The 57,671-nt window shown below is 65.6% G+C and carries 43 protein-coding genes, 3 tRNA genes and 1 pseudogene (1 of these 47 only partly in view); 31 read left to right on the forward strand and 16 right to left on the reverse strand.

The features are described from left to right. Nucleotides 1-3: 3 nt before the first annotated feature. From dnaK to BLIN9172_RS07600, 13 genes and pseudogenes are all read left to right on the forward strand, one after another. Nucleotides 4-1,866: a molecular chaperone DnaK gene (gene dnaK, locus BLIN9172_RS07540; RefSeq protein WP_101554503.1), complete on the forward strand. Its 1,863-nt coding sequence runs from the start codon at nucleotides 4-6 to the stop codon at nucleotides 1,864-1,866. After that, entirely contained in the window at nucleotides 1,866-2,534 is a 669-nt protein-coding gene (locus BLIN9172_RS07545) for a nucleotide exchange factor GrpE (protein WP_101554504.1), read from the forward strand. Before dnaK ends, BLIN9172_RS07545 begins: the two co-directional genes overlap by 1 nt. Before the next feature lie 178 nt (nucleotides 2,535-2,712). Further along, nucleotides 2,713-3,726 (forward strand): DnaJ C-terminal domain-containing protein, encoded by a 1,014-nt coding sequence (locus tag BLIN9172_RS07550; RefSeq protein WP_101554505.1) that lies wholly within the window; start codon nucleotides 2,713-2,715, stop codon nucleotides 3,724-3,726. A gap of 20 nt (nucleotides 3,727-3,746) precedes the next feature. After that, nucleotides 3,747-4,187 (forward strand): heat shock protein transcriptional repressor HspR, encoded by a 441-nt coding sequence (locus BLIN9172_RS07555; RefSeq protein ID WP_170286915.1) that lies wholly within the window; start codon nucleotides 3,747-3,749, stop codon nucleotides 4,185-4,187. A 149-nt stretch (nucleotides 4,188-4,336) separates the two neighbouring features. Continuing rightward, nucleotides 4,337-5,212: a DUF1206 domain-containing protein gene (locus tag BLIN9172_RS07560; RefSeq protein WP_101554578.1), complete on the forward strand. Its 876-nt coding sequence runs from the start codon at nucleotides 4,337-4,339 to the stop codon at nucleotides 5,210-5,212. Nucleotides 5,213-5,357: 145 nt separating this feature from the next. Continuing rightward, nucleotides 5,358-5,540 (forward strand): annotated as a pseudogene (locus BLIN9172_RS07565) (hypothetical protein); the annotation flags it as partial. A 113-nt stretch (nucleotides 5,541-5,653) separates the two neighbouring features. Further along, a complete protein-coding gene (locus BLIN9172_RS07570; RefSeq protein WP_101554507.1) occupies nucleotides 5,654-5,956 on the forward strand; it encodes an urease subunit gamma in 303 nt (100 codons plus the stop codon). 11 nt (nucleotides 5,957-5,967) lie between these two features. Then, a complete protein-coding gene (gene ureB, locus BLIN9172_RS07575) occupies nucleotides 5,968-6,306 on the forward strand; it encodes an urease subunit beta (RefSeq protein ID WP_101554508.1) in 339 nt (112 codons plus the stop codon). Next, nucleotides 6,306-8,009, forward strand: a complete 1,704-nt coding sequence (locus tag BLIN9172_RS07580; RefSeq protein ID WP_101554509.1) for an urease subunit alpha — start codon at nucleotides 6,306-6,308, stop codon at nucleotides 8,007-8,009. The genes ureB and BLIN9172_RS07580 overlap by 1 nt, the downstream gene beginning before the upstream one ends. Continuing rightward, complete coding sequence (locus BLIN9172_RS07585; RefSeq protein ID WP_101554510.1) at nucleotides 8,009-8,725, forward strand: urease accessory protein UreF; 717 nt, start codon at nucleotides 8,009-8,011, stop codon at nucleotides 8,723-8,725. Before BLIN9172_RS07580 ends, BLIN9172_RS07585 begins: the two co-directional genes overlap by 1 nt. After that, complete coding sequence (ureG, locus tag BLIN9172_RS07590; RefSeq protein WP_101554511.1) at nucleotides 8,718-9,470, forward strand: urease accessory protein UreG; 753 nt, start codon at nucleotides 8,718-8,720, stop codon at nucleotides 9,468-9,470. The genes BLIN9172_RS07585 and ureG overlap by 8 nt, the downstream gene beginning before the upstream one ends. After that, nucleotides 9,467-10,198: an urease accessory protein UreD gene (locus BLIN9172_RS07595; RefSeq protein WP_101554512.1), complete on the forward strand. Its 732-nt coding sequence runs from the start codon at nucleotides 9,467-9,469 to the stop codon at nucleotides 10,196-10,198. Before ureG ends, BLIN9172_RS07595 begins: the two co-directional genes overlap by 4 nt. An 8-nt stretch (nucleotides 10,199-10,206) precedes the next feature. Then, nucleotides 10,207-11,253: a HoxN/HupN/NixA family nickel/cobalt transporter gene (locus BLIN9172_RS07600; RefSeq protein ID WP_101554513.1), complete on the forward strand. Its 1,047-nt coding sequence runs from the start codon at nucleotides 10,207-10,209 to the stop codon at nucleotides 11,251-11,253. Between the two features lie 160 nt (nucleotides 11,254-11,413). Here the strand turns inward: BLIN9172_RS07600 and BLIN9172_RS18075 are convergent, their stop codons facing one another. From BLIN9172_RS18075 to BLIN9172_RS07615, 3 genes are all read right to left on the reverse strand, one after another. Continuing rightward, the gene (locus BLIN9172_RS18075; RefSeq protein WP_101554514.1) at nucleotides 11,414-12,763 is read right to left on the reverse strand and encodes an LPXTG cell wall anchor domain-containing protein; all 1,350 of its coding nucleotides are present in this window, start codon (nucleotides 12,761-12,763) and stop codon (nucleotides 11,414-11,416) included. 243 nt (nucleotides 12,764-13,006) lie between these two features. After that, nucleotides 13,007-14,920 carry a hypothetical protein gene (locus BLIN9172_RS07610; protein WP_101554515.1) on the reverse strand — a complete coding sequence of 638 codons (1,914 nt, stop codon included), beginning with the start codon at nucleotides 14,918-14,920 and terminating at the stop codon, nucleotides 13,007-13,009. 222 nt (nucleotides 14,921-15,142) lie between these two features. Next, nucleotides 15,143-16,255, reverse strand: a complete 1,113-nt coding sequence (locus tag BLIN9172_RS07615; RefSeq protein ID WP_240812130.1) for a diacylglycerol/lipid kinase family protein — start codon at nucleotides 16,253-16,255, stop codon at nucleotides 15,143-15,145. Nucleotides 16,256-16,336: 81 nt separating this feature from the next. Between BLIN9172_RS07615 and serS the strand changes: the two genes are divergently transcribed. Beyond that, nucleotides 16,337-17,617 (forward strand): serine--tRNA ligase, encoded by a 1,281-nt coding sequence (gene serS, locus BLIN9172_RS07620; protein WP_101554516.1) that lies wholly within the window; start codon nucleotides 16,337-16,339, stop codon nucleotides 17,615-17,617. Between the two features lie 109 nt (nucleotides 17,618-17,726). Then, nucleotides 17,727-18,599 (forward strand): HAD family hydrolase, encoded by an 873-nt coding sequence (locus BLIN9172_RS07625; protein ID WP_240812129.1) that lies wholly within the window; start codon nucleotides 17,727-17,729, stop codon nucleotides 18,597-18,599. Nucleotides 18,600-18,667: 68 nt separating this feature from the next. Here the strand turns inward: BLIN9172_RS07625 and BLIN9172_RS07630 are convergent, their stop codons facing one another. The 6 genes from BLIN9172_RS07630 to ilvA all read right to left on the reverse strand — a co-directional run bounded on the left by BLIN9172_RS07630 (nucleotide 18,668) and on the right by ilvA (nucleotide 24,892). After that, nucleotides 18,668-19,510 (reverse strand): HAD family hydrolase, encoded by an 843-nt coding sequence (locus BLIN9172_RS07630; RefSeq protein ID WP_240812128.1) that lies wholly within the window; start codon nucleotides 19,508-19,510, stop codon nucleotides 18,668-18,670. Further along, nucleotides 19,507-20,076, reverse strand: coding sequence for a hypothetical protein (locus BLIN9172_RS07635; protein WP_101554517.1), 570 nt, complete (start codon nucleotides 20,074-20,076; stop codon nucleotides 19,507-19,509). Before BLIN9172_RS07635 ends, BLIN9172_RS07630 begins: the two co-directional genes overlap by 4 nt. After that, nucleotides 20,073-20,660, reverse strand: a complete 588-nt coding sequence (locus BLIN9172_RS07640; RefSeq protein ID WP_276608162.1) for a proteasome activator — start codon at nucleotides 20,658-20,660, stop codon at nucleotides 20,073-20,075. Before BLIN9172_RS07640 ends, BLIN9172_RS07635 begins: the two co-directional genes overlap by 4 nt. Nucleotides 20,661-20,663: 3 nt before the next feature. Beyond that, nucleotides 20,664-21,668 (reverse strand): NAD(P)H-quinone oxidoreductase, encoded by a 1,005-nt coding sequence (locus BLIN9172_RS07645; protein WP_101554518.1) that lies wholly within the window; start codon nucleotides 21,666-21,668, stop codon nucleotides 20,664-20,666. Between the two features lie 65 nt (nucleotides 21,669-21,733). Then, a complete protein-coding gene (locus tag BLIN9172_RS07650; protein ID WP_101554519.1) occupies nucleotides 21,734-23,452 on the reverse strand; it encodes a carbon starvation CstA family protein in 1,719 nt (572 codons plus the stop codon). Between the two features lie 168 nt (nucleotides 23,453-23,620). Further along, nucleotides 23,621-24,892 (reverse strand): threonine ammonia-lyase IlvA, encoded by a 1,272-nt coding sequence (ilvA, locus tag BLIN9172_RS07655; protein WP_170286914.1) that lies wholly within the window; start codon nucleotides 24,890-24,892, stop codon nucleotides 23,621-23,623. 230 nt (nucleotides 24,893-25,122) lie between these two features. On the opposite strand from ilvA, the gene BLIN9172_RS07660 reads away from it, so the two are divergent. Together BLIN9172_RS07660 and BLIN9172_RS07665 are read left to right on the forward strand one after the other, a co-directional pair. Beyond that, the gene (locus BLIN9172_RS07660) at nucleotides 25,123-27,738 is read left to right on the forward strand and encodes a maltokinase N-terminal cap-like domain-containing protein (protein ID WP_101554521.1); all 2,616 of its coding nucleotides are present in this window, start codon (nucleotides 25,123-25,125) and stop codon (nucleotides 27,736-27,738) included. Between the two features lie 200 nt (nucleotides 27,739-27,938). Next, nucleotides 27,939-28,026 (forward strand) — tRNA-Ser (locus tag BLIN9172_RS07665). A gap of 187 nt (nucleotides 28,027-28,213) precedes the next feature. Here the strand turns inward: BLIN9172_RS07665 and BLIN9172_RS07670 are convergent. Then, complete coding sequence (locus BLIN9172_RS07670; RefSeq protein ID WP_101554522.1) at nucleotides 28,214-29,650, reverse strand: APC family permease; 1,437 nt, start codon at nucleotides 29,648-29,650, stop codon at nucleotides 28,214-28,216. A 311-nt stretch (nucleotides 29,651-29,961) separates the two neighbouring features. Here BLIN9172_RS07670 and BLIN9172_RS07675 point away from each other — a divergent pair, with 311 nt between their 5' ends. Together BLIN9172_RS07675 and BLIN9172_RS07680 are read left to right on the forward strand one after the other, a co-directional pair. Beyond that, nucleotides 29,962-31,059, forward strand: coding sequence for an MBL fold metallo-hydrolase (locus BLIN9172_RS07675; protein WP_101554523.1), 1,098 nt, complete (start codon nucleotides 29,962-29,964; stop codon nucleotides 31,057-31,059). 94 nt (nucleotides 31,060-31,153) lie between these two features. Continuing rightward, on the forward strand, nucleotides 31,154-32,365 hold the full coding sequence (locus BLIN9172_RS07680) for a C45 family autoproteolytic acyltransferase/hydrolase (RefSeq protein WP_101554524.1): 1,212 nt from the start codon (nucleotides 31,154-31,156) through the stop codon (nucleotides 32,363-32,365). Between the two features lie 54 nt (nucleotides 32,366-32,419). Here BLIN9172_RS07680 and BLIN9172_RS07685 read toward each other — a convergent pair whose 3' ends face one another. After that, a complete protein-coding gene (locus BLIN9172_RS07685) occupies nucleotides 32,420-33,394 on the reverse strand; it encodes a hypothetical protein (protein ID WP_101554583.1) in 975 nt (324 codons plus the stop codon). Between the two features lie 69 nt (nucleotides 33,395-33,463). After that, a complete protein-coding gene (locus BLIN9172_RS07690) occupies nucleotides 33,464-34,225 on the reverse strand; it encodes a TetR/AcrR family transcriptional regulator (protein ID WP_240812127.1) in 762 nt (253 codons plus the stop codon). 102 nt (nucleotides 34,226-34,327) lie between these two features. Between BLIN9172_RS07690 and BLIN9172_RS07695 the strand changes: the two genes are divergently transcribed. Next, nucleotides 34,328-37,288: an MMPL family transporter gene (locus BLIN9172_RS07695; protein WP_101554525.1), complete on the forward strand. Its 2,961-nt coding sequence runs from the start codon at nucleotides 34,328-34,330 to the stop codon at nucleotides 37,286-37,288. Further along, complete coding sequence (locus BLIN9172_RS07700) at nucleotides 37,285-39,675, forward strand: YhgE/Pip family protein (protein WP_101554526.1); 2,391 nt, start codon at nucleotides 37,285-37,287, stop codon at nucleotides 39,673-39,675. The genes BLIN9172_RS07695 and BLIN9172_RS07700 overlap by 4 nt, the downstream gene beginning before the upstream one ends. A gap of 176 nt (nucleotides 39,676-39,851) precedes the next feature. On the opposite strand, the gene BLIN9172_RS07705 is transcribed toward BLIN9172_RS07700, so the two are convergent. Beyond that, nucleotides 39,852-42,062 (reverse strand): FAD/NAD(P)-binding protein, encoded by a 2,211-nt coding sequence (locus tag BLIN9172_RS07705; protein ID WP_101554527.1) that lies wholly within the window; start codon nucleotides 42,060-42,062, stop codon nucleotides 39,852-39,854. Beyond that, entirely contained in the window at nucleotides 42,059-44,323 is a 2,265-nt protein-coding gene (locus tag BLIN9172_RS07710) for an LCP family protein (RefSeq protein WP_240812126.1), read from the reverse strand. The genes BLIN9172_RS07705 and BLIN9172_RS07710 overlap by 4 nt, the downstream gene beginning before the upstream one ends. Nucleotides 44,324-44,698: 375 nt before the next feature. On the opposite strand from BLIN9172_RS07710, the gene BLIN9172_RS07715 reads away from it, so the two are divergent. The 4 genes from BLIN9172_RS07715 to BLIN9172_RS07730 all read left to right on the forward strand — a co-directional run bounded on the left by BLIN9172_RS07715 (nucleotide 44,699) and on the right by BLIN9172_RS07730 (nucleotide 47,523). Then, nucleotides 44,699-44,787, forward strand: a tRNA-Ser gene (locus BLIN9172_RS07715). Between the two features lie 285 nt (nucleotides 44,788-45,072). Then, nucleotides 45,073-45,693 carry a hypothetical protein gene (locus BLIN9172_RS07720; RefSeq protein ID WP_101554528.1) on the forward strand — a complete coding sequence of 207 codons (621 nt, stop codon included), beginning with the start codon at nucleotides 45,073-45,075 and terminating at the stop codon, nucleotides 45,691-45,693. Further along, the gene (locus tag BLIN9172_RS07725) at nucleotides 45,690-46,292 is read left to right on the forward strand and encodes an OmpA family protein (RefSeq protein ID WP_101554529.1); all 603 of its coding nucleotides are present in this window, start codon (nucleotides 45,690-45,692) and stop codon (nucleotides 46,290-46,292) included. Before BLIN9172_RS07720 ends, BLIN9172_RS07725 begins: the two co-directional genes overlap by 4 nt. 226 nt (nucleotides 46,293-46,518) lie before the next feature. Further along, nucleotides 46,519-47,523, forward strand: a complete 1,005-nt coding sequence (locus BLIN9172_RS07730) for an Ldh family oxidoreductase (protein WP_101554530.1) — start codon at nucleotides 46,519-46,521, stop codon at nucleotides 47,521-47,523. A gap of 81 nt (nucleotides 47,524-47,604) precedes the next feature. On the opposite strand, the gene BLIN9172_RS07735 is transcribed toward BLIN9172_RS07730, so the two are convergent. Next, entirely contained in the window at nucleotides 47,605-49,380 is a 1,776-nt protein-coding gene (locus tag BLIN9172_RS07735; RefSeq protein WP_101554531.1) for a PucR family transcriptional regulator, read from the reverse strand. Nucleotides 49,381-49,493: 113 nt separating this feature from the next. Here BLIN9172_RS07735 and BLIN9172_RS07740 point away from each other — a divergent pair, with 113 nt between their 5' ends. From BLIN9172_RS07740 to BLIN9172_RS07755, 4 genes are all read left to right on the forward strand, one after another. Continuing rightward, nucleotides 49,494-50,978 (forward strand): CoA-acylating methylmalonate-semialdehyde dehydrogenase, encoded by a 1,485-nt coding sequence (locus tag BLIN9172_RS07740; protein WP_101554532.1) that lies wholly within the window; start codon nucleotides 49,494-49,496, stop codon nucleotides 50,976-50,978. A 79-nt stretch (nucleotides 50,979-51,057) separates the two neighbouring features. Continuing rightward, on the forward strand, nucleotides 51,058-52,488 hold the full coding sequence (locus tag BLIN9172_RS07745; RefSeq protein WP_101554533.1) for an aspartate aminotransferase family protein: 1,431 nt from the start codon (nucleotides 51,058-51,060) through the stop codon (nucleotides 52,486-52,488). 354 nt (nucleotides 52,489-52,842) lie between these two features. Then, nucleotides 52,843-54,258, forward strand: a complete 1,416-nt coding sequence (locus BLIN9172_RS07750; RefSeq protein ID WP_101554534.1) for an inorganic phosphate transporter — start codon at nucleotides 52,843-52,845, stop codon at nucleotides 54,256-54,258. Next, a complete protein-coding gene (locus BLIN9172_RS07755; RefSeq protein ID WP_101554535.1) occupies nucleotides 54,255-54,488 on the forward strand; it encodes a hypothetical protein in 234 nt (77 codons plus the stop codon). Before BLIN9172_RS07750 ends, BLIN9172_RS07755 begins: the two co-directional genes overlap by 4 nt. Nucleotides 54,489-54,975: 487 nt before the next feature. Here the strand turns inward: BLIN9172_RS07755 and BLIN9172_RS07760 are convergent, their stop codons facing one another. Next, nucleotides 54,976-56,808 (reverse strand): phosphoenolpyruvate carboxykinase (GTP), encoded by a 1,833-nt coding sequence (locus tag BLIN9172_RS07760; RefSeq protein WP_101554536.1) that lies wholly within the window; start codon nucleotides 56,806-56,808, stop codon nucleotides 54,976-54,978. A gap of 374 nt (nucleotides 56,809-57,182) precedes the next feature. Between BLIN9172_RS07760 and BLIN9172_RS07765 the strand changes: the two genes are divergently transcribed. Both BLIN9172_RS07765 and BLIN9172_RS07770 read left to right on the forward strand, forming a co-directional pair. Continuing rightward, a tRNA-Arg gene (locus tag BLIN9172_RS07765) sits at nucleotides 57,183-57,255 on the forward strand. Between the two features lie 190 nt (nucleotides 57,256-57,445). After that, nucleotides 57,446-57,671 carry the start of a hypothetical protein gene (locus BLIN9172_RS07770; protein ID WP_101554537.1) on the forward strand. Its footprint extends 488 nt past the window's final position, so 226 of the gene's 714 nt are visible here — the first part of the coding sequence; its start codon is at nucleotides 57,446-57,448; its stop codon lies beyond the right edge, outside the window.

The following is a 57,671-nucleotide window of genomic DNA, read 5'->3' on the forward strand; positions in this document are numbered from 1 at the left end:
ACTATGGCACGTGCAGTCGGAATCGACCTCGGAACCACGAACTCCGTCGTTGCCGTCCTCGAGGGCGGCGAGCCGAAGGTCATCGCAAACGCCGAGGGCGGTCGCACGACCCCGTCCGTCGTCGCGGTCAACAAGAACGGCGACTCCCTCGTCGGTGAGATCGCCAAGCGCCAGGCCGTCACGAACATCAAGAACACCGTCGCATCGGTCAAGCGCCACATGGGCACCGATTGGTCCACCGAGATCGGCGGCAAGAAGATGACGGCTCCCGAAGTCTCGGCCCGCATCCTCCAGAAGCTCAAGCACGACGCCGAGGAGTACCTGCAGGAGAAGGTCACCGACGCGGTGATCACCGTTCCCGCATACTTCAACGATGCTGAGCGCCAGGCTACCAAGGACGCCGGTGAGATCGCCGGCCTCAACGTTTCGCGCATTATCAACGAGCCCACCGCTGCCGCTCTGGCCTACGGCCTCGAGCGCGGCAAGGAAGACGAACTCATCCTCGTCTTCGACCTCGGTGGCGGAACGTTCGACGTCTCGCTGCTCGAAGTCGGCAAGGACGAAGACGACTTCTCCACCATTCAGGTCCGTGCGACCTCGGGTGACAACCGCCTCGGCGGTGACGACTGGGATCAGCGGATCGTCGACTGGCTGGTCGAGCAGGTCAAGAACAACTACGGCGTGGACCTGACCAAGGATGCCACCGCTCTGCAGCGCCTCAAGGAAGCCGCTGAGCAGGCCAAGAAGGAACTGTCCTCGGCTACCAGCACGAACATCTCGCTGCAGTACCTGTCGATGAGTGAGAACGGACCCATCCACCTGGATGAGACCCTCACCCGGGCGAAGTTCGAGGATCTGACCAAGGACCTCCTCGAGCGCACCAAGGCTCCGTTCCACGCTGTGATGAAGGATGCCGGCGTGTCCGTTAAGGACATCGACCACGTCGTCCTCGTCGGCGGATCGACCCGCATGCCCAGCGTGACCCAGGTCGTCACCGAACTCACCGGAGGCAAGGAGCCCAACAAGGGCGTCAACCCCGATGAGGTCGTCGCAATCGGCGCCGCCGTGCAGGCAGGTGTCCTCGTGGGTGAGCGCAAGGACGTTCTGCTCATCGACGTCACCCCGCTCTCGCTCGGACTCGAGACCAAGGGCGGCGTGATGACGAAGCTCATCGAGCGCAACACTCCGATCCCGACCAAGCGTTCGGAGACCTTCACCACCGCAGAGGACAACCAGCCCTCCGTGTCGATCCAGGTCTTCCAGGGTGAGCGGGAGTTCACTCGCGACAACAAGAACCTCGGCACTTTCGAGTTGACCGGTATCGCTCCGGCTCCGCGCGGTGTGCCGCAGATCGAGGTCGCCTTCGACATCGACGCCAACGGCATCGTCCACGTGTCTGCCACCGACAAGGGCACCGGCACCGAGCAGTCGATGACGATCACCGGCGGTTCCGCGCTGCCGAAGGAAGACATCGACCGCATGGTCCGTGAGGCCGAGGAGCACGCAGAAGAGGACAAGAAGCGCCGTGAGGCTGCCGACGTCCGCAACAATGCGGAAAACCTCGCCTACCAGACCGAGAAGCTGCTGACCGACAATGCCGACAAGCTGCCGGAAGAGCTCAAGACCGAGATGCAGGGCGATGTCGACGCCGTCAAGGAAGCCCTCAAAGGTGAAGACGACGACGCCGTGAAGAGCGCCTACGACAAGCTCGTGGAGAACCAGCAGAAGATCGGCGAAGCCATCTACAGCCAGCAGGGCGGTGCCGAAGGCGCCGAAGCTGCCGGTGAAGGTACCGCCGATGCAAGCGCAGACGACGATGTCGTCGACGCCGAAGTCGTCGACGATGAGGATGAGGAGAAGAAGTAATGACTGCCGAGGGCAACGACAAGTCGTCCGAGGAGCCAGGCTTCACCTTCAGCGACAAGCGCCGGGTCGATCCGAACACCGGTGAGGTCCGTCCCGAGGCCGACGCCCAGTCGGCCTCGGCCGGGGCCGACTCAGCGTCGACCGCGGATCCGAACGCCGAACAGGCAGCCGATGCCAGCGACCTCGGTGTGGACATCCCCGCCGATGCTTCGGGGCTTGAGGACGTCGAACCGGAGGCCGAGCCCGAACCGGGTTCGGACGCGGCGGGCTACCTGGCCGACCTCAAGCGCATCAACGCCGAGTATGCGGCCTACCGGATGCGCGCCGACCGCGAACGAGAGCGTGCGGCCCTCGGCGGCACGATCAAGGCCGTCGAGGCCCTGATTCCCGTGCTCGACGAGGTCAAGCTCGCTCGCGAGAACGGCGATGTCAGCGGGCCTTTCGAGACCCACGTGAACAAGCTGGTCGAATCGCTGAACAAGATCGGCGTCGAACAGTACGGCGAGGTCGGCGACGAGTTCGACCCGAACATCCACGAAGCGCTCATGCAGCAGCCGTCGGATGAGGTCGAGAATCCGACGCTCTTCCTGGTCATGCAGCCGGGCTACCGAATCGGGGAGCGCATCATCCGCGCCGCCCGCGTCGGTGTCCAGCAGCCGGAGGACTGAACGACAACGATCGCCGAGGCGGCCGTCCGCCCCGTACGCCGGTTCACCGACGTACGGGGGCGGGCAACCGCCTCGGCGGCGGTCCGGATCTTCGGGGCAGTGCCCCGGGGCTGCGGATTGTGAGAGGACAAGTGAATACCGTGATGACAGGATTGATTGGAAGGAAAGGAGGTGCCAGGTGAATACCGGACCTCAGAATGATTGGTTCGACAAGGACTTCTACAAAACCCTCGGCGTCTCCAAGGACGCTTCCGATGCCGAGATCAAGAAGGCCTACCGCAAACTCGCGCGCAAGTACCACCCGGACGCCAACCCCGGGGATGAGAACGCCGAGGAGAAGTTCAAGGAGATCGGCCAGGCCCACCAGGTGCTCTCCGACAAGGAGTCCCGGGCTCAGTACGATCAGGTCCGTGCCATGGGCGGCGGTGCCCGGTTCAGCGCCGGTTCCGGTGGACCCGGCGGGGCTGCCGGCGGCGGATTCGACGATGTGTTCTCCGACCTCTTCGGAGGCGGCGGACGCACCAGGACCCGCACGACCTACACCGGTGGGGGAGACGTTCCCCCGGACCTGGCGGATCTGCTCGGCGGATTCGGCGGAGGTTTCGGCGGTGGCGGTTACGGCGGCTACCAGCCTCCGGTCAAGGGCGGCGACATCAAGTCGAGTACGACGCTGTCGTTCACCGAAGCGATCAACGGTGCCTCGGTGAAGCTGAACATGCCGGGTGGGAAGCCGCTGACCGTGCGGACACCGATCGGGGTCAAGGACGGGCAGAAGATCCGCCTGGCCGGCAAGGGCAAGACCAGCCCCAACGGCGGCGAGCCCGGTGACGTCATCCTCACCGTGCACGTACGCCCGCACCCGGTCTTCACCCGCGATGGTGACAACCTGAGGGTTGAGCTGCCGATCAGCTTCGACGAGGCGGCTCTCGGCGCCGAGGTCAAGGTGCCGACCCTGGGCGGAACGCCCGTCAAGGTCAAGGTCGCACCGGGGACACCCTCGGGACGGACCCTGCGCGTGCGGGGCAAAGGTGTGAAGACGAAGAAGGGCACCGGCGATCTGCTGGCGACAGTTCAGATCGTGGTGCCGAAGAATCTGTCCAAGGAGGCCAAGGCTGCGGTCGAGTCGTTCAGGACTGCGACCGAGGGTGAAGACCCCCGCGCCGGCCTCCTGGACAAGGCCAAAGCCAGTTGAGGTGATGAAACACAATGCACATGCACATTTCGTCGAGTGCTGCGGTGTATGTCATCTCGGTGGCGGCGGATCTGGCGGGTATTCACCCGCAGACCTTGCGGCAGTATGACCGACTGGGTCTCGTCTCTCCGGAACGCACTGCGGGCCGGGGCCGGCGTTATTCCGGGAAGGACATCGCCAAGCTGCGACTGATCCAGCAGCTGTCGCAGGACGAGGGAGTCAACCTCGTCGGGATCAAGAAGATCATCGACCTGCAGAATCAGGTCGATGCACTCAGGAGCCGCAATGAAGAACTCGAGGACGAAGTTCGGGCACGCAGGTCGGCACAGGAACGCGATGCGCGCGTCTTCGCGGCCGGCACCGTGGGCGGAGACGTCGTCTCGATCTCGCGGGGACGTCGCCCGCAGGGCCGTCCGGAACCAGGAGCCCTGGTGCTGTACAACCGGTACCGGCGCGGCTGATCCTGACGGGGAATGGCTGGGACGCTGAGAACAGCGCCGAGGCGGAGTGCGAACCGAACTTTCGGTTCGCACTCCGCCTTTTCGCGTTACTCGACGAATCCTGTTCATTGCGGCGTGTAAAAGTACAGATGCTGTGCGACACTGACTCTGTGAACGAGAAAGAGAAGGTTCAACAGGTCGCCGACAGGGCCGATTCGGCGGCCCAGGAAGCCGCGGACAGCCGCTGGTTCGAGCGTGTGGCCCGCGCGGGATTCATCGCCAATGGATTGGTCCACGCGATCCTCGGTGCGACGGCAGTGACGATCGGCCTGGGGCAGGGCGGCGGCGAAGCCGACCAGGCCGGAGCGGTCGGACAGATCGCTTCGCAGCCCTTCGGCATGGTGCTGATCGTCATCTGCTTCCTCGGCTGTGCGCTGATGGCGTTGTGGTGCTTGGTCAACGCGTTCTTCGGTGCGTCGTCGCTGCGCGGTGCCGGAACTCGCGACCCGCAGGAGAAGCAGGGGAGGAAGCAGTGGATCGACTTCTTCTCGACGGTCGGTTCTGCCATTGCCTATGTGGTGGTTGCCGCGACCTTCTCCCAGTTCGTCTTCGGCGGAGGATCCGACTCTGGCAAGGCGAGTTCACAGGCCTCGGCGACCGTGGCGAAGGCTCCGGGCGGACTGTATATCCTCATGGCTGCCGGCGCCGTGATTGCGATCATCGGCATCGTGTTCTGTATCAATGGTCTGCGCCGGAAGTGGAAGGATGAGCTTCGTCGGCCGCGCAGCGCGTTCACCCGCTTCCTCGTCGGTTTCACCGGTGTTGTCGGGTATCTGGGCAAAGGTGCGACTTTGCTGTCGGTGGGCACCCTCATCGTGGTGTCGGCAGCGACCGGCGACCCGGAGGAATTCACGGGAATCGACGGAGCGCTCAAGGGCATGCGCGACCAGCCGTTCGGGCCGTATCTGCTGTTGGCAGTGGGCCTTGGCTTGGTTCTCTACGGCGTATTCCTCGCGCTGCGCTCGAGGTACGACCGCATGGATTGAGCAGTCTTCTGTTGCGCGGCAACTGGCGCAGCGCCCGCAATGTCCCCTGCCGACATCTGCTCGAAACAGAAACTGACACGTGCGGAAACAATCGACTGCGAACATGATTCCTGATCGCACTCGCCGCACGAGTCAGGAAACCACGATGACGCTGTCCGCAAGCAGGACCACACCGCCTCCCGCGACCCGGAACGAAGCGAAGCTCGCCGCCTCGGAGAGCCTCGAGGACTACACCCTGCGCTTTGCCCCCAGGTCCTACTGGAAATGGGCCCCGGGAGTCGTAGCGACGAGCGCATTGGGCGGCATCGCCTACCTCGCCGACTTCTCGACCGACCGTCTCGGCGAACACGTACTGCCCGCGGACGCTCCACGCAGTCGTGGGGACGCCCCATGCGATGGTGCGGGGGCCTCGCGCGTTCCCACGAAAGGCTGAGGGAGCTGATGCATTTCACACCGGCTGACACCGAGAAGCTCCTCCTGTCCGTGGCAGGAATGGTCGCCCGAGATCGTCGGGAACGCGGGATCGCGCTCAACTATCCGGAGACGGTCGCGCTGCTGAGCACATGGGCGATCGAACGTGCCAGGGAAGGTGCGAGCGTCGAGGAGCTCATGACCACCGGGCGCGAGGTCCTCACCCGCGACGACGTGCTCACAGATGTCGCAGACATGCTCGGCGACGTCCAAGTGGAGGCGACCTTCCCCGACGGTCGCAAGCTCGTGACCATCCACAACCCCATCGACTGAAAGATCCGACAGTGACAGGTTTACGTGACCGCGGACCGGGCGCCGTGAGGGTCAGCGCCGGAGAGCGCGAACTCAATGTGCGCGCCGACCCTGCCGAGACGGCGACGCTGACGGTCGAGAACACCGGAGACCGGCCGGTCCAGATCGGCTCGCACATCCATCTTCCCGACACGAACCCGGCGCTCGCCTTCAACCGCAGCCGGGCCGAGGGCTTCCGCCTCGACATTCCCGCCGGCACCTCCCTGCGGTTCGAACCTGGAGCGTCCCGCACCGTGCCGATCGTCGCCCTGGGCGGACGCCGACTCGTGCCCGGAATCGGACTGCCCGACGCTGCGGCGGGTGATCGCTGATGGCACGATTGTCGACCGACCGATATGCCGCGCTCTACGGCCCCAGCCTCGGCGATCAGCTGCGCCTGGGGGACACAGACCTGTGGATCGAGATCGAGGAGGACCGGACCGCAGGCGGCGACGAATCGGTCTTCGGAGGAGGGAAATCGATCCGCGAATCGATGAATCAGGGGACGACGACGACCGCCGAGGGGGCGCCCGACACGGTCATCACGAACGCCGTGGTGCTCGACTGGTGGGGGATCGTCCGGGCCGATGTCGGCATCCGTGAAGGCAGGATCGTCGCGCTCGGACGGGCCGGAAACCCCGACATCGCCGATGGTGTGCATCCCGAGCTGCGGATCGGTCCGTCGACTGACATCATCTCCGGTGAGGGACGCATCCTCACTGCCGGCGGCTTCGACTCCCACGTCCACCTGCTCTCACCGTCCCAGCTGCACGAGGCGCTCGCCACCGGCATCACGACCGTCGCCGGCGGCGGCACCGGGCCCTCCGAGGGCAGCAAGGCCACGACAGTGACACCCGGTCCGTGGCATCTCGGGGCGATGCTCCGCGCCCTCGACGACATCCCGATGAACGTGCTTCTGCTCGGCAAAGGCAATACCGTGTCCGCCGCGGGGCTGGCCGAGCAGGCGCTCGGCGGAGCCGCCGGCTATAAGGTCCACGAAGACTGGGGTGCGACGCCGGCCGCCATCGACGCAGCCCTGACCGCAGCCGACGATCACGGCCTGCAGGTGGCGCTGCACTCGGACTCCCTCAACGAGGCAGGATTCGTCGAATCGACGATCTCCGCGATCGGCGGACGCAGCATCCACGCGTTCCACGTCGAGGGGGCCGGTGGAGGCCACGCCCCCGACATCCTGTCGATCGCGGCTCTGGAGAATATCCTGCCGGGGTCGACGAACCCGACCCTGCCGCACACCGCGAACACGGTCGCCGAGCACCTCGACATGCTCATGGTCTGCCATCACCTCAACCCCGCAGTGCCCGAGGACCTCGCGTTTGCCGAGTCCCGGATTCGGGCCACGACCATTGCGGCGGAGGACCTGCTTCACGACATGGGCGCACTGTCGATCACCTCCTCCGACGCTCAGGCGATGGGCCGCATCGGCGAGGTGATCACCAGGACCTGGCAGGTCGCCCACGTGATGAAGCACAGGATGGGCGACCTCGGTGAGTCCCTGCCCGCGGACAATGAGCGAGCTCGCCGCTACGTCGCCAAATACACGATCAACCCTGCGATCGCCCATGGGGTGGATGCCTACATCGGGTCGATCGAGGCGGGGAAGACGGCCGACCTCGTGCTGTGGGATCCGCGCTTCTTCGGAACCCGCCCGGACCTCGTCATCAGAGGCGGGTCGATCGCCTGGGCGGGACTCGGTGACCCGAACGCCTCCATTCCGACACCGCAGCCTGTCCTCATGCGGCCGACCTTCGGCGCCGACGACGGGGCCCGGCTGTCCGTGTCCTTCACGGCACCGGCCGCCGTCGAATCGGGCCTACGAGACCGGCTCGGTCTCAGCCGTGACCTCAAGCCCGTCGCACCGACCCGAGACATCGGCAAGAAGGACATGCGCTGCAATGATGCGCGCCCGGACATCGACATCGACCCCGACACCTTCGCCATTGCGATCGACGGTCAACCCGTCACCGCTGCGCCGGCGCAGACGCTTCCCCTCGGCCGTCTCTACCAGATGTTCTGATGCTCGTGAACTCCATCGACCTTCCCGCCCGCACCAACGCTTCGGCGACCCTGGCGATGCTGCTCGCGGACTCGCGACTGCCGGCCGGTGCTCATGTGTCCTCGAACGGAGTCGAGGCCGGTCTGCGACGTGGCTTGGACCCCGGCGAGATCGCCGACTACATGCGCGCCCGAATGGCCACGGTCGTGCGCGTCGAAGCGGGTGCGGCCGTGATCGCCAGGCACCTGACAGAACACGGACCGTTATCAGCGGCCGGGATCGTCATCGACCGCCTCGGCGACCTCGAAATCGAATGGGCCGCCCGGACGCCGAGCCCTGCTCTGCGGGACATCGCCATCGCACTCGGTGCCGGACTGGCGAGAATCGGGCAGAGGATCTGGCCGCAGACCGCCGAGGTGCTCCGAACGCGGCCCCTGCCCCGCCCCATCGTGCTCGGCATCATCGCCGCCGGAGCCGGCATCGGGCCCGACGACCTCGTGCGCCTCGTCGCCTACGACGACGCACAGACCGTTGCCGCCGCCGTACTCAAACTCGAACCCACTGACCCCATCCGCGTCACCGAATGGGTGCTCGACGCCTGCGCGGCGATCGAGGGATCCGTGTCCGAACTGTCCCGACTCACCCGCACTGAGGCGCTTCCCGCAGCGGGTGCTCCATTGATCGAGGACTGGGCGGAGGTCCAGTCCTTGTTGCCGAGGAGGCTGTTCCGTGCCTGAATTCCCACCTTCCGAAAGGGCCCTGCGACTCGGGGTTGCCGGTCCTGTCGGAACCGGAAAGAGTTCGCTGATCGCGCTCATCTGCCGAGCGCTGGCCGATGAGATCCGCATCGGCGTCATCACCAACGACATCTACACCGATGAGGACGCTCGGCTCCTCCGTTCAGCCGGGGTGCTCGACCCCGACAGGATCCGGTCAGTCGAAACCGGGGCCTGCCCCCATACTGCGATCCGCGACGATGTGACGGCGAACCTGCAGGCGGTCGAACGGTTGGAAGGCGACTACTTCCCACTCGACCTCGTCCTCGTCGAATCCGGGGGAGACAATCTTACGGCCACGTTCTCGCCGGCGCTCATCGACGCGCAGATCTTCGTCCTCGACGTCGCCGGCGGCGGGGACGTCGCCCGCAAGGGCGGACCCGGAATCGCCCGCGCCGACCTGCTGGTGGTCAACAAGACCGACCTTGCCGAGTACGTCGGCGTCGACGTCGAACTGATGGTCGCTGATGCCACCGAGGCGCGTGAGGGCGGGCCGGTCCTCGCTCTCTCCCGCAGAGACGAGTCCTCCATTGCGCGGCTGCGCCAATGGCTGCTCTCGCTTCTGAGCGATCATCGAGCCGGGGCGCATGAACCGCAGGACCCGGGGCCGATGGCTCCCCACTTCCACGCCGACGAGGACGGAGGATACGTGCACAGTCACGAAAGTGCAGATGACGCGCACGACCATCGACACGAACCGGTATGACGACGATCGCGGTCACCGAGGCGGCGCCGGGCGGACGGCTGAAAGTTCGACTTGCTCCGGGACTGCTGCAACCGAGGCTGGTGACCCGGACGGCAGGATTCGCGCATGTCGCGCTCGTTGCGGGAGGGGCGACCCTCCTCGGCGGTGATTCGGTGTCGATCAGGGTCGAAGTCGGCGCCGGATGCACACTGCGGATCGAAGACATCGGTGGCACGGTCGCCTATCCGTCGACGGGAAGGCTGTCCGAATGGACTGTCGATGCGGTCGTCGGTGACGGGGGCGTCCTGGTGTGGGAGTCGTTTCCCTTCGTCGTCGCCGACCGCGCCCATGTCAGACGCCGCACCACCGTGCGCAGGGGTGCAGATGCGCAGGTGTGCCTGCGCGAGACCCTTGTGCTGGGGCGGACCGGAGAGGCCGGCGGCAGAATCGTCAGCACCACTGATATCCGGGACGTCGATGGAACGCCGTTCTTCGTCGAAGAGCTGTCCCTCGACGGAGGCCACCCACAGCCGGGTGTGCTGGGGCAGTCGCGGGTCCTCGACACGGCGATCATGATCGGCGCCGAACCTGAGGCGGAGGCGACGCCGACCGGTACGCACGAGGGACATGTGTTGGTCCTCGCCAGGCCCGGTGCCGTGGCGAGAGCGATCGGCTCGGCAACCCATGCGGCACACGTCGACGACCGGTGGCGGCGTTGGACGAACAGAGCAGAACGGAGAACAGAGTGACGAGTGAAATGACCCAGACGCAACTGACCCGAACACGCGGTGCGATGCTTCCCCACGTCTTGACGCTGGCAGGCATCGCGATCATCGGAGGTGTGCTGGTGATCGTCTCGCTGCGGGAGACCGCCCCAACTGTGGCGTGGGGCCTTGCGCTGACTGCGGTGCTGCTGGGAGCGCGACATGCCTTCGACGCCGATCACATCGCCGCCATCGACAATGTCACCCGTCGCATGTCGGCGAAGGGAACGCCTGCCGGCACTGTCGGGTTCTGGTTCTCCCTGGGGCACTCGTCTGTCGTCGTGGTCACCGGTGTGCTCGTCGCGTTCGGGGCAGGGCTGGCTCTCGACCTCGTATCGGAGGAAGATTCTGCCGCACGCTTCGGCCTCGGACTCTGGGGACTGTCCTTCGCAACCTTCGTCGTCGCCGTCTTCGGCATGCTCAATCTGATTTCACTCGTGAAACTGCTGCGTGGGACCGACGACGATGCGGCGAAGGGGCCCAAGGGGCCGCTGACATCGGCGTTCGCCCGTGTCCTCGACACTGTAGACCGCCCTCGACATATGTTTCCCATCGGTTTGCTCTTCGGCCTCGGCTTCGACACTGCGGCGACGATCGGCCTGATGATCGCGGCAGGGACGACGGCTGCAGGCTCGTCGCCCACGCTGGCGCTGTCGCTTCCGCTGCTGTTCGCGGTGGGAATGGCCGCGTGCGATACGGCGGACGGCCTGTTCATGTCGAAGCTCTACGGCTGGGCATCGCGGGGCGCCGACCGCTTCCGCGGATACAACATCGTCATCACCGGCTTGTCCGTGCTCGTCGCGGGGCTGGTCGTCGTCGCCGGTGTCGTCGAGGTGGGTGCGGAGACCGGGACGTTCGTCCTGCCCGAGCTCGATACGAGCTACCTGGGAATCGTCGCCACAATCCTGTTCGTCATCATCGCAGCAGCGGCCGCCCTCACGCTCCGGAGGGTGAGGGCCGACCGGCCCGACCGATCCATCGTGGCGAATGTGACCAGCAGAGGCGAGCATGACCAGCAGAGGCGGGGCGTGGCCGGCTGAGACTGGACCTGACCCAACTGAGGCGAGGCGAATCGGGCCCCGGCAGTTGAGGGGAAAAGAGAACAGAAGAAGAGCGCGAACCCGGCTCGGGTTCGCGCTCTTCTCTATGGGGACTGCGGATCAGCGAGTCCTGAGGATCAGGCTGTTCTGAAGATCAGGCTCAGAACTCTGCGGGGTCCTGGGCGACCTTCTTGCGGCGCATGGTCATGGCAACTGCGACTCCACCGATGAGGAGGAGGCCGGCGCCGCCGACGAGGCCGGTCAGCTCGGTACCGGTGCGAGGCAGGTCGCCGCCGTTGCCGGCATCTGAGTTGTCGCCATCGTCGTTGCCGTCTTCATCGCCGTCGCCGCCACCGGCGTTCGGGTCGTCCTCGACCGAGAAGTCACCGGTCAGTTCGTCATCGCCGCAGGTGACGGTGACATCGTAATCGCCGATGTAGGCCGAGGCGTTGGAGGCGCTGGTGCCGTAGACGTTGACGTTGGCCTTGCCTTCGTCGTCAGCCTGGACGGTCTCGTCGAAAGCGGTGACGCTCGACTCGCCCTTGGGGTTGACGAGGAAGCGAACGTCTTCACCGGGCTCGCAGTTCTCGACGGCGAGGGTGACGCCCTTGTCTTCCTTGACGAAGTCAGCGGGGGTGATCGACTCGGGGGAGACGGTCAGCTTGGCTTCTTCAGCAGGAGCGGTGGGCTCTTCGGTCTCATCCTCGGTGATGGTGAAGTCCTGAGCCGGGGAGTTGGTCTCGGTCTCCTGGTCGACGCCCCAGACGGAGTAGTCGCCGGCCGGAAGTGCTTCGTCGCCCTCGAACTTCAGGGTTGTTGCGGCGATCTTTCCTTCGGCGTCTGCTGTGACTTCCTGGGTCGCGAACGGCGACGTCGCGTTGCCGCCGACGACGGTGACCTTGCCGTTCGGGGTGAAGCCCTCGCCGGTGACCTCGATGCCGTTCTCGTTGAATTCGCTCTGCGAGATCTTGTCGGTGTTGAGCGAGACCTTCGGGTCGACCTCGGGAGCCTCGGGCTCGTCGGATTCGCCGGCGTTGACTTCGAAGCTCATCTGGAAGGAGATGTTGTTGTCTGCACTGTCGGTGACGACGACGTCGTAGGTGCCGACGAATGCCGGGTCATCCGCGCCGTAGATTTTGTGCGAGAGGGCACCTTCAGCGTTGGTGGTGGAAGTCGTCTCAAGCGCTTCGACGTTCTGACCACTGGTCGGCGTCACAGTGATTGTGTAGTCATGTTCAGCCTCGAGGCCGGCACCGACGATGTCGACACCCTTCTCAGCGTTGCCGAAGTCAGCCTGCGACAGCTTTTCAGTGGAAAGGCTGACCTCCGCCTCGTCCGCTGCCTGAGCTTTTGCAGTGCCAGCCTGAGCCTTAAGAGCGGCAGGTGCCGCGGTGGGCTGGGTATCGGCCGACGGAGCCGAGGCAGGAGCCTCAGGGGCAGCGATGACTGGGGATGCGGCCAGGCCGGTGATGGCGATGGCCACCGCGGGTGCGAGGGCGAGCTTCTTCATGTATTTCCTTCGAAAATTACAGCTGAGTGTGAAGTATTACGAATGTAACGGTAATGCAACATTCACCACACACATAGTTGTGGTCGTTTTGTTCAGCACTGACTTCGGCCCCGTCGCAGAGTTCATTTTCCATTCACCTGGAAGCACCGATTCGTCTCGGACGGCAGAACAGACGAAGGGGCGGCTCAGTGTGTGCTGAGCCGCCCCTTCGTCTGTCGTTCCAGGCTGACCGCCTGGCTCGGATCAGAAGCTCGTCGGAGTCTGTCCGAACTTGTTCTTGCGGCCGGTCAGTGCGATCGCAGCACCACCGACGAGGAGGAGCAGGGCTCCCGTCGTCAGTCCGCCGAGGTCGGCACCGGTACGCGGCAGCTGGCTGCCGTCGTCTCCGCCGTTTCCGGCATTTCCGTTGTCGCCGCCGTCAGATCCGCCGCCATTGGCGCCACCGGTGACTGTGAAGGAGTCTTTCATGGTGTCGTCACCGCAGGTCGCGGTTGCGGTGTAAGCACCGACGTAGGCCGAGACATCCGACGAGGTGCCGAAGACGTTGACCGAGGCATTGCCTTCGTCATCAGCCGTGACGGTGTTCTCGTACGCCGTGACGTTGATGCCCTTCGGGTTGACCTCGAAGTGGACATCCGCACCGGGCTCGCAGTTCTCGACGGCGAGGGTGACGCCCTTGTTCTCATTGGCGAAGTCCGCGGCCTCGATCTTCTTCGGGGAGACCGTGAAGGATGCATCGGCGGGAGCTTCGGTCTCACCGTCGTCCCCGTCGTCGCTGCCATCCTTGCCATCGTCATTGCCGTCTTCGTTGCCGTCGTCCCCATCATCGTCTCCGTCTTCGGCGACAACGTTGATGTTGCCCTCGAGGGTCTCCGACTCGGTGCCTTCACGGTCGATGGTGACGGTGAACGGAACCTTGCCGACCTCGAGGTTGTCGGGGTTGCCCTCGTACCAGAGGTTGAGCTCGTAGTCACCGTCGGCTTCTGCCGTCTCGGTCTCTCCGGTGAGGGAGTCCGTGATCTTGTCACCCTTCTTGACACCGGAGACAGTGACCGTCACGCCCTTTTCCCTGTTGGCGAGATCCTCGGCAGTGATCTCCTTCGGATCAACCTTGAGTGAGGCATCGATCGGTTCAACAGCGTCGTCTTCGGTGACGGTGAAGTCCTGAGCCGGGGACTCGGTTTCGGTGTCCTGGTCGACGGCCCAGACGGAGTAGTCGCCGACGGGGAGTTGGCCGTCGCCCTCGAATGTCAGGGGTGCGGAGACCTTTCCTTCGTCGTCGGCTTCGACTTCCTGAGTTGCGAACGGCGACGTTTCGTTGCCGCCGACGACGGTGACCGGGCCGTTCGGGGTGAAGCCCTCGCCGGTGACCTTGATGCCGTTGTCCGCGAACTCGCTCTGTGTGAACTCATCGGCGTTGAGCGAGACCGTCGCATTGACCGTCTCGTTCTTGAGGAGTGAAACCTCGGCATTCTCAGTGGTCGACGGGACGCCTTCCCGCTGCACCTGGACTGCGAAAGACACCGACTCCTGCGTGACTTCCTTGGCAGAACGCAGCTTCATCGTCGCGGACGAACCCTGAGCGGTCGTGGCCGGGCCGGTCAGGCCGGACTGGGCCGAGACCTTGTCGCCTTTCTCCAGGCCGGAGACCTTGACGGTCACGCCGTTCTCGTGGAGCTCTTCGGCGGTGACTTCATCCGAGGTCACTTTCACCGAGGCGTTGATCGGGTTGGCCTTGTCCTCGGACTTGTCGTCGTCCTCGGCGTCCTTGTCCTCGTCCTTGGGGGCAGGAGCGGGCTTCGGATCGACCTTCTTCGGAGGCGCCTTCGCCTCGTCCTTCTTATCCGCTTTGTCCTCGGCGGCCTTCTTATCATCCGCCTTCTTCTTGTCAGCGGCCTTCTTGGCGGCTTCGGCTTTCTCCTTGGCCTTCTTTTCTGCAGCCGCTTTCTCTGCCGCTGCGTTCTTCTCGGCTTCGGCCTTCTCAGCTGCGGCCTTCTTGGCCTCTTCCTTCTTGGCCTTGTCGGCTTCGGCCTTCTTCTGCTCGGCAGTCTGCGTGGTTGCCGACTGAGCGGACGCCGATTCCGCGGCGGCGACCGGGCTCGCGACAAGCCCGGTGAATGCGAGCGCGACTGCCGGCGCGAGGATGATCTTTTTCATGGGTGTGCCTTCAATCTCTGTGGCGAGGGGTGTGATACGGCACTCATCCTAGGTTCTGAGGGTTTTCCAAACTATTTCTGTACGTTTTGTTCAGGTGTAATTGCTGTAACGCTTAGGTGAATTCCTTTTACCGTTTCGTGACCTACTGGTCGGTAAAGGAATGACTGTCGGGGCCGCCTCGGCGAGAGGAATCGTCGCCCGCGCCAACTCAGCGGTTCCGAGCTAGACCGGCCACGCCTCGGCGCGGATCTGCTTGCGCTGTTCGACGGTCGGCACACGGACGGTCAGAGCCGCGGGGGCGACCTCCATCTCGAGGTACGACGACTGACCCAGCGGATCCCCGTCGAGCTGGATATCAACGTCATCACAGGCTTCGATGACGACCTTGCGGCACTTCCGGATGTTCGTGTGCAGCCCGCGTGAGGCCCGCCGGCCGGCGATCGATGCGAGCACCCCGACCCATTGGCCGAGGTTCTTCGGGCTGACGATGAGCACATCGAGCATGCCGTCGTCGATGACTGCCTGCGGCAGCAGCTGGATGCCTCCCTGCAGACGGCCGCAATTGCCGCCGAGCACCGAACGGACCCTCGCCGAGACCCGATATTCGTCGTCGAACGTGACCTTGACATGACTGGGTTTGCCGGTGAGTTTCCGTGATCCGGCTTCGACGTAGGCGAGCCAGCCGAGGCGGGCCTTGAGGTCGTCGCTGGTGTCGGCCATGACCGCGGCGTCGAAGCCGAGCCCGGTCATCACGGTGAAGATATGGGTATCGCCGTCCGGATCGGTCTTCGCCGTCCCCACGTCGATTTCGCGATTGCGTCCCCACAGGGCGATCCGCAGCGCCCACTCGGTCTTGTCGAGGACGAGGTCGATATTGCGGGCGAGCAGATTCCCGGTCCCCAACGGCACGATCCCCATCGGGGTCGATGTCCCTGCCAACGCCGAGGCGACAGCGCGGATGGTGCCGTCCCCGCCGGCGGCGATGACGACGTCGACCCCCTCGTCGAGGGCGCGGACCGCGGCCCCTTCGCCGGTGTCCTCAGGGGTGGTCTCGAGCACGAGTGGAGGGTTCCATCCCTCGAATCGGCAGATCGCCTCGGCGGTGGAGGCCAGGTTGTGCACATCGGTCTTCGTGGGGTTGACGATGAGCGCGGCACGGTACCGGGCGGCGTCATCGACCACCTCGTCGGAGAGGTTCGCCGGGTGGGCGCGTCTCATCGTGCTGAGCGTGCGTCGCACGCCGGTGCGACGGCCGATGAGGAACGCGGCCGCGAGCACAGCGAGAGCGCCGATGATGATGACCCAGGTCATCAGGGGATCCAACTCGATGATCATGGCCCAAATGTACAGTGCGGAACTCAAATGCGAGCTGAGGGTCGAATATCGAAAACACGCCCGGCCCGTTAAGCTGAGAGGGTGATCGATCTAGCGCTTCTCAGAGACAACCCGGCCCTGTTCAAGGCATCGCAGGAGGCTCGCGGGGCATCCGTCGAGCTCATCGACGAGGTCATCGCCGCCGATTCCGCTCGTCGTGCGGCCATCACCGCGTTCGAAGACGCACGTGCGGATCAGAAGTCCTTCTCCTCCCAGATCGCAAAAGCGCCGAAGGAAGACAAGCCGGCACTCATCGCCGAAGGCAAGGCGAAGTCCGAGACCGTGAAGTCGCTGTCGGCCGAATCCGAAGAAGCCACGTTCGCCTTCGACCAGCTCGTGTCGAAGGTCCCGAACCTCATCATCGACGGCATCCCTGCCGGCGGCGAAGAGAACTTCGCGACGCTCAAGACCGTGGGCGAGCCCCGCGACTTCACCCCGGACGGCTTCCAACCGCTCGATCACCTCGAGATCGGTGAGAAACTCAAGGCCATCGACACCACCCGCGGCACGAAGGTCTCCGGTTCGCGTTTCCACTACCTCACCGGCTTCGGCGCGAAGCTGGAGATGGCTCTGCTCAATCTTGCGCGCAATGTCGCCGAGGAGGCCGGGTTCAACCCGACCATCACGCCGACCCTGGTCCGCCCCGAGGTCATGCGCGGCACCGGGTTCCTCGGTGAGCACGCCGACGAGGTCTACCGTCTCGAAGCCGACGATCTGTTCCTCGTCGGCACCTCCGAGGTGCCGCTGGCCGGCTACCACATGGACGAGATCATCGACCTGACCGACGGTCCGCTGCGCTACGCCGGCATCTCCTCCTGCTACCGCCGCGAGGCCGGCTCGTACGGGAAGGACACCCGCGGAATCATCCGGGTCCACCAGTTCCAGAAAGTCGAGATGTTCGCCTACGTTCCGGTCGAGGACGCCGAAGCCGAACACGAGCGGATGCTGTCGCTCCAGGAGAAGATGCTCGGACTGTGCGAACTGCCCTACCGGGTCATCGACACCGCTGCCGGCGACCTCGGCGATTCCGCCGCCCGCAAGTTCGACTGCGAAGCCTGGGTGCCGACTCAGGGCACCTACCGTGAGCTGACCTCGACGTCGAACTGCACGACTTTCCAGGCTCGCCGCCTGCAGATCCGCGAACGCCGTGACGGTTCGACCCGCCCGGTCGCCACCCTCAACGGAACCATGGCCAACACCCGCTGGCTGGTGCCGATCCTCGAAAACCACCAGCAGGCAGACGGTTCGGTCACGGTGCCCGAGGCACTGCGGCCCTACCTCGGCGGGATGACCGCGCAGGGCCCGGAGGGACCGCGCTACTGAGGCCGGACCCGGTCACGGGGCACTGACCGTTTCGGGGGACTCAGCGGAACTCGGCTCTTCTCGGTTGGTTTCGGCCGCCTCGGCGCCGGGAAGAACGAAGACAAGAAGATTGACGCATACGTTGGGAGACACCTTGACCCCGCACCTCATCGCACTCGATGTCGACGGCACGATCGTCGGTTACGACGGATCTCTGTCGGAGTCGGTGAGGCAGGTGCTCGATCGGCTCGCCGAGGAGGGCCACCACCTTGTGATCTCCACCGGCCGTGCCCTGCCGGGCGCGCTCGAGGTCGTCCACGCGCTCGATCTCAAGCACGGATTCGTCGTGTGCTCGAACGGGTCCGTCGTCGTCCGCCTCGACCCGGAGCTGCCGTTGGGGTGGGAGATGCACCATGTGGTGTCCTTCGACCCGAAGGATGCGCTCGAGCAGATGCACGCGGCGCTGCCGACGGCGCTGTTCCTCGTCGAGGATCCGGACCTGCACCGGTGGGCGTCCGGAGCGTTCCCGGTCGGTGAGCTCGCCGAGTCCGACACGCTCGACATCGTCGACTTCGACGAGCTACTGACCAAGCGGGCCACCCGCATCGTCATGCGCGAGGTCAACGGCACCGCCGAGGAGTTCGCGGCCGCCGTGGACTCGCTCGGACTGCATGAGGTCAGCTACTCGGTCGGCTGGAGCAACTGGCTCGACATCGCCCCCGACGGGGTCTCGAAGGCCAGCGGGCTGGAGATCGTGGCCGACGAGCTTGGGATCGAACATGCGCACACCGTGGGCGCCGGAGACGGACTCAACGATCTCGAGATGATCGAATGGGTCGAGCACGGAATCGTCATGGGCCAGTCGAAGGACGAACTCAAGGTGCTCGCGAGCGTGGTCACCGATTCGGTCGCCGACGACGGCCTGGCAGTGGCGTTGGTCGACTACTTCGGCATGGACACTGCACTTCTCGAAGCAGAGGGCACCACCAACACCCGCCCCTAACTACTACCTGACGGCGGCCCAGCAACCTCGCGCGAGGTTGCTGGGCCGCCGTCACGTAGCAATTGGGACTAGTTGGGGCGGGCGTCCAGGACGGCGTCGAGGTAGCGGGCGACTCCGTCGTCGTCGACTTCGTCGGTGACCGCCGCGGCAATCGCCTTGACCGAACCCAGTGCATTGCCCATCGCGACTCCGTGCCCGGCCCACGACAGCATCTCGACGTCGTTGGGCATGTCCCCGAACGCCATCACCTGCGACCGCCCCACGGCGAGGTGGTCGCACAGGTCCTCAAGCGTCTTCGCCTTCGTGATCCCGAACGGGGCGAGTTCGACGAGCCCGTTGTCCGGCTCGGAGAACGAGGCATGGCAGGTGCCGTCGACGAGCGGATCGATGAGGTCGTGCATCGCCTGCGAATCGCTCGTGGCCAGACGCACCAGCACCTTGACGACGTCTTCGCCGGCGAGTTCGGAGACATCATCGATGATCCGGGCCTCTCGCGGCCGCCCGGTGACGAATTCCCGGTCGATGAAACCGCCGTTGAGGGTCTCGTAGGCGAACCGGGCCTCGGGATGGTCGACGCGGACAGCCGCGATGATCTCCGTCAGCGACTGTGCGTCGATGGTGTGGGCATCGACGATGGACTGAGAGGCGATGTCATAGACGACCGCTCCGTTGAGGCACACGACCCGTCCGAGGTCGGGGATCTGCTCGGCGATCGGCGCCAACCACCGCATGGGCCGCCCGGTGACCGGAACGAAGGGGATTCCCGCGTCCTGGCAACGGTGGATCGCATCGATCGTGGCCGTCGAGATCGGCTTCCAGTTCAGCAGCAGAGTCCCGTCGATATCGCTGGCGACAAGGCCGAGGTCGAAGTCGTCGGGCGGCAGGATGTCGGGGCTGATCGGAGGTCTCATGATGCCTCCACCCTAGCGAGAATCTCCCGCGCCCGCCCCAGCAGCTCCTCGGCGTCCGTGATGAATCGAACCGTGGCCTCCGCACTCGAGTCGATCGACCGGCCCGTCGGCACCTCCGACCGTGCCATCGACGCCGCGAGCACCGCCTCACCGACCTTCGACGAGGCCTTCGTCAGCAGCTCCGGCACGTCGCCGACGACCTGCCGGGTGGGCCCGGGCACCACCTGACCGGTGACGGGACAGCGGGCGTGGAGGGTCGCCGTCAGGCCGTCGACGACATCGACGAGTGCGTTGAGCCGGTGGGTGCCGTCGACGATGACGTCGACCGGATCCGTCGCCGAGGCGGTTATGTCCTCGCCGTCGGATGTGTCCGCCGAGGCGGCTGACGAGGTAGTGCTGCCACCGGAGTCCCGTGCTTCGTGGAGGGCCACCGCGGTGGTGTAGTACCGGTCGACGGCGCGGATGAAGCGGTCACGGTTGTGCCGCCACAGACCGGTGCCGAACCGGTCATCGTCCCTGACCGCGGTCGTCGCCTTCTTGCGCAGACCGGAGAAGAAGCGCTTCACAGATAGTTTCCGGTGCCGGGGTCGTCGCGATCCGACTCCTTCTTCTCACCCGGCTGTCCCTCGGCCGGTGTCATCCCGGGCGGAACCATTCCCGGAGGCAGCTGACCGCGACCGGCCATCTGCTGGGCCATGGCCTGTTGAGCCGCGATCGCCGTCTGGATGCCGTGGAAGAGACCCTCTAACCAGCCGACGAGTTGGGCCTGAGCGATCCGCAGCTCCGACGTCGTCGGGGGACCGTCGGCCGAGTCGAAGGGCAGGTCGAGGCGTTCGAGCTCCTCGATGAGATCCTTCGACAGGCCCTCTTCGAGTTCGTCGATGGACCGACGGTGGATCTCGGCGAGACGTTCGCGTCCCTTCTCATCGAGCTCGGTGCCGCGGACCTCGTCGAGCAGCTGCTTGACCATGGTGCCGATGCGCATCACTTTCGCCGGCGACGAGACATCCGCCTGAGACTGTTGCGCCCGCGCCAGACCGGACTGCACACTGTCGGCGTTCGCCGCACCGTCTGTGTTCGCAGCATCCCCGGCGCGCATCTCACCCGCGGAGTTCCGGACGCCGTCGGCGGAGTCGGGAGTCTCACTCATCGGTCATGCACCTTCCTCATCGACGATGAGCAGAACCTTGCCGATGTTCGCCCCATCCTCGAGCGTCTGATGGGCACGGACAACATCGGTCAACGGCATGGCTTCATGGATGATGGGGCGGATGTCTCCTGAGATCACGGCCGGCCACAGCTGCTCGGCCACCTCGGCGACGATGGCGATCTTCTGGTCCTTCGGCCGCGCCCGCAGGGTCGTGGCGGACACGGTCTTGCGCGGCTGCATGAGCCAGCCGAGGTTGATCTCGGTCTTCGTCCCGCCCTGCATACCGATGATGACGAGACGGCCGTCGGTGCTCAGCGCCTTGATATTGCGCTCGAGGTACTTCGCGCCGATGATGTCGAGGATGACATCGGCGCCGGTCGACCCGTCGTCGTGGGTGCAGATCTCACGGACACGATCGACGAAGTCCTCGTCGCGGTAGTTGATGACGGCGTCGGCGCCGAGTTCACGGCAGAATTCGGCCTTCTTCTCGGAGCCGACGGTCACGACGATCTTCACGCCGAGGTGGCGCGCGATCTGGATGGCGGCCGTGCCGATTCCGGACCCGCCGCCGTGGACGAGCAGCCATTCGCCGGCCCGCACCTGCCCGCGGCCGACGATGTTCGACCAGACTGTCGACAGCACCTCGGGCAGGGCGGCCGCCTCGGTGAGGTCGAAGCCGTCGGGAACGGGAAGCAGCTGACCTGCGGGAACGGGCACGTATTCGGCGTAGCCGCCGCCGGAGAGCAGGGCCGCCACCCGGTCGCCGACGGACCAGCCGGTGACATCGGCGCCGAGCCTCTCGATCGTGCCGGAGACCTCGAGTCCGGGAATCTCGGTGGCCCCGGGTGGGGGATCGTAGAATCCGCGTCGCTGCATCAGGTCGGCTCGATTGACCCCGGCGGCATGGACGCGGACGAGGACCTCATCGGCGGCGATGTCGGGAGTCGGTTCGTCGGTGACCTGCAGGTTCTCGGGGTCACCGGGGGAGGAGATCGTGATAGCGCGCATGCGTCCACTCTAGTAGCTGGGCGCGCGAGAGGGCTGGGGCACCGGGGCGCGGGAGCCGTTCGTGCTCATCGCTGCTGCCCGGCGAGTTCTGCGTCGGCGCTGTCGGATTCCGGCGGCTCCTTCGCCGCGCGACGCATCGCCGCGATTCCTTCGATCGAGACGAGGACGCTCGAGCCGATGATGACGATGTCGATGGCCAGAAGCAGCCAGTCCGGGCCGGCCGGGTCGGCGAACGAGACGAGCTGTTCGATCGCCGCCCAGAACGAGAGGACGAAGACGAACGCCAGCGGGATCAGAGCGGGCCAGGGATTGCGGCGCTTGCGGATGAGGACGACGGCGATGATGATCAGCGTGAGCGCGGCCAGCAGCTGATTGGTGGTGCCGAACAGCGGCCAGATGCGCATGCCGCCCTCTCCGCTCATTCCCTGCGAGAAGGTCAGACCACCGCCGAGGACGAGCACCACGAGAGTGGCGGGGACCTTCGGCAGTCGGATGTTCATGTTTCCGCCGATCTCTTGGACGACGTAACGCATCAGCCGGACCACCGAATCGAGCGTGGTCGCGGCGAACAGCACCGCCATCGTCGCCAGGACGGTGGCGCTCAACCCTGCGGGCAGTCCGATCCCGGTCTCGAGCAGCATGCCGCCCCCTTCGACGAACGACTGGACCCCGGCATCGCCGAACTTGCTGTAGACCTCTTCCCAGTCGGCGACTGTGCGGTAGCCGCCGGCGATCGCGAGAATGGCTCCCAGCGCCAGCATTCCCTCTCCGACAGCGCCGAAGTATCCGACGAATCGTGCATCGGTCTCCGTGTTGAGCTGTTTGGAGGTGGTCCCGGACGCGATGACCCCATGGAAACCCGAGATGGCTCCGCAGGCGATCGTGACGAAGAGAAGGGGGAGGATGCTCGGCGTGCCCGCGGGCAGATCGGTGTTGATGGCGGGAGCGACCAGTCCGTGTCCTGTGCCGAAGAGCGCCGAGGTGATGACGGCACCGTAGAGGAGGATGAGGGCGATGAAGAGCTGGACGCCGTTGATGTAGTCGCGAGGCTGCAACAGCACCCAGACCGGCAGGACAGAAGCGATACCGCAGTAGACGAGCAGGACGATGATCCACAGGGCCGTGGGTTCGAGCCCGAGGAAAGAGTCCGGCATCGACACCGGGAACCGGTCGCCGAGGAGGATGAGCGAATAGAGAGCGGCGACACCGACGATGGTGACGGGGATGAGAGGCCACCGCAGCCTGTAGATCGCAACACCGACGAGCAGCGCCACGCCGATGGCACCCCAGGAAGGGATCACTGCAGAGGGCAGGGCCACGAGCAGGTCGGTGATGACCACGGAGAACGCGGCGATGACCATGAACCCGAGAATGAAGATGACCAGGAGGAAGAGCGCAGCTCCGCGTCTGCCGATGTAACGAGCCGACAGCGCCGCAATGGTCTGTCCCCTGTTCCTCGTCGAGGCCCACAGGGAGCCGAGGTCGTGCATTCCCGCGAAGAAGACCGTGCCGATCGTGACCCAGAGGAATGCGGGCAGCCATCCCCAGATCATTGCGATGGCGGGCCCCACGATGGGAGCGGCTCCTGCCACGGAGGTGAAGTGGTGGCCCCAGAGGACGAATCTGTTGGTGGGCACGTAGTCGACGTTGTCGCGCAGCTCATGCGCCGGCGTTGTGAATCGGCTGTCGAGCCGGTAGATCCGTTTCGACAGGAACTTCGAGTAGAACAGGTATCCGAATGCGAAGATCGCGATTCCCAGCAGGAGAAGCAGAACGGGACTCATCGTTGAATTCCTTTCGGAGACTGGGCGACATCAGCGTCCTCGCCCTTCTGCAGGCGAGTTGTGACCCGGTCAGGGGACGGTTCTTAGTAGAATCCTAACAAGCGTTCTCTGTTCTGAAATCCCTCATCGCCGCCGAGGGTAGGCGGTGTCGGCCCGCCGCCCGGTCCCTCAGGCGAAGAGGCGGAACATCGGCGAGTTCTGGTGGACGCGCTCGACTTCGATGTTCGAGGCCTCCATCCGCTCGAGCAGATTCGGCAGGTCTTCGGCATAGCCGAGCTGGATACCGACGAAAGCCGGTCCGGTCTCCCGGTCGGAGCGTTTGACGTACTCGAACATCGCGATGTCGTCCTCGGGTCCGAGCACCTCGTTGAGGAATCGGCGCAGGGCTCCGGGCTCCTGCGGGAAGTCGACGATGAAGTAGTGTTTGAGGCCTTCGTGGACGAGTGAGCGTTCGAGGATCTCCGGGTAGCGGGAGATGTCGTTGTTGCCGCCGGAGACCAGGCACACCACGGTCGATCCGGGTTCGATCGTGATCGGTTTGTCCGAATCCGGTCCGCCGATCCCGGCCGAGGCCAGGGCCCCGGAGGGTTCGGCGATGATTCCGTCGACCTGGTACATGTCGAGCATCTCGGTGGCCACTGCGCCCTCGGCGACGGGACGGATGTCGAGGCCGAGTTCGGCGATGACGTCGTAGGTGATGGCGCCGGCGCGACGCACGGCCGTGCCGTCGGCGAAGCGGTCGATGTTCTCCAAGGTCACGGGGTGGCCGGCCTTAAGCGCTGCGATCATCGAGGCGGCCCCGGCGGGTTCGGCGCCGATGATCTTCGTGTTCGGCATCCGTTCGGCCGCATAGGCGGCGATTCCCGCGAGCACGCCGCCGCCTCCGACAGGCACGATGATGTAGTCGGGATCGGTTTCGAGCTGAGCGTGGATCTCAGCGGCCACGGTGCCCTGGCCGGCGATCGTGCGCATGTCGTCGAAGGCCGAGACCAAGAGTGCCTGATTGCGTTCGGCGAACCGGTGCGCCAGCGCCGAGGCGTCATCGTAGGTGGAGCCGGCGATCTCGATCGTCACCTGCTCCCCGCCGAAGTGGCGGACTCGTTCGATCTTCTGCTTCGGCGTCGTCTTCGGAACGAAGATCGTGCCCTGGATGCCCAGTTCCCTGCAGGCGCGGGCGAAGCCCTGGGCATGGTTGCCCGCCGAGGCGCACACGACACCGCGGGCGCGTTCGTCGGCATCGAGCTGGAGCATGAAGTTGAAAGCGCCGCGGATCTTGTAGGACCTGACCATCTGCAGGTCCTCGCGCTTGAGGTAGACCGTGGAACCGGTCGCGGTCGTCAACCGCTCGCAGATCTGAAGTGGCGACAGGATGACGGAATCGGAAATTCGCAGCGCAGCCGCCTCGACCTCGGCGGCGAGTGTGAGCTTCTGGGGAGTCATGTCTGTTTCAACCACCAGACTATTGTGCGCCCTTTGTCTTGCCATTTGGCAATTCGTATCAATATGAGGTCTGTTGCTCGGTCATTGAGAACCCGCCCCGTGCGCGCCCCGCGCCCACAGGAGTCCCGTGATTCGGCTCCCGACTTCGGGGTTTCGGGTGCGCCCTGGACCGCGAATACCCCATATCATGATTGGATGGAGGATGCCCGTAATCCCTTCTAGGAGACGTCATGGCCATCAGCAGTGAGCTCGAACAACTGTTAGCCAGCTGGATACCCCGACAGCCGTGGTTCCCCAAGCTCGCAGCAGATTTCGGGACCGACCCCGACATCACCCCCATGTCGGTGGCCCGTGCGTTCAGTTACACCGCCGAGGAGCTCGGTGGCTTTGCGGGCCTCGTGACCGTCATCTCCGTCGGCGACGGCCCCACCCTGCGTCGCCTCAACATCCCCCTGACCCTGCGCGGTGCCGAGGACATGCACCTGCGCCACGCCCTCATCGGCCGGATCGACGATCTCGCACTCGGCACCGTCTACGTCTACGACGGCGCAGCCGACCCCGTCTTCGTCAACCTCATGGCCGATGCGATCACAAAGCGCAAGGTCTTCGACGGCGGGCAGCTGTCCACCGAATCCCTGCGCCACAGCCAGGAGAAGACCGAAGCTCGGGACCGCGCACCGATGCCGTTCCCGGTGACCGCGAACGGCGATGCCGCCTCGGTGAATGGATCGACGAACACCGCCGCCGAGGCGGTCCCGCCGAAGCCATCGATCGGTGACCTCACCGTGGGGGCGGAGGACGTCATGCCCGTCGAGATCCGCCCGATCGAGGTCTCGGACTCCGGGCAGCACAAGTCGACCGTCATCATCCACGACGAATACGAGCCGATGGAGCTCTCGTTCTTCCGCGTCCTCGAGAACGGAATGCCGTCATCGCTGACGATCCCCGTCCTCCTCACCGAGGCGGGTTCGCGCAGCGTGCCCGAGGTCATCGGCTGGGGCTCGGGCCGCTGGTACGACATGTTCGAGGTCCAGGAGATGGAGGCGCCGATGGCGCTGCTCTCCCACGTCGATGTCGATGCCGAACCTGCATGGCGCGAGGCCGTGAACACGGTGTGCGCCGTCGACTCCGGTTCGATCGGGGCCTACAACGCCCACGCCGCGGAGATGGGTCGGCGCATCGGCGAACTCCACACGGACATGGCCGCCGAGTTCGGTGTCGTCGAGGGCGCCGGCGAACCGACGAAGCAGCTGGTGCAGAAGTGGGTCGAACGCATCGACTGGGCGCTGGGTCGGGCACCTCTGGCCTTGGATTCGCTGGTCCCGGAGCTGCGAGGCCACCGTGCCCGGCTGCAGGGACTCGAGACCATCGGCACCCTGCAGAAGATCCACGGCGAGCTGACGCTGGACCATGTGGTCAGCTCGTCGACCGACGGCTATTCGGTTGTGAAGTTCACGGATTCGACGACTTCGGACCCCAAACCGGCAGCCTTCGACCTCGTGGCCCTGCTGCGCAGCATCGACTATGCAGCCGGTTTCGCTCGCCTGCAGCGCACCGACGCGCTGGACTCCGAGGACGGCTCGCTGGTCGTCAGCGGCTTCGGCAATGATCCGGGAGCGCTTCGCAAGATCTTCGACTCGCCCGAATACCTGTGGGCCTCGCAGGTGCAGAACTCGCTGCTGTCCGGGTATTCGCGCGCTCGCGGTGACAGCATCGGGCTGAGCGATCCGGTGCTGCGGGCGGCACTGGTCGACCGACTTCTCGTCGAGGTCGTTACCGAGTTGCGCAATCGCCCGAACTGGCTGTCCGTGCCGCTGGCCACGCTCACCCTCGTGCTCAAGGGCAAGCCGTCCCGCACCGAGGAGGCCGCAGAGACTCGTCCCAGCTGGGCCGATTCCGGCGAGACCGAGTCCGAGGCAGCCGAGGGCTCAGCTGCATCCGGCGACGCAGCCGGTGCTGCTGGTGCCGACGGCGGCGTTGCTGGCGGTGCGGCCGGTGCTGCTGACAGTGCTGCCGGCGCTGCTGCCGGTGATGAGGGATCGGACGCGGAGACTGAGTCGAGCGAGTCGTTCGCCGTGGCTCCACCTGCCGACGAGTCGACCGCTGCCGATTCGGAATCGGTCGGCTCGGCACCCCGCGGAACCTCCGGCGCCGTCGCGGCCGCGATCGCCAGCTCGGATACCGATGACTCGGACTCCGAGAACCCGGAAGCTGAGGGCTCCGACTCCGGAGAGTCGGGCTCCGAAGAGCCAGGTACAGCGAGCGGTACTGACGAACCAGTTGCGACAAGCACAGCGGACGAAGCGGCCACGGCAGAGCCTGAAGCCGGCGTCCCCGAAGCCGATGAAGTCGAAGTCGCCGATACTGCGGAGAACACCGTAGACGCGGTCGCGGATTCCGGGATCGACGATGTCGAGGACTCCACCGTGGTCCCGCCCCAGGACGATGCACCCGAAGCAGCTCCGGCTGACGACGACGAATTCGTCGACGAGGAGGAACCGGAAGCTCCGGTCCGACGAGTCCCGGCCTCCTTTGCGGCGCGCGGCGCCACCTCGGAGGATGCCGACAGCACCGGACACGAATCGCAGCCGGCCAAGCCGAAGGACGCACCGAAGCTCGGTCACACATGGAGCGAGCGTTCGCAGAACTCCGGCAGCGACCGCGGAACATTCGGTGAGCAGGTCTCCGACCGGCCGGACACGAGCCGTGATGATGCCGCGGCTCGGCCGGTCGAATCATCGGACAAGTCCGGCGACGATTCGAAGCCTGCCGGCGGATCCGTCTTCGATGATCTCCTCGGTACCGAACGCAAGCGGAACCGGATGAAGAAGCGCAAGAAGGACTGACCGCCTCCGCGGACCCGTTGCCTCGATGCCGGGCGTAGCCCGAGCCGGTGAAGTCCGTTCGCAGTCCGAGCCGGTGAGGTCCGTGCGCGAAACGGCCAATTGGCAGATGCTGTTGTGGTTGTGAGAAACTATGGTGGCTCGGCCTCGCGTCGAGCAGGCCGGGTTCGCTCCATCTCTGTCACAGGCATGGAAGAACCGAGGGAAGCGTGTCCGAGCGGCCGAAGGAGACGGTCTTGAAAACCGTTGTGCGGCAACCCCGCACCGTGGGTTCGAATCCCACCGCTTCCGCCCAGTGAAGAGCCCCCGAACTCATCGCCAAGAGCGAAGAGTTCGGGGGCTTTCACATTCCCGCCATTCGGCCGCGCCAGCACCCGCGGCTTCGAAATTCATACGCCCTGATCAAGATCACCGCATATGAATTTTGAGGCCGCTCATGCACACCATCCGGCCGATAGTGCGCGCCGGTGCCGCCGCCTCAGTCGCGGACCGGCGCTTCCGGTTCGGGGCCGCTGGAACCAGCGTGTGTCCCAGCGCCGTCGTCGGCCTCCGGCACCTCGGGTTCGGACATCTCGGCGTCGGCCTCGGGGTCGTCGAAACTGCGCACCGAACGTTTGAACCCGCGGGTGAGCACGGCCAGGTAGACAATGCCGATCGCCAGCCACACCAGGCCGCCGATGAGTGCGGTCCCGTGCAGGCTCGCCCACAGGATTCCTGTGAGGATCGCACCGATCCCCGGCATGACGACGAAGCTGAACGCCGACTTGAAGTCCTTGACCTGCCTGGTCCGGAACGCATAGTGAGCGATGACCGTGAGGTTGACGAAGGTGAAGGCGATGAGCGCACCGAAGTTGATGAGCGCGGAGATGAGCTCGAGGCTGAACGACATCGCCAGCAGGCACACCGCACCCACGAGCACGATGTTGAACACCGGGGTGTGCGTCTTCGGGTTGATGTATCCGAAAGCCGTGCGCGGCAGCACGCCGTTGCGGCCCATGACGAGCATCATTCGTGACACCGACGCGTGCGAGGCCAGCCCCGAGGCGGCGGTCGCAGCGAATGCAGCAGCCACGAAGAACAGCTGGAACACGTGGCCGCCGGTGATCATGCCGATCTCCGGCAGCGGATCGTCGACGATGGTGAACTGCGAATTGTCGGGGAAGAGCAGCTGTGTGAAGTAGCCGGCGACGAGGAAGATGAGGCCGCCCGCGAGAACGGTGAGCATGATCGCCTTCGGCATCAGGCTGACGTGCTTCGCCTCGTTCGTGTACATCGTCACGGCATCGAAGCCGATGAACGAGAAGCACACGACGGTCGCACCGGTGAGAACCGCGCCGAGGTGGACGCCCTCATGGATGAACGGCTCCGGACTGAAGACGACTCCGGCCCCTTCGCCGGCGTTGAGCTGCATGACGGCGAGCACGCAGAACGTGGCGACGAGCACGACTGCGAAGACGAGGAGGACGCCGTTGATGTTCGCCGTTCCCCGCATCGAGGACAGGACGATGCCGGTCGTGACGATCGTATAGACGATGACCCACACCCACGGGGGCGCATCGGGGACCATCGACTCCATGTAGAGCCGGATGATGAGGCAGTTGACCATCGGCAGCAGCAGATAGTCCAGCAGGGAGGTCCACCCGACGAGGAAGCCGAGCCCCGGTGACATCGTCTCCCGCGTATAGGTGTAGGCCGACCCCGCGGTCGGGAAGATCCTGACCATCTTGCCGTAGCTGAAGGCCGTGAAGATCATGACGATGAGCGCCACGAGGTACGCCGCCGGAACTGCTCCGTTCGTCTGTTCGGAGACGATTCCGAAGGTGTCGAAGACGACCGTCGGCGTCATATAGCCGAGTCCGAGTCCGACGATGGACCACAGTCCGAGGTTGCGCTTCAGTGAGCCAGAGGCAGCCATATCTATCCTCCCCGATGGGTCTTGCCGCCCACCGGGCCGTCGACGTTGCCATCGATGACCGGCCCGGAAGTGATGTGCGTCATGATCTTAACGCTCAAAGCACTGAAAGCGAAACCTTCGCCGAGGATTCGTCCGAGTATCCGTGCCCAAATGCAACGTTTTCGATGAAAAACGTCAAATCAGCGACGGTATCGGTAGTCCCGACAGGAACCGGCATGTCCGGTGATCGAACGAACCGTCAGTACCGACGGAAAACAGAGTAGATTGCAGTCAACGGACAATGTGGCCCCACGGAGAGGTGTGAGAGAAGTATGGCGATCGAAACGCTCAGTTCCCAGCAGTCGGCGGCATGGAAGGATCGCGTCCTGCCTCCGGTCGAAAAAGTCGCCGAAGGAGTCTGGGCCCTTCCGGTCCCGATCCCGAACAACCCACTTGTCTACACCTATTGCTATGCCATCGCCGACGGAACCGGCGTCGTCCTTATCGACCCGGGCTGGGACGGCAAGGACCAGTACCTGGCGCTCAACTCGGCGCTAAACGACCTCGGCTTCACGGTCGCCGACATCCATGGAATCGCGATCACCCACTATCACCGCGACCACATCGGGCTCGTGCCCGCACTGCTCGCGAAGAACCCCGAGGCCTGGGTCGCGATGCACGGCGAGGACCTGCGTGCAATCAAACGCTTCTACACCAATGCCGTCGACCTCGGTACCGGCATCGATCCCAACCTCAACATCGCCCGTGCCTACGGTGTGCCTGAGGGCCGCTGGGCCGAAGTCGAGAGCCTCCAGGCCGGATCGAGCAAGGGCGGGTCGAAGAAGGGCGGGTCGCAGAGCGACTCGATGGACCTGTACAGACAGGCGATGAGCCAGTTGCCCGAGAACATCCACGTCCTCGACGACGGCACCGAACTCCCGCTCGATGAGGGCCGCGTAACTGCTATGTGGACGCCGGGACACACTTACGGACACTCGGCATTCGTCCGCGACGAGGACAAACTGTTCTTCTCCGGCGACCACGTGCTGCCGACGATCACCCCGAACATCGGCCTCGATTCCGGCGCGATCACGCACAGCCTCGGCGACTACCTGCGCTCGTTGGAAAAGATCGGCCAGCTCGACGAGGACGTTGCGGTGCTGCCGGCCCACGGCTTCCGCTTCACCGGACTCCACGACCGCAAGGTCGAGCTCGTCGAACACCACCACGAGCGCCTCGGTGAGATCCGTGCGCGCATGGAGGCCACCGACGACCACAGCGTCTACTCGATCGCTGCCGGCCTGCACTGGTCTCGCGGCTTCGAGAGCCTGCACAACTTCAATCTCTTCGCAGCCCTTGCCGAAACCGCCGCGCACATGCATTATCTCGGTATCGACATCGGCGTCGGCTCTCTCGTCGGCAAGGACTGAGCCGGGCCCGGCCGCAAGAAACTGAACCGGGTCCGGCCAAAGAAAGCTGAGCCGGGCCCGGCCTGAAGAAGAGAGACAGCAAGGAGGAGGCACCATGAGCACTGAATTCGTCCCCGCCGCCGAGGTGCGGCCCGTGACCTTCGCCGTCCATGCGAGCGACCACATCGAACGCGGTCACCGCCGTGGCGAGGAGCTGCGCACGGGAATCGCCTCCACCCTGGTCGCGTATCGGCGCTACTTCTCGCACCTGTCCATCACCGAGGCGGCCGTGCACTCGGCAGCAACGTCGAGTTGGCAGCGACTCCAGCAATGGTGGCCGACCGGGGCTGAGGAAGTCGTTGCCGTGGCCGCAGGCGCCGGCATCGACGTCACGGAGCTCATGGAGATCGTCGCCCGGACCGAGATCATGACCCAGGCACCGGCCGCGCCGACCGAATGCTCGACCGCGAGCCACACCAGCCCGGGCGCCTCCGTGGCCGCGCAGAACTGGGATTGGGCGGCGGACTTCTCCACTCTGTGGCACTTCAACGACGTCGGTGCCGTGCCCGGGCAGCACCGGCATGTGGGCATCGCCGAGTTCGGAATGCTCGGCAAGATCGGTCTCAATGAGGCCGGAGTAGGGGTCCTGCTCAACATCCTCAAGCACACCGGCGACGAGGCCGGGGGAGTGCCCATCCACATGATCCTCGCCCGGGTCCTGGCCGAAGCCGGAACCCTCGCCGAGGCGCTCGAGATCATCGACTCGGCGCCGACGTCTTCGTCATCGGTCATCACCGTCATCACCGCCGAGGCGGCCGTCCAGGTGGAGATCGCCGGTGCACTCAAGCGCGAACGGCGGGCGCGGTCGGCCCGCGGGGCCGACGGGGAGACGGGGAAGTCCGGGTTCCTAATCCACACGAACCATTTCCTGCATCCGGATCTGCTCGACGGTGCGATGGAGCTGCGCCCCGATTCGACCTCGCAGGAGCGTTACCGTCACCTCGCCGAGGCGGTCGTGCGCTTCGAAGCCGACCGTGTAGGAGCGCGAGCAGGGGTGGGCTCGTCCGACGGTGCGGTCTCATCCGGCAGTGCCGCCGCATCCGACGGCGAGGGGCACGCGCCCGTCACGGTCGGAGATCTCACGAAGCTTCTGACGACGGGACCGGGAGAGGCACCCGTGTGCTGCACTCCGGCGCCTGGTGCCACCTACGGGAATCGTTCGGCCACACTCGTGAGCGTGCGCATCGATCCCGCTCGCAAGCAGATCGACCTCGCACCCGGGTCACCGGCCGACGGCTTGCACGGAAACCGCCGCTTCCAACTCTGAATCGGTGCTGTCGCGCGGGCCGCTGCCAACGCGGCTCCCGGGGCCGGCGGTCTCTCAGTCTTCGTCCGCCTCGGCGGCTTCCTGCTCGCGCATCTCGATGACCGCGTCGAGGGCCGACGCGATCGCATCGTCGTCCTCCAGTGCGGCCTGGATGAGCCGCCACGGCACGAGATCGAGGTTCTGGTCGCCGATGACGAAGCGGATGAACGGCTGCTTGCTGCGCGGATCATCGGCTTCGAGCCCGGCACCGTAGCGCCACTGACCGAAGGCGATGCGGCGCACCGTCTCACCGATGAAGCGCATGGCGCCGGCGGTGAAGGGGGTCTCGTCCTCGGCGATCATGTCATCGGGGCCGTCGTAGCGGACCGCGACCTGCTTGCCCAGACGGGCGAGGCTCTCCCGGTCGAAGCCCCACGAACTCGGATCGGCCTGCTCCTGCGTCCAGGCCGCGATGCCCGGTTCGACGGTGCCGATGAAACGGGTGAGGAATTCGACCTCCTCCTCGCTCGAGTTCTCGGCATTGAGCACACCGAGGGAGAGCCCGGTGCACTTGCGGCGCGGTTGGCCGTCCCCGCCGAGGAGCTCCCGTGCCTTCTCCAGCACGGCGGTGAAGACTTCGGCGCTGCGCTGATCGACGGCGGCCAGCACGATGCCCACGAGCGGGATCGGTTCACCGGCGGCCGGGCCGTCGGCGTTGTCGGGGCGGATGAACGGCATCCCGTTGCCCGTCGACTCGTCGTGGTCCCAGACCCCGCCGATCGCCCGCAGATAAGTTTCGCCGAGGTAGCGGATGAGTCCTTCGAAGAAGCGGCGGTGTTCCGGCTTGAGGATCTCTTCGGTGGTCGGGAACTTCGAGAGCACGAAGAGTTCGAGCATCGGCAGAGATTTCGGCCCGAAGTCCTTCGGGAACTTCACGGTCTCCCCGTCCTCCTTCTCGAAGGTTTCGGGGAGGTCGGCGAGGACGAACGCGCCGAGGCGGACGTCCATATTGTTGATGAAAGCAGAGAATTCGCGCTGGAGTTCGTTCACGAGCACCACCTTAGTGCCTCTGGCCGGTTCGTCGAGCGCGTTCAGGCCTCGTGATAGGGGCAGACTCGTTCAGCCATCGCTGTCGGGACAGAAGTCGATGAGGTGCATGAGAACCTCGACGATGAGGCTCGGATCGATGTCGACGTGCTCGTCCATCGCCTTGCCGGCGGCTGCAGACAGAGCGATCCGGTCGAATACGGAGATGATGACGGTGAGGAAGTCGCCGATCGGCTGCTTCGTCGTCGCACCGGCCGCATCGAGGGCCGTGGTCACGAGGGCGGCCAACCGGTCGAGCTGAGTGGTGTTGAGCTCGACATAGCGCGCGTGGAGATGAGGCACCCGCAGGCAGTAGAGTTCGATCTCCTGCTCGGTGATCGTCTCGGCGACGGTCTGCCTCTTCTCATTGAAGACATCGTCGATGAACGTCGTCATCAGCGCCTTGATCTCCGGCACCTCGGCTGTGGTCATGAGCTGCTCGGACCACCGCCGGATCGTGGCGTCGAGGCGATCGAGGTTCTCCGAGGTGCGCATCTCGATGATCGCGAGCACCAGGTCGTCACGGCTGGAGAAATTCGAATAGAACGCTCCACGGGTCAACCCACCGGCTTCGCAGATCTCCTCGATCGAGGCGCCGTCGATGCCGCGCACGGCGAAGACCGAGATGCCGGCCTGAACGAGGGTGGAGCGGGTCTGGCGTCTGCGCGGGCTGAGTTCGTCTGTGTTCATCGTCATTTCGTTGCAGTGGGGTCGGCGATGGCCGAGGATGCAGTCTGCCGCACCGGCGTCGGAGCCGGCCGCAGGGGCGGGGCGGAGGGCGAGTTGACTGAGCATCTCATGAGAATCCTCGGTCGACCTGGGATCCATTTGCATGGAGGGTGGGTATTGCACAACAATACAATACTGTATCCAATACATTTTTGTATCGAGGTTTTCGTGTCAACTTTCCTCTACGCCCTGGGCCGTCGTGCGTATCGGACCCCGTGGCGATTCATCGCTGCGTGGCTGCTGATCTTCGTCCTCGTCGGTGCCGGAGTCGCCGCCTTCTCCAAGGACTTCGACAACGACTTCACGCTCCCGGGCTCGGAGGCGCAGACCGCTCTCGATTCGATGAAGTCGACGTTCCCCGAAGCCGCCGGTGTCTCCGCCTCGGTGATCGTCGTCGCCGATGACGGCGATTCGGTCGAGGACGCGAAGTACAAGGACGCGATCGAAGACGAGATCGACCGCATCGAGGAACTCCCGCACGTCGACACGGTGACCTCCCCGTACTCCGACCTCGTCGAGGGTGCCATCAGCAAGGACGAGACGGCGGCCATGATCTCCGTCCAATACGACGGCACCCAGCAGGACGTCGGCGAGGACGCCGGCGACAACCTCATCGACGCCCTCGATCCGCTGCGCGACGCCCTGCCCGGGGCGCAGGTCGAGGGCGGCGGCGAACTCTTCCAGATCACCGGTGTCGAGATCTCCTGGGTCGAAGGCATCGGCGTCGTCATCGCCTTCATCGTCCTCCTGCTCACCCTCGGCTCCTTCCGCGCCGCGGGGATGCCGCTGATCACCGCGCTCATCGGCGTCGGCATCTCCGTGCTCCTCATCGTCGGGGCCACCGCGTTCGCGACGATCAACTCCTCATCGATCATGCTCGCGCTCATGCTCGGTCTGGCTGTGGGCATCGACTATGCCCTCTTCATCGTCTCCCGGGCCCGCGACCTCCTCGCCGAGGGCCACGACCCCGTCGAGGCGGCCGGACGCGCCGTCGCGACCGCCGGGTCCGCCGTCGTCTTCGCGGGAATGACCGTGATGATCGCACTTCTCGGCCTGTCCCTGGCCGGAATCCCCTTCCTCACGATCATGGGCATCGGCGCCTCCGGCTCCGTCGCCGTGGCCGTGATGATCTCCCTGACGATGGTCCCCGCCCTGCTGGGACTCGTGAAATCCAAGATCACTCCGAAGCCGACGAAGCGCTACCGGAAGGCCTACGCCGCGGCCGCTGAGCGGGCGACGACGGGCACGACCGCCTCGGCGCAGGGACCATCGACCGGCACCGAGGCAGGCGACGGTTCCACAGGAACCCCCGCCGAGGCGACCGACCCGGCACTGCGGGAGAGGATCGCCGACGAGGCGCGCGCCGAGGGCGGCGACCCGTACCCGCCGACGATCATGAACAAGTTCTTCGCCGGGTGGCTCAAGGTCGTCACGAAGATCCCGCTGCTGACGATCGTCGTCATCGTCGGCGGCCTCGCGCTCTTCGCGATCCCCGCCACCCAACTCCAGCTGTCCCTGCCCACCGCAGGCGACCAGGAGCAAGGCACCCCGGCGCGGGCGACCTACGACCTCATCGACGAACACTTCGGACCCGGCTACAACGGGCCCCTGGTCATGACCAGCCAGATCGTGACCAGCGACGATCCGCTCGGAGACGTCGAGGAGATCGAGAAGCGCATCGAGAAGGTCGACGGTGTCGAGCAGGTCATCATGGCCACCCCGAACCGGGATGCGACCGTCGGGCTCTTCCAGATCATTCCGACCACCGCCTCCGACGATCCGGCGACCCTCGACACTGTGGATCGGCTGCGGGACTTGAGCACGGAGATCGAGGACGACTTCGACTTCGACACCGCCGTCACCGGTGCCACCGCGATCCAGATCGACGTCTCGGACCAGCTCGGCAAGGCTCTCGTGCCCTTCGGCGTCTTCGTCGTCGGCCTGTCCATCATCCTGCTCATGATGGTCTTCCGCTCCGTGGCGGTGCCGATCAAGGCCACCGGCGGGTTCCTCCTCTCCGTGTTCGCCTCCTTCGGCACGGTCGTCCTCGTCTTCCACGACGGACTCTTCGCAGGCCCCTTGGGCATCGACGGGACGGGCCCGGTCATCAGCTTCCTGCCGATCATCGTCATGGGCATCCTGTTCGGCCTGGCCATGGACTACGAGGTGTTCCTCGTCTCAGGCATGCGCGAAGCCTATGTCCACGGCTCCTCGGCCAAGGACGCCATCAGAGCCGGATTCGCCTCCTCCGCCCGCGTCGTCTCGGCCGCGGCGATCATCATGTTCTCCGTCTTCGCGGCCTTCGTGCCCGCCGGCGAACCGATCATCAAATCGATCGCGCTCGCCTTGGCCGCCGGCATCTTCGTCGACGCCTTCGTCGTGCGCATGTCGCTGGTGCCGGCAATCATGCAGCTGCTCGGCGACAAGGCCTGGTGGCTGCCGAAGTGGCTCGATCGGATCCTGCCGCGCCTCGACGTCGAAGGTGAGGGCCTCGCCCACGAGGTGGCCCTGCGCGACTGGCCGGAACCGAACTCGGACTTTTCGGTCTACGGACGCGGAATCGGCGTGTACTCCGGAGACCGGGGCTTCGCCCGCGTCGACGTCTCCCTGCTGCCCGGTCAGATCCTCGTCGCCAGCGGCGATTCCCGTCGGGCTCTCCTGCTCGCCGTGTCCGGCCGCGTCGGACTCACGGCCGGGGAGATGAAGATCGGCCAGAACGTCCTGCCCGAACACGCCGGACGCGTCCGCCGTCAGGTTCCCTACCTCGACCTCAACCGAGGTGAAGCCGACCGGATGATCAGTCCGCGCGACATCTCTCGGATGGCCGCCTCGGCGCCGGATCTGCTCGTCATCGACGGGGCGGAGAAGCTCGCGGCCGGAGCACGGGAATCGGACGGACCGGCACGGGACCTGCGTGATCTGCTGCCGCAGCTCGTCGCCGACGGCACCACCGTGATCCTCGGCCTGCCCGACGGGGATGTGACCGGGATCTTCGATCCCGAAACGAACTACTTCCACCTCGACCTCGACGAGGCTCGACCCGATGAGCGGGGCGGAACCGACAGCGAATTCGACGGCGAACACACCCACGCCGTCGACAGCACCAACATGGAAGGTGTGCAGTCGTGAGACTCGAACGTGCGAACTCGAAGAAGCCGGTGAACTGGCTCTCCCTCCTCGGCCTGGTCCTCATCCCGATCATCGTGGCGGCCGGATTCATCCTCGCCACGTGGAAGAGCGGCGATCGTCTCGAGACCATCGAGGCGGCCATCGTCAACAACGACGACGGGGCGAAGGTCGACGGCAAGACCGTGCCGATCGGGCGACAGCTGACCAGCGGTCTGGTGGGCGAGGACGAGAACAACATCCACTGGGTCATCACCGACGAAGAGGATGCGAAGAACGGGCTGTCCGACGGCACCTACGCCGCGAAGCTGACGATCCCCGAAGGCTTCTCCCGCGCCGTGACCTCGGTCGATGATGCGAAGTCGGCGACGCAGACGCAGCTCGACGTCGACGTCTCAGGCACCGCTCCGGCGCTCGATACGCAGATCTCCCGATCCGTCGCCGAGGTGGCGCGGACGACCTTCAACACGCAGATGACCGAGACCTACCTCGACAACATCTACGTCGGCTTCAACAAGATGGGCGACCAGATGAAGGACCTCGGCGACGCCGCCGGGGAACTCGACAAGGGTGCCGAAGGCCTCAAGGAAGGCACCGGGCAGTCGGCTGAAGGCGCCGGTGAACTCTCCAAGGGCATGGACCAGCTCGGCACGTCCGGCGGCGAGCTCAAGTCCGGAGCCACGGAGCTGTCGAAGGGCGCCGGCGAACTGTCCAAGGGTGCCTCGGAGATGTCCGGGGGGCTGAACGAACTCGACAAGGAGACCTCGAAGCTGCCCGAGAGCACGCAGAAGCTGGCCGACGGCTCCGGTGAGCTCTCCGACGGTGTCCACGAGTACACGAAGTCCATCGACGAGATCATCAAGGGCTTCGCCGGATCCGGTGACTCGGGTGAGGGCGGCCTCGGCGACATCACGAAGGGCGGCAAGGAGCTCGAAAAAGGCGCCGAGGGTGTGTCCACGGGGGCCTCCGGCCTCTCCGACGGACTGCACCAGTACCGTGACGGGCTGAAAGACGGCGCCGACAAAGCCGATCAGCTGGCCGGGACGAAGCCGAACCTCGACGGGCTCGTCGCCGCGGGCATCATGACCGAAGGCGAGGCCGAGCAGGCACGGGCTCAGATGTGCCCGACCGGCACTCCCGACCAGGTCTGCCAGGGCATCGAACAGGCCTATGCGCAGGGGTTGCTCAACGGAACCTCGGGTGGACTGAACAAAGCCGTCGACGGGCTCGAACAGGAGCAGGACGGCTCGTCCCTCCTCGACGGGTCCGATGAGCTGGCCGACGGCGCATCGGAACTCTCCGACGGGGTGACCAAGTTCGTCAAGGGACTCGAGGACGGCCTCGGTGACCTGATGAAGGGCATGGAGGACATCTCGAAGAACGCTCCGAAGCTGCTCGAGGCCTCGCAGGGTCTGCGCGACGGAGCCGCCGGGGTCGCCGACGGAAACCAGCAGCTCGCCGACGGAATGCCGGCCCTGTCCAAGGGCATCGGCAAGGTCGCCGACGGTTCCTCGGAGTTCTCCGACGGTGCCGGTCAGCTCAGCGATGGGCTGAGCGAATACAGCACCGGCGTCGGCAAATACACCGACGGCGTCTCCGAAGCCGCGACCGGCACCTCAGAGCTAGCCGCCGGCCTCGACGAACTCGATGAGGGCACCGGCAAGTACGCGAAGGGTGTGAGCAAATTCGCCGACGGCGTCAAGGACGGTGCCGACGAAGTGCCGTCCTACACGGCTCCGGAGCGTGATCGCTTGGCCAATGTCGCCTCGGCGAATATCGAATCCCCTGACACGGACAACGTGACGAATGTGCTGGCGGGATCGACGATCGCCCTGCTCATCATGCTCGCCCTGTGGATCGGCGGACTCGTCACCTACACGGTGCTCAAACCGATCCCGGCGTGGGCACTGCTGTCGACGAAGTCTTCGCTGGCCGTGTGGGCGCGCGGACTGCTGCCCGGCCTCGTCGTCGGCGTGCTGCAGGCGCTCGTGCTCTCGATCCTCGCGGTCACCGTGATGGACATCGACGCGATCCAAGGCTTCGACATCGCAGTGCTCACATTCGTCTCGGCGATCGTATTCATGATCCTGAACTTCGCCCTCGTGGCGTGGTTCGGGGGAGTGGGCAGGTTCCTGTCGGTCATCGCCGTGGTGCTGGCAGTGGCGGGCCGGACGATCGGTGCGGTGCCGCAGTTCTTCGACTTCGTGGCGCCGATCCTGCCGCTGACTCCGTCGATGAACGGCTTCGCAGCGATCGCTGCGGGCACCAGCGGGCAGGCTGCCGCCTACGGAGGACTGCTCGCCTGGGCGGTCATCGGCATCGTGATGTCGCTGCTGGCCATCGTCCGCGCACGGACCACGAAGCCCGAAGCCGCCCTCGAAATGGCGTAGCCGCGCTTCGTGGCCGCGGCGCCACGTGTCCGACCCGGCGCCACGCATCACGGCGCCTCTGCGAATAGCCCAGTCTGAGTTGAATAGCCCATGTTTGAAACAGGGCTATTCAACTCAGACTGGGCTGTTCGCGTTCGGTGGTCGGTGTCTGGAGCGCAGCAAAGACGTGCCGAGCTTCAGAGGAGGTCGAGGATCGCTTCGGCAGCGGCGTGCGAATCATTGAGGGTCGCCGCATTCGTTCCCGGATTCGCTGCGATCGCCAGCCCCCACTGCTTCGACGACAGTTGGATCGACAGCGCGAATCGGCGCGGGTGGACTTTGCCTTCGACGTCGATGGTGCGATAGGGCCGAGGAGTGAGCGCGAGCCCGTTGAGGAACTTCTCCCGACCGTCGTCCAAGGTCAGGCGGGCCGGGGTGAGCTGGCCGCGCTCAAGCATTCCGTACAGCAGGACATCGGCGGCACGCGAGACCGAGTTCGTCGGTGAGGCGGCATCGATGACGACGCTGCCCGTGATCGCTCCGGCGGCCTGCGCCGAGGTGACCGTGAAGATCTCCGGTCGCGGTCGCTGCGCCTCACCTGGGAACCCATGCGCGTCCCGGTTTTCTTCGATGCGCATATCGGGGCCGATGAAGGACACGATCCCCGCCTCGGCGAGGGCGATGAGTTCGGCGATCCGCTGCGGGGGAGGACCATCGCAGATGCCGGAGACGAAGCCCTCGAACCAGCCGAGGATCTCCATGTCGATGCTCACGCGGTCGATGTGACCGGCGACGATGAGGTCCTTGAGCAGCAGTCGGGACTGCCACAGCACGGTGAACAGCGCCTTCTCCGGGCTGCCGGTGGGACCGGCCAGGGAGCTGCGTAGGTCGGTGCGCAGGAAGTCGAGCATCCACTCGTGCAGGGACCCGGGCTCACCGGGTTCACGGCTGGTGAAGAGCTCACCTTCGAGCGGGTTGAGCAGGGTGTGCAGGGACATGCGGTCGGCGGGATCGGGCACGAGCGCCTCTTCGATCTCCGACCAGGCGAAGGCCTCGCGGGTGACGCGGCCGTGGCGGGAGGCCTCCTCGGTGGTCGTGGCACTGGCCGATCGTGAAACGCTGGTCGAAGTGCCTGTCGCGCCGACTGTCCCTGTCGCGCCGGCTCCGTCCCCGGCACGAGCGGTCGCGGCAGCCCCGGCCTCGGCAACACCGGCATCGCCCGCCTGCTGCGGGTGGGTCTCCTGCCAGGTGCGGCGGGTCAGGTGGCGCGAGACCGCCTCGCCGATGGCCTCGCGCAGCTGGCCGGGATCATCGGTGAACGCTTCGGGGCGGACCTGGGAGAGCGTGTGATAGTAGGCCAGGCGCAGGTCGGCGAGGATGAGCGGCCACAGCTGATCATTGAACCGGGCGCCGGCCTTGCGCTCCCCGTCGAGGTTCTCGAGGCCGGCCAGCAGTGCGATGTTGTCCTTCGTGAAGTACCGCAGCGGCCAATCCCGCCGCGGATGTTCGCGGCAGATCGGTTTGCTGCGATACGGGATTCCGCGTCGTGATCCCAGCGCCAGGCGCGGTTCGTCGCCGCTGGGCACATAGCGCAGCCGACCGCCGGATTCGGGTTCGAAACGGCCTCCGCGTTCATGAGTGAACAGGGTCTGCAAGTCGAAGTAGTTGAGCCCCATGCCGCGGACGATGACCCGCTCACCGGGGGCCACCGCGGTGACGGGGGTTTCCGCGGGCAGGCCCTGCGGCAGGTAGAGCCCGCCGCCCATCTCGGCGAACGCGGCGAGCCGGGCGCGCTCCTCCGGCTGGGCGCTGGGAATGTGACCGACGGCGAGCACGACGGCGCCGGCGACGATCGTCGTGCCGTTCTGGCAGCGCACGAGCTGCTCGGGGACGGTGGCCCGTGACCCTTGCGAAGCCGGATCGGGGAGATTCATGGTGGGCAGGTCGATGACGGATTCGGCCTTCGTCGGGTGCTCGACGATCTCGACGAAGGCCGGTGCGCTCGCGCGGATGCGCTTATACGCATCGCGGAGGTAGCGGCCGTAGAGGCTGCGGCTGGGGAAGGTCGAGTGCAGCGGTTCGGTGCCGCCGTTGTCCAGGTACCACTCGGCCATGGACGGCCCGGCCGGTGCGTCGTCCGGGCCGACGAAGCTGCAGCTGGAGTCGGGGAAGACGGTCTGCTCGGCGATGGTGGTATTCATCAGCAGAGACTCGGGCTGGTCGGTGCGCCACACGATTCCCGCTCCGGGCGGATAAGGGTCGATGAGGTGGATGCTCAGCGCGGTCCCGGTGGTGCCGGCGAAGCGCTTCGCCGCCAGCGCCACGAGCCTCTCGAGAACCGTGAGACCCCGCGGTCCGACACCGATGATCGCGACCGCGGGGACGGGAGACTGTCGGTCCTGACTCACCCCTGCTCGCCGGTTCCGCCGTTGGGTCCGGGGTAGCCGGGGAAGTCGTCACCGGGCTCGTAGCCCTTCGGGTAGCACTTGCCTTCGGCGTTGGGCTCACCCGGTGTCGTCGTTTCGGTGGCGTCCGCCTCGGCGCCGGCCTCATCCGTGGATCCATCCGCGGAATCGGCCGGTTCCTCGGTGGCGGTGTCTTCCGAACCGTTCTCGGTCGAGTCCGCACTGTCTCCCGACTCCTGGGACGTGCTGCCGTCGTTCGTCGGCTGCGGGGTCTCCTCGCCGTCGGATGCACCCTTGACCTCGCCGAGGATCCACTTGTGGAGGACGTCGAAGTCGGGGTTGTAGGTGGGGGTGACGTCGTTGTTGATCTGGACTGTGGTGACGTCGCCCTTCTGCATCATGAGGGCGAGTTCGATGAAGGCAGGAATCTCGTTCTGCGGGATCGACGTGGCGATGTTCCGCGTCGCCGAGTTCGCGAGCTTCGGATAGGCCGCGGCGATCTCCTGCGGGTCGACCTGCTCGAGCGTGGTCTTGAGCATCCGCTGCTGACGGCACATGCGGTCGTAGTTGTCGCTGCCTTCGCGGGAGCGGACGTACCAGAGCGCATCCTTGCCCTTGAGCGTCTGCGGGCCCGGATCGACCCAGCCGTAGACCTCGTTCTTCACCCCCGACAGCGACTTTCCGCCGCCCATCGGAATGGGACGTTCGACGTCGATCTGCACTCCGCCGATGGCGTCGACGACGTCTTCGAATCCGGCCATGTCGACCGATGCCCAATAGTCGAGGTTGAGGCCCAAGGAGCCTTCGACGGCCTGCATCGTCGTCCACATGCCCGGTTCGAGCCCGTGCGCATTGCCTATCTGGTCGGGATTCTGCTCACCCCACTGCCACACGGCGTTGATGAGGTCCTCGGACGAGTCGCCGGAGGGTCGGAATCCATCCGGCCAGGCCTTTTCGAGTTCGCTGCCTTCGGGGAAGATCGGGAACGCGAGATTGCGGGGCACGGAGATGAGCGCGGCATTGCCGGTCTTCGTGTCGATGGAGGCTACGAGCATCGTATCGGGACGAGTGCCTTCGCGGTCATTGCCGTTGTCGCGGCCCATGAGGAAGACGTTGATATAGGGCTTGTCCGCCCAGAGGTCTTCGGCGCTGTGGGCCTTACCGGTGCTGTCGCCGAAGAGGCTGGCCACCGTGTCGGACTGGACGCGGGCGAAGACGGAGCCGACGCCCAGCGGGATGCCGATGATGAGCGCCAGGGAGACGACGAGGACGCCGGCCAGCTTGTTCTGCCAGGGCCGGTATCGGTGTCCGCGGCGCAGCCCGAGGTGGGACACGACCATCACGAGGATCCAGATCACGGCCACGAGCACTGCGGCGATGGCGAGGAAGTTCAGCAGCGAGGGGCTGGCGATGATCGTGGCGATCGCGCGCACGGGTCCCTTGACCAGCAGGTAGACCAGCCCGACGAGCAGAGTGAGGACGAAGAGCCCGAACACGATGAGTCCGGCGGGCCGGAAGCGTGTGCGCAGCAGTCCGACTCCGGGCAGGAGGGTGCTCAGTGACGTCCAGCCGACGAGGCTGGGAAACGTCTCACCGAGGCGGGAAGAATGGCGGCGAGCCCGTCCGGGTCCGTGACTGCGGGATTCGGCTGCGTGGCGCTCGCGGGCATCGCGGCGCGTCGTCGGAGCGGAGTCGGTGACGTCGCCCGGGTGGTCGAATTCCCGGGGATCCCCCGCCGAGGCGGCCGATTCGTCCTGTGCGAATGTGCGCGGGGCATCGCGGACCGAACCATGCTGTGAGCCGGTGGTCGGATCGTCCTGGGTGTTCGAGCTTGCTGCTGCGGCCACCCCGGCCGCTGACGCTCCGCTGGCAGCGGCCGCGCGCAGCATGCGGGCTTCGCGTCGCGTACGCGGAGCGACCGGGCGTGGCGGCGGGGCATGCGGTGACCGGGACGAGGCACCCTGACCACGAGTGCTGTCGCCGAGCCGATTGTCCGCCGGATCGCCGGATGAGCGGGAGCCCGAGCGGAACGAATAGTCGGATCGTGGATCGGTCGACCGGTCGGAGTTCTGGTTCGAGCGCTGAGGCTGCGACGCCCGAGAATTCTGCTGCGGCGAATTCGACTGCGGCGTCGAGTCGCTCTCACTGGCGGCGGAGTCGCCGCGGAACCTGGGGCGAGAGGAGGCGCGGAGCCGACGACCTGATGTCTGGGAATCGGGGTCGTTCCCCTGCGGTCCGCGCTTGTCAGGGGGAAACTCTGGCAAGTTGTCTACTCCTCAAAAACTGTCTTCTCGTGCACTACGGCCCGCTCGCCGTTCTCGTTTCCGGCGCAGGGCACACCGCGGCCATCGGTATTCCGACCGGTGTCGCTGCGAGGATCCGAGACCAGACCGCAAAGCACATCACGCCGATTTTACGCCTGGACATTGATGAATGCTGGAATTCCGGTGTGGGGGAGCGGTGCAAAGGGGGCGTTCGGCCCGGATTCGTGCCCGTCACGGCTGGACACGACTATGACGAAGCCCACTCTCGGAAGCCGCGCTTTGCCCTGGATGGCTCCTTTCCCTTAGGCTGTATCCCGTAGTGCTGGAGGGTCTGCAGCCGGGCATTTCGCCGGAGCGGATCGCCGCATTGCAGATGGAGTCGTGGCTGAGCGGCCGAAAGCGTCACCCTGCTAAGGTGAAGTCCTCCAATAGGGGGACCGTGGGTTCAAATCCCACCGGCTCCGCAGAACGGGAAACCCCCGCGTACCGCTGGAACAAGCGGATCGCGGGGGTTTTCTGATCCCGCCATTTCCACTCATGAGCGGCTTCAAAATGCATGTGTGGTGATCTGGATCAGGGCGCATAAATTTTGAAGCCGCGAGTGCCGAGAACTGTGTTCGTCTCGACTTATGTTCGATGTAGTGAAAGTTCACCTGTTCGGGGTACGGTGATCGGCGTCCGCCCCGCGCCACCGGAGCTCACCAGCAGAGATGCTGCTCCGGCGACTACTGAGGAGAACTCCCATCGCTATGCCCCTGATCCGCAGGGCAGCTCTGTCCGCTGCCGCCGCCGCTCTGGCGCTGACCCTGACCGCCTGCACATCCGGAGACGATGCAGAGGACCCGAACCCCGAGGGCACTGAGACCCAAGGAGCCGGCCAGGAGTCCGGCGAGGCCGCAGGATCGACCGAAGACACCGGATCCGCCGAGGCGGCCGGCCTCGATCCGAATGATCTTCCCGATCCCGTCGCCTCCCAGGAGATCCCCGCGACTGTCGAGGGCGATGACACGGCCACGATGACTGTCGCGCTGTTCCCGCTGAAGCGTCAGGGCGAAACTGTCGTGGCGCAGTTCGCGTTCACCGTGAACTCGGACAAGGCAGACGAGGATGATGACGGCGACGATCTCTATGGCTACCTCGGCGATGCAAGTTGGACTCCGTTCCTCGTCGACTCGCAGAATCTGCGCAAGCACCATGTGCTCAAGTACACCGTCGATCGAGCGCAGACCGGGTATCAGAGTACGACGTTCAAACCCGGCCAGACCCACTACGCATTCGCTGTCTTCGCGGCCCCGCCGCCGGATGTGAACGAGGTCGAGGTCTCCGTCGTCGACGGAATGAACCTCGTCACCGGAGTGACGATCTCGTGAGGTCCGCAGTCTCCGGTCCTGCAGCGGTGATCCTTGCTGCCGGCATTGTCATCGCCGGCCCACCCGCATTCGCGTTCGCAGACTCCGTGACTCCGCAGGACATCGCCGACCGAGATGCCCCGACGCCGGATGACTTCACCGATCCCGACCAGTCGCAGATCGACGAGAGCATCGTCGAACTCGAACCGGGGATCCATGACCTGGAGAAGGGAATCGAAGACGTCGAAACGACGAAGGCCAGCGGCGGCGACACCGTGGTCACGCTCGACACAGACATCCTCTTCGACTTCGACTCGTCCGAACTGAGCGACGCCGCGATGAAGAAGATCAAAGACCTCGTCACGGACCTGCCGACCGACTCCGAGATCACTGTCGGCGGGCATACGGACTCCAATGGCGACGACGACTACAACAAGAAGCTCTCCGAAGACCGCGCGAAGGCCGTCGCCGAGGTGCTCACCTCCGAGAACTCGGACCTCGACGTGACTGCGAAGGGATTCGGCGAGTCCGACCCCGTTGCGTCGAATGAGAAGGGCGGCAAGGACGACCCCGAAGGTCGGGCGAAGAACCGCCGCGTCGAAATCCGCTACGAAGACTGAGCCCGTCCCCAGCCCGACGATCCGTTCCCTGCTGGCTCCACCGTCGGTGACACCCGGGAGCGGCGGCACGAGCGCTGCTGTACCCGCAGATGAGAACTGAGAACCCGCAGACGAGAACGGAGGAACGGTCAAGGAACTGCAGGGCCGATGACTGATCGAACGGTAGTCTGCTGGGTAAGGGCCGTGGTCGACGCCGACACGATCGGCCGCAGAGGAGGAGCGCACAATGACGAACGAACCCGACCGAATCTCTTTCGATGACCTTGTCTCTGCCATCCAAGCGAAGCTCGTGGCCGCCGGCGCTTCGCCTTCGGTGGCCGAAGTGCTCGCGACCAACTGCGCCACCTGCGAACGCGACGGCACTCTCAGCCACGGAGTCTTCCGCGTCGCCGGCTACCTCGATTCGCTGACCCGCGGCTGGGCGGACGGGGCCGCGGAGCCGAACATCGACGTCGTCGGTCCCTCCTATATCCGCATCGACGGACGCAACGGCTTCGCCCAACCCGCACTCGCCGAGGCGCGCCCGACGATCGACGAGGCGCTTGCCGAGTCCGGCGTCGCCGTCATCGCCCTGCGCAGCACTCACCACTTCAGTGCTCTGTGGCCCGACCTCGAGTCCTTTGCCCGCGAGGGTCGGGTGGCGATGGGCATGATCGCCAGCGGCAAGCTCGCCGTCGTTCCCGAAGGGGCCACGCGCCCGGTCTTCAGCACCAACCCGTTCGGCTTCGCCACTCCCGTGGCTGGTGCGGACCCGATCGTATTCGACTTCTCCACGTCGTCGATGTCCCACGGGGACCTGCAGCTGCTGCGGGCCGAGGGCCGAGACGTTCCGGTCGGGACCGGGGTCGACTCGACCGGCGCGGACGCCACGGATCCCAACGCCATCCTCGACGGCGGCGGAATCCGGCCCATCGGCGGGCATAAGGGCGCGCTGCTGTCGTTCATGATCGAGACGCTGGCGGCCGGGCTGACCGGCGGTGCCTTCACCTACGAGATCGACGCCGAAGCCCCCGAAGGCGCCCACACCTTCCGCACCGGTCAGCTCTTCATCGTCATCGACCCCGAGCGCGGCGGCAACGACGCCTACCTGGGCCGAGTCCGCGAATTCGTCGAAATGCTCCGCGACGCGGGTATGGACCGTCAGCCCGGCGATCGTCGTTATGCCAATCGCGCCGAGGCGGCCGTCCGAGGTATCCCCGTCACGGATACGATCCGCTCCCTCTTCGAATGACTCACTGACCGGGCCACCGGAGCCATCGCGGGCTCACCGACCGGGCCGCCGGAGCCACCGCGGGCTCACCGGCACCGCCCCTCAGCCGTGCATCCGCCACCACAGCAGCGCCACATGCAGTGCCGTGCGCGACTCCGCATCATCGAGCGAGACGCCGAGGCGGTTCTGCAGCTTCGTCATTCGTGTGTAGAGCGCGGGTCGGGACAGATATCCGGCCCGCGCCATCGCCGAGATGTTCCCGCCGTGGGCGAGGTGGAGCTCGAGGAAATCGAGCAGACTCTCATCGGCAGGGGAACGACGGTTCGCTTCACTGCCACTTGCTGACGCGCTCGGGGTGCGGCCGGCGGCATCGCCGAGCAGGGGGCCGAGCTCGCCCTCGGCGAAGGCCCGCATTCGAGAGTCATCGGCGAAGAGGGAGAGCAAGCCGCGGAGTCGGACGTCGGAGGAGCGGTAGAACGAGCGCTCGCGCACGTCGAGAGTCGATGCCACCTCGGCGACCTGAGACGCCGAGTCGAGACCGGCGACCGCACCGCACAGTGATGCGCTGCCGCGCCCGACGCCGACTACCCAGCTGGCCGCATACTCCTCGACCTCGTTCAGAAGACCGGCGAGGAGCTGCTCGGCATCCGAGCCGCCAGACGTCTCCGGTCGACCAGACGTCTCCGATCGGCCCGACGTCTCTGTTCCGCCCGGCCGGCGCGAACGGCGTCCGCCCGATCCGGCTCTGGTGCCGGCCGCAGCGAGGACGAACCCGAAGACTCCCGACTGCAGGCTCGTCACCAGGCAGGCCGAGCCCACACGGGCCGCGGCGGCGACGACCTCCTGGGTCAGCCCGCGCTCCTGCAGCTGAACGCGCGTCGGATCGGTGTCGGAATCCCGATCGAGGCGGACGACGACGGGAAGGAACTCCGCGCCCGGCGCCGGAGAGAACCCCAGCGACCGAGCGCGCTCGAGGGCCGCACGGTCGTCGAGACCGTCGGAATCCGAGATCTCCCTGATCAGACCGCTCTGCGCCTGCAGCAGCAGATCCTGTTCGTCCCGATCGGCCATGCGGGTCAGCGTCAGCGCCTCTCCGGCCCGTTCGATGATCTGGTCGAGGGCCGCCGTCGACTCGGCCGGCCGGGGCACGACGAGCCGCCCCCACCGGCGTGCCCGCATCCCGACCGGCGTCTGCCGCCAATCCGCCGCGGCCTCCACCCCGGGCTCGGTGCTCGTCCCGGTGACGAGGCCCGCCCACTTCTGCGTCAGCGTCGCCGACCCTCGCCCCGCATGGGCGAGCACCCGGTGGGCGACGTCCTCGAGGATCACCGGAGTCCCCAGCAGCTCGGCCGTGCGTTCGACGATCGTCTGCGCTCCGGCCCGATACAGACTCAGCTGCGTGTACGTCTCGTGGATCTCCCGGGCATGTTCGAGCTGGGAGATCTGCTGCGCGAGGAGACGTCGATGGGCGAACTCCGTGATCTTGACGAACTTGACCCGGTGCGGGAGCACCACGACGGGCAGCTCTCTCGCCGAGGAGGCGTCCCGCACGATCGTGCCCGCCACCTCGTCGAAGGCCGAGTCCTCGTCGACGAGTTCGATGATCGTGCCCGCCGCTGCCGCCCGCTCGAGCTGGTCGAGGAACTCGGTCATCGCCTCGGGGCGGTGGCGAAAGGCCGTGGCCGTGGTGAGTACGAGCTCCCCACCTTCGAGGAACCGTTCGACATATTCGGAATCGGCGATGTGGACCCAGCGGATCGCCCGATCGAGACGTGCGTCGCCGGCGATCACCTGCGGGCCGGCGACGCTGATCTCCTCGAACTCGAGCAGACCGGCGATGCTCAGAGACGGCCCATCCGAATCCATCGCAGTATCCATTGACACAGTGTAAAGCCTGAGCAGAATATTCTGACACTCTGACGCTGTTGGGATCGGCGGTGCCGACCGAGGATGGACTCAACCGACGTACCGACGACGCAGAAGGACACCACATGGCAACGCTGACCCATTGGATCAACGGACAGACCGTCACCGCGGACACGGACACCCGCCTCGGCGACATCACGAACCCTGCCACCGGAATCGTCAGTGGCCAGGTGGCACTGGGCTCGAAGGCGACCGTGGAATCGGCGATCGCCGCGGCCTCGGCCGCCTTCCCCGCCTGGCGCGACACATCCCTGGCCAAGCGGACCGCTGTCCTCTTCAACTTCCGCGAGCTGCTCAATGCGCGCAAGCAGGAGCTGGCCGAGATCATCACCGCCGAACACGGCAAGGTCGTCTCCGACGCCCTCGGCGAGGTCGCCCGCGGTCAGGAGGTCGTCGAATTCGCCTGCGGCATCGCCGGCCACCTGCGCGGCGGTCACACGGAGAACGCCTCGACGAACATCGACGTCCACTCCCTGCGCCAGCCGATCGGCGTCTCCGCGATCATCTCGCCCTTCAACTTCCCGGCCATGGTCCCGATGTGGTTCTTCCCCGTCGCGATCGCGACCGGCAACACCGTCGTGCTCAAGCCCTCCGAGAAGGACCCGACAGCGGCGAACTGGCTGGCCGAACTGTGGAAGGAAGCCGGTCTGCCCGACGGCGTGTTCAACGTCGTCCACGGCGACAAGGAAGCCGTCGACACGATCCTTGAAAGCCCCGACGTCGCCTCGGTGTCCTTCGTCGGATCGACCCCGATCGCGAAGTACGTCTACGAGAACGGCACGGCCGCCGGCAAACGCGTCCAGGCGCTCGGCGGAGCGAAGAACCACATGCTCGTCCTGCCCGATGCAGACCTCGACCTCGCCGCCGACGCCGCCGTCAACGCGGGCTACGGAGCGGCCGGTGAGCGCTGCATGGCGATCTCCGTGGTCGTCGCCGTCGACTCCATCGCCGACGAACTCGTGGCGAAGATCGCCGAGCGCACCACGACCCTGCGCGTGGGCGACGGGGCGACCGAGCCGGACATGGGACCGCTCGTCACCGCGGCCCACCGCGATAAGGTCGCCGGCTACATCGATGCCGGCGCGGAGGCGGGGGCAACGGTCGTCCTCGACGGTCGGGAGAACGCCCCGGCCGAGGGGTTCTTCCTCAACCCGACTCTGTTCGACGACGTCACCCCGGACATGTCGATCTATCGCGATGAGATCTTCGGCCCCGTACTCTGCGTCGTCCGCGTCCCCGGCTACGACGAGGGCCTCGACCTCATCAACGCCAACCCGTACGGCAACGGCACCGCGATCTTCACCAACGACGGGGGAGCGGCCCGCCGATACGAGAACGAAGTCGAGGTCGGCATGGTCGGCATCAACGTCCCGATCCCCGTGCCCGTGGGCTACTACTCCTTCGGCGGGTGGAAGAACTCGCTGTTCGGCGACACCCACGCCTACGGCGACGAAGGCGTCCACTTCTTCACCCGCGGAAAAGTCGTGACCTCACGCTGGCTCGACCCCAGCCACGGCGGACTCAACCTCGGGTTCCCGACCAACGACTGAACAGACCACCATGGACGTCCGCCCCGATCACGGGGCGGGCGTTCACGCAACGATGCACCGTCTCGGCGAAGGAGCAGCCATGACCACCACCGCGGATTCCCCGCTCACCGAATCGCACCGCGACGCTGATCGCACCGGCGCCGACAGGATCGGCCCTGACCGTATCGAGACCGGGCGACGTGCCCACGGACTCGACCGTGCGCACGTCTTCCACTCCTGGCAGGCACAGGGACCGTTCGACCCGATGACGGTCATCGACGCTGCAGGCTCCTATGTCTGGGACGGTGAGGGCCGAAAGCTCCTCGACATGTCATCGCAGCTGGTCAACACCAATATCGGCCATCAGCACCCGGCCGTCGTCGCCGCCATCCAGGAGCAGGCGGGCTGGCTGTGCACGATCGCGCCGCAGCACGTCAACGATGCCCGCTCCGAGGCGGCTCGGCTCATCGCCGAACGCACCCCGGGCGATCTCGACCACGTGTTCTTCACGAACGGGGGAGCCGACGCCAACGAGCACGCGATCCGGATGGCCCGGCTGCACACGGGGCGGTCGAAGGTGCTTTCGGCCTACCGCAGCTACCACGGCGGCACGCAGCTGGCCGTCAATGTCACCGGGGATCCTCGCCGGTTCGCCAACGACTACTCCGCTGAGGGCATCGTTCACTTCATGCCCGCCTACCCGTATCGGTCGTACTTCAACTCGACGTCCGAGGTCGAGGAGACGCAGCGGGCGCTGGCCCACCTCGAAGACATGATCACCCTCGAAGGGCCCGGCAACATCGCCGCACTCATCCTCGAGACCGTGCCGGGCACCGCGGGAATCTACGCCCCGCCGGCCGGCTACCTCGCCGGGGTGCGCGAGCTGACGGCGAAGTACGGGATCGTCTTCATCGCCGATGAAGTGATGGCCGGCTTCGGTCGCACCGGTCGCTGGTTCGCCCTCGACCACTGGGACGTCACCCCGGACCTCATCACCTTCGCCAAAGGTGTGAACTCCGGGTACGTTCCGCTCGGCGGGGTCGCCATCTCGGACGCGATCTTCGAGACCTTCCGCGACCGTGCCTACCCGGGCGGACTGACCTATTCGGGACATCCGCTCGCCTGTGCGGCTGCTGTTGCGACGATCACCGCCATGGAGGACGAAGGCATGATCGCCAACGCGGACCGCCTCGGCGAGGACATCATCGGCCCAAGTCTGCGGGAGATGGCGCAGCGCCACCCTGCGGTCGGGGATGTGCGGGGGATGGGCTGCTTCTGGGCGGTCGAGCTCGTGAAGGACCGGACGACGAAGGAGCCGCTGGCAGCCTACGGCGGCAGCTCGCCGGAGATGAACGAGGTCATCGCAGCGCTCAAGGCCGAAGGCGTGCTGCCGTTCGCGAACTTCAACCGGATCCATGTCGTGCCGCCGCTCAACACCCCGGATGAGGATGTCAGGTTCGGCCTCGCCGCCCTGGATCGGGCACTCGACGTCGCGGATCGGTACGTCACGGAGCAGATTCGCCACGCGTGACCGAAGCGTCGCCTCGGCGGTGTCCTGCCGCGGTTTCCGCAGAAGTGTCGGCCACGGTTTCCGCGGGTGGGTCGGCCACGCTCTCTGCGGATGACAGCGGGAAGCGGGGAGCCGCCTCGGCGAGAGAATGGCTGTGTTCGGGCCCCGTTCGCAATGTGAGTGCTATTGCACTCTCAGCCGGGCGGGGCCCGTTTGCGCACGTCAGAAGTGAACAAAAGGTGAATGAGGTGGAGTCGGGTCGAATTGCGGGTGAAGAACAGTTGAATCTGTGGGTAGACTTCTGCGGGATAGTGATTGCTGGCCGTCAGCTGCATCATCCACGGTCCGAATAGTGTCTACACCCAAGGTCGATTAGTGGAAATCATCTTCGTCGTCGTGCTCGTCATCGCACTGGCGCTGTTCTTCGACTTCACCAATGGCTTTCACGATACGGCCAATGCCATGGCCACCCCGATCGCGACCGGGGCCATCAAACCCAAGACCGCGGTCACGCTCGCTGCGATCCTCAATCTCGTCGGCGCCTTCCTCTCCACCGAGGTGGCCAAGACCATCTCCGGCGGCATCATCAAAGAAGGCGGCGGGGGAGTCCAGATCACTCCCGACTTCATCCTCGCCGGTCTCATCGGCGCCATCATCTGGAACATGGCGACGTGGCGCTTCGGCCTTCCGTCCTCCTCGTCCCATGCACTCTTCGGCGGCCTCATCGGTGCGGCCATCGTCGGTGCCGGACTCAACTCCGTCGACTACGGAGTGTTCCTGTCGAAGGTCGTCATCCCGGCTCTGGCGGCTCCGCTCATCGCCGGCTTCAGCGCCTACCTGTGCACGAAGATCGCCTATGCGATCACTCGTCGCAACGAGGAGGGCAAGACCGCTCGCCGTGCACCGTTCAAATACGGACAGATCTTCTCGTCCTCGCTGGTGGCGCTCGCCCACGGAACGAACGATGCGCAGAAGACGATGGGCGTCATCACCCTCGTCCTCGTCTCTGCGAACCTTCAGGAGCACGGCACCGGTCCGCACATCTGGGTGATCACGGCGTGTGCGCTGGCGATCGCGTTGGGCACCTACGTCGGCGGTTGGCGCATCATCGACACTCTCGGCACGAAGCTGACGACGGTCAAGGCCGCGCAGGGCCTGTCGGCCGAGACGTCGACGGCCGCGGCCATCCTCGCCTCCTCTCACCTCGGCTTCGCACTGTCGACGACGCAGGTTGCCTCCGGCTCGGTGCTCGGTTCGGGATTGGGACGTAAGGGCGCCGATGTCCAGTGGTCGACGGCCGGACGGATCGCCTCCGGTTGGCTGCTGACGATCCCGGCCGCCGCGATCGTCGGCGGACTGGCCGCCGGCATCGCTCATCTGGGCACGATCGGCGTCGTCATCGACACGGCCATCGCCGTCGTCGTGGTGCTGTGGATCTATCTCAGCTCCCGTCAGGTCGAGGAGACGGACATCTCGAACTTCGACACCGTGGGTGAAGCCGTCAACATTCGCGGTCGCAAGCGGAAGCTGCGCAAGGACCGCAACCGCAAACGCGCTCAGGAGAAGCGGGAGGCCCGCTACGAAGCCTGGGCAGAGAAGCAGGCGGCCAAAGAGAAGCGCCGGGCACACCGTCACGCCAAGAAGAACGGGGCGGTTCCCGTCGAGGCGACGACAGGATCGTCGACCGGTTCGGCGTCCGGATCGAGGTCCGGAGCCGATTCGGGGCGTGCATCGAACACCGGAGCCGATTCGAGTCGGGCCGATGCGAGCGATCAGGGAGACGCGAAATGATCGAATGGAGTTCCTTCGCCATCGTGGCTGCCGCGACATGGGTCTCGGCCATCATCGTCATCACGCTGTTCTCCGTTGCCGTGCGCATGCGCGCGACACATCTCGACCGGGTCGACGAGGGCCGCAGCAGCTCAGGGCTGCAGGTCGCCTACTGGACGGTCTTCGGAGTCTGCGGAGCAGTCGTGCTGCTCGGCGTCTATCTCATCGTCCCGGCTCTCCACGGCGCCTGACGACTCGGACGGCGGTCGCTTGCCGTCGGCCAGCACCTGCCGTCGACCGCTGCCTGCCGTCGGCACCCGCTCTGGGTGACCATCACCCACCGGCAGCGTCACGTCCACCCTTCAGTGCGCCATCACCCACCCTTAGCTGCCGTGCCTACACCTGCAACGGTGCGACGTGACGCTGCGACGACGTTCTGCTCCCGCCGGTGCTCAGCGACAGCAACGGTGAGAGATGCCCCGTGGTGAACAGGTGCCTATCTTCGTGCGTTGGGAGCAACGGCGACAGTCGGCACCAACGGTGAGGGGTGCAGGCCTCCCAACTGTCACGGAATACGACGATCCCCCAACCACCTCGGCGGCGGTTGGGGGATCGTCGGTGAACGAGCGGATCAGTCCGTCGGCAGATCAGCCAAGCGACTCAGCCAAACTAGTCAGCCCAGCGCATCAGCCAGACGGCTCAGACTAGCCACACAGTCAAGCAACTCAGCCGAACGACTCAGGCGAGGCCGAGGCGCTCGCGGAGGTTGTCGACCTCGGCGCGGAGCTCGGCCGGAACCGAATCGCCGAGCTCGGCGTACCACTCTTCGATGAGGCCGAGTTCGGTCTCCCACTCCTCGGGCTTGATGGCGAGAGCCTTGCGCAGCTGCTCGTCGGTGAAGTCGAGGCCTTCGGTGTCCAGACCACCTTCGACCGGGGTGAGGCCGAGCGGGGATTCCTGAGCATCGGCGGTGCCGGTGACGCGTTCGAAGACCCACTTGAGGACGCGTGAGTTCTCGGAGAATCCGGGCCACAGGAACGAGTTGTCGTCGTCGCGGCGGAACCAGTTGACGTAGAAGATCTTCGGCAGCTGGGCACCCTCGGTGTTGCCGATGTTGATCCAGTGCTGCAGGTAGTCACCGACGTTGTAGCCGATGAACGGGCGCATCGCCATCGGGTCGCGGCGGACGACGCCGACGGCACCGGTGGCAGCTGCGGTGGTCTCCGAGGAGAGCACCGAACCCATGAACACGCCGTGCGTCCAGTCCTTGGTCTCGGTCACGAGCGGCATCGTGGTCTTGCGGCGACCGCCGAAGAGGATGGCCGAGATCGGCACACCGTTCGGGTTGGTCCACTCGGGAGCCAAGGTCGGCACGTTCGCGATCGGGGTGCAGAAACGTGAGTTCGGGTGAGCGGCGGGGGTATCGGACTCGGGAGTCCAGTCGTTGCCCCTCCAGTCGGTGAGGTGAGCGGGCGCCTCGTCGGTCTTGCCTTCCCACCACACGTCACCGTCGTCGGTCAGAGCGACGTTGGTGAAGATGTTGCCGCCTGCCTCGATGGCGCGCATCGCAGTCGGGTTCGTCGTGTAACCGGTGCCCGGGGCGACGCCGAAGAGCCCGAACTCGGGGTTGACGGCGTAGAGCTGGCCATCCTCACCGAAGCGCATCCACGCGATGTCGTCACCGAGGGTCTCGGCCTTCCACCCGGGAATGGTCGGTTCGATCATGGCGAGATTGGTCTTGCCGCAGGCCGAGGGGAATGCGGCGGCGACGTACTTGACGACGCCTTCGGGGTTCGTCAGCTTGAGGATGAGCATGTGCTCGGCCAGCCAGCCTTCGTCCCGGGCGATCGCGGAGGCGATGCGCAGCGCGTAGCACTTCTTGCCCAGCAGCGCGTTGCCGCCGTAGCCGGAGCCGAAGGACCAGATGGCGCGATCCTCGGGGAAGTGGGTGATGTACTTGGTGGTGTTGCAGGGCCAGGCGACGTCTTCCTGTCCCTCTTCCAGCGGAGCGCCGACGGAGTGGACGCACTCGACGAACTTCGCGTCCTGGGCGTCGATCGCATCGAGGGCGTACTTGCCCGAGCGAGCCATGACGAGCATGGACAGGACGACGTACGCCGAATCGGTGACCTCGATGCCGAACATCGGCTGGTCCGCTTCGGCGTGGCCCATGACGAAGGGGATGACGTACATGGTGCGTCCGCGCATCGCGCCCTCGAACAGCGGGTTGAGCGTCTCCTTCATCTCCGCGGGAGCGACCCAGTTGTTGAGTGGACCGGCATCCTTCTCGTCTTCGGAGCAGATGTAGGTCCGGCCCTCGACGCGGGCGACGTCCTCGGGGTCGGAGGCCGCGTAGTAGGAGTCCTTGGTGCCGTTGACACGCTGGATGGTGCCGGCCTCGACGAGCTTCTCGGCGATCTCGTTCTTCTGTGCTTCGGAACCATCGATCCAGACGATGTCGTCCGGGGTGGTCAGGGCGGCGATCCGGCTGACGAACGAGAGCACCGACTTGTTCTCGGTCGGTGCGTTCTTCAGCTGGTCAGCGACGACATCATGGTCGAGGACAGTCATGAGTGGTCTCCTGGTGGGTCGTGTGTGGGGTTTCGTCTGCGGCGGCTGGCGTCCGTCGAGCGGTTGGTACATCTCCACCGTAGGATGGGAGCAGAAGCGAAAAACGGGCGTTTCGGTCACTCGAAGATGTGCATTGGATCACAGTCAGGGGCCGAATGACGCGAAAGACGCAATTCACTGACGTGTTATTTCATTCGATTGACGTATCGTTTCAATCGTGATCGACCGCTGAAATCTGCGATTTCATCCCCTCCCGCCGAGGCGGCTCTGGCCTTGAGTGCGAATGTGGCGAAGCGCACGTGGAGACGATTTGAGCTTCGGTGAGGCGGGTGTGTATAGTTGTTCGAGTTGCAGGGAGAGAGTCCGGGCGACATGCGCCACTAGCTCAACGGATAGAGCATCTGACTACGGATCAGAAGGTTGGGGGTTCGAATCCCTCGTGGCGCACCGAAGGAAAGTCCCTCACCAGGCAGGATAGCTGGTGAGGGACTTTTTCGTATGCCTGGAGTCGGCCGATCTGATGGGCTGATGATCAGAATGTGTGTACAGGATGGCCCGCTTGCCCAGTAGGCAGTAGGGCAGGACCGGGTTGAACATGACTACTGATCCGAAGGTTGGGCTTCTGTTGGGTGTTGAGATGAGGAAAGCCCGTCGTCACCGGGACGAGTTCGGTGAGGTCATCGAGGTGTTCGCCGACCGCCCAGGACCGAAGACGGTGACGGGGGTCGTCGTCGGGTGGGTGCTCTTCACAGCTCTGACATTCATCAACCCCGGGGAGACGCCGCTGCTGGCTCTTGCTCCAGGCGTCATCTTCGCGGTGATGTTCGGTTTGATCCTTCTCTATCTCTCGGGTGAGCGGCTCA

Source organism: Brevibacterium linens ATCC 9172 (genome assembly GCF_900169165.1).
Classification (GTDB): Bacteria; Actinomycetota; Actinomycetes; order Actinomycetales; family Brevibacteriaceae; genus Brevibacterium; species Brevibacterium linens.

Bases quoted from the DNA above. Each gene is read 5' to 3' on its own strand.
- dnaK (WP_101554503.1), top strand. From the start codon at position 4: ATGGCACGTGCAGTCGGAATCGACCTCGGAACCACGAACTCCGTCGTT.
- BLIN9172_RS07545 (WP_101554504.1), top strand. From the start codon at position 1,866: ATGACTGCCGAGGGCAACGACAAGTCGTCCGAGGAGCCAGGCTTCACC.
- BLIN9172_RS07555 (WP_170286915.1), top strand. From the start codon at position 3,747: ATGCACATTTCGTCGAGTGCTGCGGTGTATGTCATCTCGGTGGCGGCG.
- BLIN9172_RS07570 (WP_101554507.1), top strand. From the start codon at position 5,654: ATGCATTTCACACCGGCTGACACCGAGAAGCTCCTCCTGTCCGTGGCA.
- BLIN9172_RS07580 (WP_101554509.1), top strand. From the start codon at position 6,306: ATGGCACGATTGTCGACCGACCGATATGCCGCGCTCTACGGCCCCAGC.
- BLIN9172_RS07585 (WP_101554510.1), top strand. From the start codon at position 8,009: ATGCTCGTGAACTCCATCGACCTTCCCGCCCGCACCAACGCTTCGGCG.
- BLIN9172_RS07595 (WP_101554512.1), top strand. From the start codon at position 9,467: ATGACGACGATCGCGGTCACCGAGGCGGCGCCGGGCGGACGGCTGAAA.
- BLIN9172_RS07600 (WP_101554513.1), top strand. From the start codon at position 10,207: ATGACCCAGACGCAACTGACCCGAACACGCGGTGCGATGCTTCCCCAC.
- BLIN9172_RS18075 (WP_101554514.1), bottom strand. From the start codon at position 12,763: ATGAAGAAGCTCGCCCTCGCACCCGCGGTGGCCATCGCCATCACCGGC.
- BLIN9172_RS07610 (WP_101554515.1), bottom strand. From the start codon at position 14,920: ATGAAAAAGATCATCCTCGCGCCGGCAGTCGCGCTCGCATTCACCGGG.
- BLIN9172_RS07615 (WP_240812130.1), bottom strand. From the start codon at position 16,255: ATGATCATCGAGTTGGATCCCCTGATGACCTGGGTCATCATCATCGGC.
- BLIN9172_RS07630 (WP_240812128.1), bottom strand. From the start codon at position 19,510: ATGAGACCTCCGATCAGCCCCGACATCCTGCCGCCCGACGACTTCGAC.
- BLIN9172_RS07640 (WP_276608162.1), bottom strand. From the start codon at position 20,660: ATGAGTGAGACTCCCGACTCCGCCGACGGCGTCCGGAACTCCGCGGGT.
- BLIN9172_RS07645 (WP_101554518.1), bottom strand. From the start codon at position 21,668: ATGCGCGCTATCACGATCTCCTCCCCCGGTGACCCCGAGAACCTGCAG.
- BLIN9172_RS07650 (WP_101554519.1), bottom strand. From the start codon at position 23,452: ATGAGTCCCGTTCTGCTTCTCCTGCTGGGAATCGCGATCTTCGCATTC.
- ilvA (WP_170286914.1), bottom strand. From the start codon at position 24,892: ATGACTCCCCAGAAGCTCACACTCGCCGCCGAGGTCGAGGCGGCTGCG.
- BLIN9172_RS07660 (WP_101554521.1), top strand. From the start codon at position 25,123: ATGGCCATCAGCAGTGAGCTCGAACAACTGTTAGCCAGCTGGATACCC.
- BLIN9172_RS07670 (WP_101554522.1), bottom strand. From the start codon at position 29,650: ATGGCTGCCTCTGGCTCACTGAAGCGCAACCTCGGACTGTGGTCCATC.
- BLIN9172_RS07675 (WP_101554523.1), top strand. From the start codon at position 29,962: ATGGCGATCGAAACGCTCAGTTCCCAGCAGTCGGCGGCATGGAAGGAT.
- BLIN9172_RS07680 (WP_101554524.1), top strand. From the start codon at position 31,154: ATGAGCACTGAATTCGTCCCCGCCGCCGAGGTGCGGCCCGTGACCTTC.
- BLIN9172_RS07690 (WP_240812127.1), bottom strand. From the start codon at position 34,225: ATGCTCAGTCAACTCGCCCTCCGCCCCGCCCCTGCGGCCGGCTCCGAC.
- BLIN9172_RS07720 (WP_101554528.1), top strand. From the start codon at position 45,073: ATGCCCCTGATCCGCAGGGCAGCTCTGTCCGCTGCCGCCGCCGCTCTG.
- BLIN9172_RS07730 (WP_101554530.1), top strand. From the start codon at position 46,519: ATGACGAACGAACCCGACCGAATCTCTTTCGATGACCTTGTCTCTGCC.
- BLIN9172_RS07735 (WP_101554531.1), bottom strand. From the start codon at position 49,380: ATGGATACTGCGATGGATTCGGATGGGCCGTCTCTGAGCATCGCCGGT.
- BLIN9172_RS07740 (WP_101554532.1), top strand. From the start codon at position 49,494: ATGGCAACGCTGACCCATTGGATCAACGGACAGACCGTCACCGCGGAC.
- BLIN9172_RS07745 (WP_101554533.1), top strand. From the start codon at position 51,058: ATGACCACCACCGCGGATTCCCCGCTCACCGAATCGCACCGCGACGCT.
- BLIN9172_RS07755 (WP_101554535.1), top strand. From the start codon at position 54,255: ATGATCGAATGGAGTTCCTTCGCCATCGTGGCTGCCGCGACATGGGTC.
- BLIN9172_RS07760 (WP_101554536.1), bottom strand. From the start codon at position 56,808: ATGACTGTCCTCGACCATGATGTCGTCGCTGACCAGCTGAAGAACGCA.